Annotated in this window: 53 protein-coding genes; 25 read left to right on the top strand and 28 right to left on the bottom strand. The window is 71.3% G+C overall.

Annotated features, from left to right (window positions below; all coding sequences use genetic code 11):
• Positions 1-261: 261 nt before the first annotated feature.
• Genes VFV67_RS29800 through VFV67_RS29770 form a run of 7 tightly spaced genes read left to right on the top strand, consistent with a single transcriptional unit; the run spans position 262 to position 10,571 of the window.
• Complete coding sequence (locus VFV67_RS29800) at positions 262-1,248, top strand: vWA domain-containing protein (RefSeq protein WP_326474008.1); 987 nt, start codon at positions 262-264, stop codon at positions 1,246-1,248.
• Positions 1,245-2,828, top strand: coding sequence for an Hsp70 family protein (locus VFV67_RS29795; protein ID WP_326474007.1), 1,584 nt, complete (start codon positions 1,245-1,247; stop codon positions 2,826-2,828). The genes VFV67_RS29800 and VFV67_RS29795 overlap by 4 nt, the downstream gene beginning before the upstream one ends.
• Positions 2,825-5,386, top strand: coding sequence for a hypothetical protein (locus tag VFV67_RS29790; protein WP_326474006.1), 2,562 nt, complete (start codon positions 2,825-2,827; stop codon positions 5,384-5,386). Before VFV67_RS29795 ends, VFV67_RS29790 begins: the two co-directional genes overlap by 4 nt.
• Before the next feature lie 27 nt (positions 5,387-5,413).
• Positions 5,414-6,523 carry a TRAFAC clade GTPase domain-containing protein gene (locus VFV67_RS29785; protein WP_326474005.1) on the top strand — a complete coding sequence of 370 codons (1,110 nt, stop codon included), beginning with the start codon at positions 5,414-5,416 and terminating at the stop codon, positions 6,521-6,523.
• Positions 6,520-8,793 carry a hypothetical protein gene (locus VFV67_RS29780; protein WP_326474004.1) on the top strand — a complete coding sequence of 758 codons (2,274 nt, stop codon included), beginning with the start codon at positions 6,520-6,522 and terminating at the stop codon, positions 8,791-8,793. The genes VFV67_RS29785 and VFV67_RS29780 overlap by 4 nt, the downstream gene beginning before the upstream one ends.
• 6 nt (positions 8,794-8,799) lie before the next feature.
• Positions 8,800-10,437: a TRAFAC clade GTPase domain-containing protein gene (locus tag VFV67_RS29775; RefSeq protein WP_326474003.1), complete on the top strand. Its 1,638-nt coding sequence runs from the start codon at positions 8,800-8,802 to the stop codon at positions 10,435-10,437.
• Entirely contained in the window at positions 10,434-10,571 is a 138-nt protein-coding gene (locus VFV67_RS29770) for a hypothetical protein (RefSeq protein WP_326474002.1), read from the top strand. Before VFV67_RS29775 ends, VFV67_RS29770 begins: the two co-directional genes overlap by 4 nt.
• Here VFV67_RS29770 and VFV67_RS29765 read toward each other — a convergent pair.
• Entirely contained in the window at positions 10,568-11,047 is a 480-nt protein-coding gene (locus VFV67_RS29765; RefSeq protein ID WP_326474001.1) for a nucleotide exchange factor GrpE, read from the bottom strand. The genes VFV67_RS29770 and VFV67_RS29765 overlap by 4 nt on opposite strands.
• Positions 11,048-11,105: 58 nt before the next feature.
• Between VFV67_RS29765 and VFV67_RS29760 the strand changes: the two genes are divergently transcribed.
• Together VFV67_RS29760 and VFV67_RS29755 are read left to right on the top strand one after the other, a co-directional pair.
• On the top strand, positions 11,106-12,503 hold the full coding sequence (locus VFV67_RS29760) for a toll/interleukin-1 receptor domain-containing protein (protein WP_326474000.1): 1,398 nt from the start codon (positions 11,106-11,108) through the stop codon (positions 12,501-12,503).
• Complete coding sequence (locus tag VFV67_RS29755; protein ID WP_326473999.1) at positions 12,496-13,929, top strand: toll/interleukin-1 receptor domain-containing protein; 1,434 nt, start codon at positions 12,496-12,498, stop codon at positions 13,927-13,929. The genes VFV67_RS29760 and VFV67_RS29755 overlap by 8 nt, the downstream gene beginning before the upstream one ends.
• Before the next feature lie 12 nt (positions 13,930-13,941).
• On the opposite strand, the gene VFV67_RS29750 is transcribed toward VFV67_RS29755, so the two are convergent.
• Both VFV67_RS29750 and VFV67_RS29745 read right to left on the bottom strand, forming a co-directional pair.
• Positions 13,942-14,619 carry an acetyltransferase gene (locus VFV67_RS29750; RefSeq protein ID WP_326473998.1) on the bottom strand — a complete coding sequence of 226 codons (678 nt, stop codon included), beginning with the start codon at positions 14,617-14,619 and terminating at the stop codon, positions 13,942-13,944.
• A complete protein-coding gene (locus VFV67_RS29745) occupies positions 14,616-15,740 on the bottom strand; it encodes a DegT/DnrJ/EryC1/StrS family aminotransferase (RefSeq protein WP_326473997.1) in 1,125 nt (374 codons plus the stop codon). Before VFV67_RS29745 ends, VFV67_RS29750 begins: the two co-directional genes overlap by 4 nt.
• Before the next feature lie 115 nt (positions 15,741-15,855).
• On the opposite strand from VFV67_RS29745, the gene VFV67_RS29740 reads away from it, so the two are divergent.
• On the top strand, positions 15,856-16,746 hold the full coding sequence (locus tag VFV67_RS29740; protein WP_326473996.1) for a glycosyltransferase family 2 protein: 891 nt from the start codon (positions 15,856-15,858) through the stop codon (positions 16,744-16,746).
• 68 nt (positions 16,747-16,814) lie between these two features.
• Positions 16,815-17,525, top strand: coding sequence for a helix-turn-helix domain-containing protein (locus VFV67_RS29735; RefSeq protein ID WP_326473995.1), 711 nt, complete (start codon positions 16,815-16,817; stop codon positions 17,523-17,525).
• Here the strand turns inward: VFV67_RS29735 and VFV67_RS29730 are convergent.
• Both VFV67_RS29730 and VFV67_RS29725 read right to left on the bottom strand, forming a co-directional pair.
• Positions 17,487-17,954, bottom strand: coding sequence for an Lrp/AsnC family transcriptional regulator (locus tag VFV67_RS29730; protein WP_326473994.1), 468 nt, complete (start codon positions 17,952-17,954; stop codon positions 17,487-17,489). The genes VFV67_RS29735 and VFV67_RS29730 overlap by 39 nt on opposite strands.
• A 76-nt stretch (positions 17,955-18,030) precedes the next feature.
• A complete protein-coding gene (locus VFV67_RS29725; protein ID WP_326473993.1) occupies positions 18,031-19,167 on the bottom strand; it encodes a Xaa-Pro peptidase family protein in 1,137 nt (378 codons plus the stop codon).
• Positions 19,168-19,274: 107 nt separating this feature from the next.
• Here VFV67_RS29725 and VFV67_RS29720 point away from each other — a divergent pair, with 107 nt between their 5' ends.
• Positions 19,275-20,213 carry a 5'-3' exonuclease gene (locus VFV67_RS29720; protein WP_326473992.1) on the top strand — a complete coding sequence of 313 codons (939 nt, stop codon included), beginning with the start codon at positions 19,275-19,277 and terminating at the stop codon, positions 20,211-20,213.
• Positions 20,214-20,379: 166 nt separating this feature from the next.
• Here VFV67_RS29720 and VFV67_RS29715 read toward each other — a convergent pair whose 3' ends face one another.
• The 10 genes from VFV67_RS29715 to VFV67_RS29670 all read right to left on the bottom strand — a co-directional run bounded on the left by VFV67_RS29715 (position 20,380) and on the right by VFV67_RS29670 (position 30,583).
• Positions 20,380-21,594, bottom strand: a complete 1,215-nt coding sequence (locus tag VFV67_RS29715; protein WP_326473991.1) for a GNAT family N-acetyltransferase — start codon at positions 21,592-21,594, stop codon at positions 20,380-20,382.
• A 72-nt stretch (positions 21,595-21,666) separates the two neighbouring features.
• The gene (locus tag VFV67_RS29710; RefSeq protein ID WP_326473990.1) at positions 21,667-22,311 is read right to left on the bottom strand and encodes a DUF4333 domain-containing protein; all 645 of its coding nucleotides are present in this window, start codon (positions 22,309-22,311) and stop codon (positions 21,667-21,669) included.
• 129 nt (positions 22,312-22,440) lie between these two features.
• Positions 22,441-25,182, bottom strand: a complete 2,742-nt coding sequence (locus tag VFV67_RS29705; RefSeq protein ID WP_326473989.1) for a DEAD/DEAH box helicase — start codon at positions 25,180-25,182, stop codon at positions 22,441-22,443.
• A 12-nt stretch (positions 25,183-25,194) separates the two neighbouring features.
• Positions 25,195-26,139 (bottom strand): LLM class flavin-dependent oxidoreductase, encoded by a 945-nt coding sequence (locus VFV67_RS29700; RefSeq protein WP_326473988.1) that lies wholly within the window; start codon positions 26,137-26,139, stop codon positions 25,195-25,197.
• Between the two features lie 19 nt (positions 26,140-26,158).
• Positions 26,159-27,046, bottom strand: a complete 888-nt coding sequence (locus tag VFV67_RS29695) for a YegS/Rv2252/BmrU family lipid kinase (protein WP_326473987.1) — start codon at positions 27,044-27,046, stop codon at positions 26,159-26,161.
• 21 nt (positions 27,047-27,067) lie between these two features.
• Positions 27,068-27,949 (bottom strand): twin-arginine translocase subunit TatC, encoded by an 882-nt coding sequence (gene tatC, locus VFV67_RS29690; RefSeq protein WP_326473986.1) that lies wholly within the window; start codon positions 27,947-27,949, stop codon positions 27,068-27,070.
• Positions 27,950-28,047: 98 nt separating this feature from the next.
• Positions 28,048-28,320: a Sec-independent protein translocase subunit TatA gene (tatA, locus tag VFV67_RS29685; protein WP_326473985.1), complete on the bottom strand. Its 273-nt coding sequence runs from the start codon at positions 28,318-28,320 to the stop codon at positions 28,048-28,050.
• Entirely contained in the window at positions 28,317-28,583 is a 267-nt protein-coding gene (locus VFV67_RS29680; protein WP_326473984.1) for a bacteriophage holin, read from the bottom strand. Before VFV67_RS29680 ends, tatA begins: the two co-directional genes overlap by 4 nt.
• 51 nt (positions 28,584-28,634) lie before the next feature.
• On the bottom strand, positions 28,635-29,603 hold the full coding sequence (locus VFV67_RS29675; RefSeq protein ID WP_326473983.1) for a helix-turn-helix transcriptional regulator: 969 nt from the start codon (positions 29,601-29,603) through the stop codon (positions 28,635-28,637).
• Complete coding sequence (locus VFV67_RS29670) at positions 29,600-30,583, bottom strand: helix-turn-helix transcriptional regulator (protein ID WP_326473982.1); 984 nt, start codon at positions 30,581-30,583, stop codon at positions 29,600-29,602. Before VFV67_RS29670 ends, VFV67_RS29675 begins: the two co-directional genes overlap by 4 nt.
• A gap of 132 nt (positions 30,584-30,715) precedes the next feature.
• Here VFV67_RS29670 and VFV67_RS29665 point away from each other — a divergent pair, with 132 nt between their 5' ends.
• The gene (locus VFV67_RS29665) at positions 30,716-31,435 is read left to right on the top strand and encodes a FadR/GntR family transcriptional regulator (RefSeq protein WP_326473981.1); all 720 of its coding nucleotides are present in this window, start codon (positions 30,716-30,718) and stop codon (positions 31,433-31,435) included.
• Positions 31,432-32,163, top strand: a complete 732-nt coding sequence (locus VFV67_RS29660; protein WP_326473980.1) for a sterol desaturase family protein — start codon at positions 31,432-31,434, stop codon at positions 32,161-32,163. The genes VFV67_RS29665 and VFV67_RS29660 overlap by 4 nt, the downstream gene beginning before the upstream one ends.
• A 1-nt stretch (position 32,164) precedes the next feature.
• On the opposite strand, the gene VFV67_RS29655 is transcribed toward VFV67_RS29660, so the two are convergent.
• A complete protein-coding gene (locus VFV67_RS29655) occupies positions 32,165-32,848 on the bottom strand; it encodes a TetR/AcrR family transcriptional regulator (protein ID WP_326473979.1) in 684 nt (227 codons plus the stop codon).
• A gap of 91 nt (positions 32,849-32,939) precedes the next feature.
• Here VFV67_RS29655 and VFV67_RS29650 point away from each other — a divergent pair, with 91 nt between their 5' ends.
• Positions 32,940-35,132: an MMPL family transporter gene (locus VFV67_RS29650; protein WP_326473978.1), complete on the top strand. Its 2,193-nt coding sequence runs from the start codon at positions 32,940-32,942 to the stop codon at positions 35,130-35,132.
• 4 nt (positions 35,133-35,136) lie between these two features.
• On the opposite strand, the gene pafA is transcribed toward VFV67_RS29650, so the two are convergent.
• Positions 35,137-36,495: a Pup--protein ligase gene (gene pafA / locus VFV67_RS29645; RefSeq protein WP_326473977.1), complete on the bottom strand. Its 1,359-nt coding sequence runs from the start codon at positions 36,493-36,495 to the stop codon at positions 35,137-35,139.
• Between the two features lie 131 nt (positions 36,496-36,626).
• On the opposite strand from pafA, the gene VFV67_RS29640 reads away from it, so the two are divergent.
• Both VFV67_RS29640 and VFV67_RS29635 read left to right on the top strand, forming a co-directional pair.
• A complete protein-coding gene (locus tag VFV67_RS29640) occupies positions 36,627-38,105 on the top strand; it encodes a bifunctional phosphatase PAP2/diacylglycerol kinase family protein (RefSeq protein ID WP_326473976.1) in 1,479 nt (492 codons plus the stop codon).
• Between the two features lie 53 nt (positions 38,106-38,158).
• Positions 38,159-38,866, top strand: a complete 708-nt coding sequence (locus VFV67_RS29635) for a class I SAM-dependent methyltransferase (protein ID WP_326473975.1) — start codon at positions 38,159-38,161, stop codon at positions 38,864-38,866.
• Between the two features lie 121 nt (positions 38,867-38,987).
• On the opposite strand, the gene prcA is transcribed toward VFV67_RS29635, so the two are convergent.
• From prcA to arc, 5 genes are all read right to left on the bottom strand, one after another.
• Complete coding sequence (gene prcA, locus VFV67_RS29630) at positions 38,988-39,761, bottom strand: proteasome subunit alpha (RefSeq protein ID WP_326473974.1); 774 nt, start codon at positions 39,759-39,761, stop codon at positions 38,988-38,990.
• A 35-nt stretch (positions 39,762-39,796) separates the two neighbouring features.
• On the bottom strand, positions 39,797-40,657 hold the full coding sequence (gene prcB, locus VFV67_RS29625) for a proteasome subunit beta (RefSeq protein WP_326473973.1): 861 nt from the start codon (positions 40,655-40,657) through the stop codon (positions 39,797-39,799).
• Between the two features lie 36 nt (positions 40,658-40,693).
• A complete protein-coding gene (locus tag VFV67_RS29620) occupies positions 40,694-40,888 on the bottom strand; it encodes a ubiquitin-like protein Pup (protein ID WP_325158712.1) in 195 nt (64 codons plus the stop codon).
• A 65-nt stretch (positions 40,889-40,953) separates the two neighbouring features.
• Positions 40,954-42,462, bottom strand: coding sequence for a depupylase/deamidase Dop (gene dop / locus VFV67_RS29615; RefSeq protein ID WP_326473972.1), 1,509 nt, complete (start codon positions 42,460-42,462; stop codon positions 40,954-40,956).
• Between the two features lie 210 nt (positions 42,463-42,672).
• Positions 42,673-44,493, bottom strand: coding sequence for a proteasome ATPase (gene arc / locus VFV67_RS29610; RefSeq protein ID WP_326473971.1), 1,821 nt, complete (start codon positions 44,491-44,493; stop codon positions 42,673-42,675).
• Between the two features lie 245 nt (positions 44,494-44,738).
• On the opposite strand from arc, the gene VFV67_RS29605 reads away from it, so the two are divergent.
• The 4 genes from VFV67_RS29605 to VFV67_RS29590 all read left to right on the top strand — a co-directional run bounded on the left by VFV67_RS29605 (position 44,739) and on the right by VFV67_RS29590 (position 47,623).
• A complete protein-coding gene (locus tag VFV67_RS29605; RefSeq protein ID WP_326473970.1) occupies positions 44,739-45,416 on the top strand; it encodes a hypothetical protein in 678 nt (225 codons plus the stop codon).
• Positions 45,417-45,502: 86 nt separating this feature from the next.
• Complete coding sequence (locus tag VFV67_RS29600; protein ID WP_326473969.1) at positions 45,503-46,228, top strand: hypothetical protein; 726 nt, start codon at positions 45,503-45,505, stop codon at positions 46,226-46,228.
• Positions 46,229-46,289: 61 nt separating this feature from the next.
• Positions 46,290-47,066, top strand: coding sequence for a hypothetical protein (locus VFV67_RS29595; protein ID WP_326473968.1), 777 nt, complete (start codon positions 46,290-46,292; stop codon positions 47,064-47,066).
• The gene (locus VFV67_RS29590) at positions 47,063-47,623 is read left to right on the top strand and encodes a hypothetical protein (protein WP_326473967.1); all 561 of its coding nucleotides are present in this window, start codon (positions 47,063-47,065) and stop codon (positions 47,621-47,623) included. Before VFV67_RS29595 ends, VFV67_RS29590 begins: the two co-directional genes overlap by 4 nt.
• 180 nt (positions 47,624-47,803) lie before the next feature.
• Here the strand turns inward: VFV67_RS29590 and VFV67_RS29585 are convergent, their stop codons facing one another.
• Entirely contained in the window at positions 47,804-48,637 is an 834-nt protein-coding gene (locus VFV67_RS29585) for a tRNA (adenine-N1)-methyltransferase (protein ID WP_326473966.1), read from the bottom strand.
• 29 nt (positions 48,638-48,666) lie between these two features.
• Positions 48,667-49,803: a site-2 protease family protein gene (locus tag VFV67_RS29580; RefSeq protein WP_326473965.1), complete on the bottom strand. Its 1,137-nt coding sequence runs from the start codon at positions 49,801-49,803 to the stop codon at positions 48,667-48,669.
• 101 nt (positions 49,804-49,904) lie between these two features.
• On the opposite strand from VFV67_RS29580, the gene VFV67_RS29575 reads away from it, so the two are divergent.
• Both VFV67_RS29575 and VFV67_RS29570 read left to right on the top strand, forming a co-directional pair.
• Positions 49,905-50,807, top strand: a complete 903-nt coding sequence (locus VFV67_RS29575) for a RecB family exonuclease (protein WP_326473964.1) — start codon at positions 49,905-49,907, stop codon at positions 50,805-50,807.
• A complete protein-coding gene (locus VFV67_RS29570; RefSeq protein ID WP_326473963.1) occupies positions 50,807-51,583 on the top strand; it encodes a thioesterase family protein in 777 nt (258 codons plus the stop codon). Before VFV67_RS29575 ends, VFV67_RS29570 begins: the two co-directional genes overlap by 1 nt.
• Before the next feature lie 166 nt (positions 51,584-51,749).
• Here the strand turns inward: VFV67_RS29570 and hisG are convergent, their stop codons facing one another.
• Positions 51,750-52,595: an ATP phosphoribosyltransferase gene (gene hisG, locus VFV67_RS29565; protein WP_326473962.1), complete on the bottom strand. Its 846-nt coding sequence runs from the start codon at positions 52,593-52,595 to the stop codon at positions 51,750-51,752.
• A gap of 17 nt (positions 52,596-52,612) precedes the next feature.
• Positions 52,613-52,876: a phosphoribosyl-ATP diphosphatase gene (locus VFV67_RS29560; RefSeq protein WP_326473961.1), complete on the bottom strand. Its 264-nt coding sequence runs from the start codon at positions 52,874-52,876 to the stop codon at positions 52,613-52,615.
• A 70-nt stretch (positions 52,877-52,946) separates the two neighbouring features.
• Here VFV67_RS29560 and VFV67_RS29555 point away from each other — a divergent pair, with 70 nt between their 5' ends.
• Both VFV67_RS29555 and VFV67_RS29550 read left to right on the top strand, forming a co-directional pair.
• Complete coding sequence (locus tag VFV67_RS29555; RefSeq protein WP_326473960.1) at positions 52,947-53,219, top strand: type II toxin-antitoxin system prevent-host-death family antitoxin; 273 nt, start codon at positions 52,947-52,949, stop codon at positions 53,217-53,219.
• Positions 53,216-53,530 carry a hypothetical protein gene (locus VFV67_RS29550; protein WP_326473959.1) on the top strand — a complete coding sequence of 105 codons (315 nt, stop codon included), beginning with the start codon at positions 53,216-53,218 and terminating at the stop codon, positions 53,528-53,530. The genes VFV67_RS29555 and VFV67_RS29550 overlap by 4 nt, the downstream gene beginning before the upstream one ends.
• On the opposite strand, the gene VFV67_RS29545 is transcribed toward VFV67_RS29550, so the two are convergent.
• Together VFV67_RS29545 and VFV67_RS29540 are read right to left on the bottom strand one after the other, a co-directional pair.
• Positions 53,523-54,185: an HAD family phosphatase gene (locus VFV67_RS29545; RefSeq protein WP_326473958.1), complete on the bottom strand. Its 663-nt coding sequence runs from the start codon at positions 54,183-54,185 to the stop codon at positions 53,523-53,525. The two genes, VFV67_RS29550 and VFV67_RS29545, sit on opposite strands and share 8 nt — an antisense overlap.
• The coding region (locus VFV67_RS29540; RefSeq protein ID WP_326473957.1) for a vitamin B12 dependent-methionine synthase activation domain-containing protein at positions 54,182-55,385 on the bottom strand (1,204 nt) is incomplete at its 5' end. The genes VFV67_RS29540 and VFV67_RS29545, both read right to left, overlap by 4 nt.

The raw sequence follows: 55,385 nt of genomic DNA, 5'->3' as shown, positions 1-55,385 counted from the left end.
ATGGTGGCGACCCGGCGAGCCGACAGGCGCGTTCGCCCATCCCGCGGCCGCCGAACGCGCGCCGATGGTGCACCAGCCGGCGATTGCCGCCGATCACCCTGTTTGTCCGCTCGGACCCCTGCCGAGCGCGGTCCGCCACGGCGAAAATTGATACTCGCCATTTTCAGAATCACGCGGCTTCCGCACGGCTCTTACCAGCCAGTTTACGAGTAGTGGTCATTTTCTGGACAGTGCTGCGAACCCGTGGCACGGGCGCGAGAGATGACCATTACACTGCCGTCCTGCCATATCGGTGACCGTAGGAGTATTGGCATTCACCCACCGAAGTTATTGGTCGGCGTCGTGTGCGCCGCGCTCATCGCCATGTCCGGCAGCGCATCCGCCACGGCGCAGCCGAGCGTGCCCAACCCGCCATGGCCGTCTCGGTGTCCGCTTCGACTCGCTTTGGTGGTGGATCAGTCGAGTTCGATGAGCGCTCGATTCGACGACGTCCGCGATGCGGCTCGGAATGTCGTGGATTCATTGCGCGACAAGCGATCCGAAGTGACGATCGTCGGATTCGGCACGACCGCCGAGGTCATCCGGTCGGCGGTCGACGTGTCCGAGGACGACGCCCGGCACCAACTGAAGGACCGAATCGGCGAGCTCACCGCGCACGGCGGCGACGACAGCGCGACAAACTGGGAAGCCGCACTGACCGTGGCCGGCAACGCTCGCTTCGACGTGGTCATCCTGGTCACGGACGGCCTGCCCACCGCGTACGGCGATCCGGTCCGGGAAGGCGACCAGGAGGCGGTCGACGCAGCGGTCGCGGCGGCCGACCGGCTGAAGGCGGGCGGAGCACGCCTCGTCGCGGTCGGAATCGAGCTGCGACCGGAAGGTGAGCGGAACCTGCGGATCATCACCGGTCCCACCCGCGGCGAGGACTATTACGTGACCGACACCGCGGGGCTGCTCCGCCAGTTGTACGGAATCGTGGCGAGTTCGTGCGGGGTGCCGATCACGCAGCTCCCCCAGCCGGAATCGCCCGAGTTCCCGTGGCTGGAAACCATCCTGGGCACGCTCGGCGGTTTGGTCCTGATCGGGCTTGCCGCCATCGCGTTGCACCGCAAACGATCTGGTCGGGAGCAGTACCCGGCCCGGGACCGCCGCGCGCCCGTCGCCGGTCCGAACATCGACCACAGCCATCTCGTCAAGCAGCTCCGTGCCGACGACCGGAACCGACCGACCACAAAGGACACCCTATGACCCGTCCCGTCCTCGGCATCGACCTGGGAACGACCTACTCGTGCGTGGCCGCGCTCGATGAGAACCAACGGGTGTCGGTGCTGCCCAACCAGGAGGGCGATCTGACCACCCCGTCCGTGGTGTTCTTCGAACCCACCGGCAACGTGACGGTCGGCAGGTTCGCCAAGAACGAGCTCAAGCGGGAACCCGACCGGGTCGTCGCGCTCATCAAGCGGCACATGGGCGAAGACGGATTCACCGTTGAGATCGACGGCAGGCAGCGGTACCCGCAGGAGGTTTCGGCCCTCATCCTGAGGCAGGTGACCGAGGACGCCCTCGGTGTCCTCGGCGTCGAGGTCCCGGCCGACGGGCCACTCGCCGACGTGGTCATCACGGTGCCCGCCTACTTCGGCGCCGCCGAACGCCAGGCCACCCGCGACGCAGGCGAGATGGCGGGCCTGAACGTCCTCAACATCGTCAACGAGCCGACGGCGGCGGCGATCGCCTATGGGCTCGTCGCGTCCGGCGACGGCGCCGAACGCACCGTGCTGGTGTACGACCTGGGTGGCGGCACGTTCGACGTCACGATCATCACCGTCTCGCCCACCGAGATCCGCGTCGTCGCCACGGGTGGCGACGCCCGGCTCGGCGGTGCCGACTGGGATGCTCGGCTGGTCGACCTGGTCTGCGAGAAGTTCGCCGAGCAGCACCCGGGTTCCGATCCCCGGATGGATCTCGACGCCTCGGGCAGCCTCGAGATCTTCGCCGAGGAGGCCAAAAAGGGGCTCAGCCGCCGGGACACCTACGCCGACACGATCGTGGCCGACGGCCAGCGGGCCCGCATCGAGATCACCCGCAAGGAGTTCGAGGAGGCCACGGCGGATCTGATCGCCAGGACGCTCGACTTCACCCGCGACGTCCTCGGCAGCGCCGCGAAGAAGGGCGTCACCACCATCGACGAGCTCTTGCTGGTCGGCGGCATGTCGCATTCGCCCGCGGTGAAACAGCGGCTCGTCGAGGAGTTCCCGGACCTGCCGACCCCTCAGCTCGCGGACCCGGACCAGATCGTGGCCAAGGGCGCCGCGCTGTTCGCGGCGAGCAGCGTGGCGGAGACCGGCGGGGAGACCTCGCCGGTGGCCGGCCTGCCCGGGAAGCGCTCGCTACCCAAGATCGTGAACGTCACGTCGAAGGGTTACGGCGCCGCCGTCGTCCGCGACCCGAACCGGCCCGACGACGACGATCTCGTCGTGGCCTGGCTGATCCGGCCCAACGACGAGATTCCCGCCGCTCCGCGGGACATCTTCCGTACGGTGCACGACGGCCAGCGGCGGGTCGTGATCACCGTCTACGAGTCCAAGACCGACGTGCTCAGCGATGAGCTCGAGGACAACCTCAACCTCGTCGAGGGTGAACTGGTTGGGCTGCCGGAGAACCAACGGGCCGGGCAGCCGATAGAGGTGTCGTTCAACCTCGGCGGCGACGGCATCCTGCGGATCACGGCGGTGGCGAGCAACGGCAAGGAGCTGACCCTGCAGGCGAAGATCAGCGGACTGGTGCCGGAGGAGGTGAAGCGGGCGCCGCTGCCGCACCTCCAGCGGTGAGCGGCTGGCAATTCGACGACAAGCGGTTCGTCGAGGAGGTGCTGAAACCGGTACAGAACGGCTGGCGGCCGGACGAGGACCTGTTCCGGGTGTACCTGCTGCCCTCCGAGGGGATCGACACCGGCACGGTGCGCGCCGCGCTGGACGGGATCAGCCGGGAACTGACCAGGCAGCGGTACCGCGCCTTCGGACGGGCCTGCGACCTGTTGCGCGCCCAGCACGAGAGCGCGGCCGCGATCCTCACCGATCCCGCGAAGCGGTCCCGGCACGGCGAGCAGGTGGCCGAGCGCTCGCGAAAGCTCGGCGCGAACCTGCGGCAACGGCTGCACGGCGCCCCGGGGTTGTCTTCCGCGGAGCTCGCCCAGCTGGCCACCGGCTCGAGGGGCGCCCTCACTCGGACGATGATCCGGGCCGCGCTGGCCGAGATCGGTGCGCGCGAACTCGATCCCGTCCCACTGCCGGACACCCAGGAGCCCGCGCGCTGGAGCGAGGCCCGCAGCCTGCTCGGCCAGCTGCGGCACAAATCCCTGTGGGACTACCTGGGCACGGTGCTGGCCGGTCTGCGGACCTCCGCGCGGGACATCGAGGACCGCCGCGAGAAGCTCCGGGTGTCCCGGGACTCGGACAGCACCGCGGAGACCACGATCCTGAAGCTCGTGCAGCAGTGGATCAAGTCGGACGAGCTGAAGTCGGTGCTGCGCCACGAGGTGTTGACCGAGCTCGCCGGCGCGGCACCCTACGGCTACGCCGAGGTCGCCCGCGCCGCCGGCCTCGTCGCCGAACGGCTGTCCCGGCTCGGCCTGCCGACCGAACCCGATGCGCTCGCCTATGCGACCTGGTGCCGGGACCGGGTCACCGGAGCCGGCCAGGAACCGGCCTGGCACGACGATTATCAGTCGGCCGTGCGCGAGCTGAGGCTGCGCCAGGCACTGGCCGTGCTGGACGCGCAGCCCGGGCTGCCGGACGAGTGGCGGCGGCAGCGGGACACGCTCGCCGCCCGTCTGTCCACTTTGGACCTGGAGCTGGCCGGCTGCCGGAAGCTCGAGAACACCGACGTCGAGGCCGCGGTCGCGGGCTATCTCCGGATTCGGGAGCAGCTCGTGGATCCGGCGGTCGAGGCGGCACTCGAACGGTGCCGTCCGGCCGAACCCGACTCCGCCACCGCCGCCGTGCGGGACGGCCACGTGGTGGTGTCCTGGCAACCAAGCACGGCCACCGCCGGGAGCATCGGCTACCGCGTCGATCGCGGCGGCACGGCGGTGGGAGCGCAGACGCATGGCTGCGAGGTCATCGACGAGGATCCGCCGGGCGGTATCCCGCTGACCTACGCCGTGTACACGCTGCGGGACGGCAACCCGTCGGCACGCCCGGCCCGGACGGCGGCGATCACCGTGCTGCGCGAGGTGCTCGAGCTGGAACTGAGGGGAGAGCCGGACGCCATCTCCGGCCGCTGGCGGCTGCCGAACGGAGCCACCGGCGCCACCGTCACCCGCGACGGTAGCCCGGTTGAGGATGTTCGGTCGAGCGGGTTCCTGGACCGTGACGTCAATCCGGGTCGGTCCTATGTGTACACGGTCTCGGCGAGCTACCGGCTCCCCGACGGCACGACCGCGCGCAGCCCCGGCCGGCAGGCGACCGCGAGCTGTCAAGAGATCCCCGCCGCGGTCACGGATCTCGTCGCCGAGCTCGAGGGGGACGAGGTCGTCGCCCGCTGGACCCCGCCGCCCGGCGGTGAGGTCGGGATCCTCGAGCTGCGGCCGGGCGCGGATCCACCCGACCAGGACGTGGTCCCCGCGGCGACGGTCCAGCGCTACGGCAGCGCGGTGCGGGCGGTCGGACCGAGCGGCCCGGGACGGCTGCGCGGTCGGCTGGACACGCCGGGAAAGCGCCAGGTTCTGCTGCCCGTGACGGTGCTCGGCGAGCTCGCCGCGATCGGCGCGCCCTACGTGCTCGACGTTCGGCACGGCGCGGTGCGCTCGCTGCGGGTGCACCGGCTGGGCACCACGGTGCGACTTACCTGGGAATGGCCGGCCGGCGCGACCGCCGCGCGGGTGGTGTGGCGCACGGACGGCAAGCCGAGCGGGCCCACCGATCCCGATGCCTCGGTTCAGGACGTGTCCAGGGTGACCTATGACAGCCGAGGTGTCTCGCTGCCGATGCCGCCGGGCGAACACTGGTTCGGGGTGTGCACGATGCTGCCGGACGGGGCGGCGCAGAGCTTCGGACCGCTCGTGTTCAAACGGGAGTCGACCGTCGCGACCGCTCGATACACCGTGGAACGGGACCGCTGGCTGCGGCGCAACCGCCGGGTCCTCCTGGTCGAAACCGAGCCCGGGCGGGAACTGCCGCCGGTCGTGCTGACCGCCAAGACGGGTATCCGGCCGATCAGCCCGGACGACGGCGAGCAACTGCTTCGCACCGACGCCGGCACCTCGCCCGTGCGTATCGAGTTCTGCGTGCCCGGGCACCTACGCCGTCCGGTACACCTGCGGGCGTTCTCCCGGGACGGACGCTTCGTGCTGGTCCCGTCCCGCCCGGAGCAGCTGGTGCTGACCTGAACATCCTTGGCTCGGTGAGGAATAGCTGTGACCACAACGAAATGCCCCTACTGCTGGGCCTCCCATCGACGCGCCGACCTGCACATGCGCTGCGGCGAGCGGTGCGAGCACAAGGGTGAGACGTTCCCCGAGCGGCAGTTACGCAACGGCCGGTGCCCGCACGGCGCATTGCCGCAGAGCCGCAGGCTGTGCCCGAACTGCGGCCGGGATCTGTTGCGGGAGTATGTCGACAGCGGCGGCCGCAACATCGCGGTGATCGGGTCGGCGGACTCGGGCAAGAGCACCTGGGTCGGCGTCCTCGTGCACGAGTTCCAGCGCGGCCAGGTGAACGCGCGGTTCACCGGGATGTCGCTGGACCTGCTCGGCGAGGAGTCACGCAACCGGTACGAGCGGGATTTCAGCACCCCGCTGTTCGAGCAGGGCCGGCCGCTGCAGCAGACCGTGTCGGCCCGCACGCGCACCCCCGAGCCACTGATGTTCAGCCTGCGGTTCCAGAAGTCGGGACTGCTCGGCGCGACTCGGATCGCCCCCGTCGTGACCGTCTTCTACGACACCGCGGGCGAGGACGTCGCCAACGCACAACAGATGGATCTGCTGATCAGCTATCTGGACGCGGCCGAAGGAATCATCCTGCTGCTCGATCCGATGCAGATGCCCAAGATCCGTGAACTGGTCGGCACGAACGGCCGCAGGTCCGGCTACACGGACCAGTTGCACGTACTCGGCCGGCTCGGCGAGTTGCTTCGGGAGCGCAGCCACATCCCGGTCGACCGGCGGCTGCGGACACCGCTCGCGATCGCGCTCACCAAGGTCGACCTGCTGCCGGACACCTTCGGGCCGGAGTCGCCGCTGCGTCAGCCGTCCCGACACCTGGGCCACTACGACGAAGCCGACGGCCGGGACGTGCACGAGGAAGTCCGCGCCTGGCTGAACCAGTGGTACGACCCCGCATTCGATCGCAGCATCGCCAACGCGTTCGAGGTGTACCGGTACTTCGGCCTCTCCGCGCTTGGCGCCCAGCCGATCGACGGCAACCGCCTTGCCCCGGAAGGTGTGCATCCCTACCGCCTGGAGGATCCGATGCTGTGGCTGTTGGCCAGGTTCGGCGCGATCAAGACGACGAAAGGGAAGCGATGACCGTGCACCAGCTGCACTACACCTCGTGCGAGGACGGGCTGGAGGGCATCCAGGGATTTCAGATCAGCGCCATGACCCCGGGTTCGCCCAAGCCGCTGGTGGATCTCGCGGTGCGGGCCAGCGCGTACGAGGTGGGACCGGGTTTGATCGCCCGGCTGGAGGACGCGGACCGCAGCACTTTTCCCGTGGCGTTCGGATACCTCCCGTCCGGACCGGGTGCCACCCTGTTCCAGAGCCGCTACATCGGCTCCGATTTCACCGGCCGGACCGGCAACTACTTCGCCCACGCCCTGCTGCTCAACGACGCGGAGCGGGAGCTGCACGGCGTGCTGCCGATCGACATGTGGCGCAGCCCGACGTGGGTCCACACGCGGCAGAACGGCACCACGCTGCCGGCCGTGACCGGGCTGACCCCCGGGAGCGCGACCGATGCGGCGAGCACCGACAGGTTTCTCCGCGAACCGGGCCGCCTCGACCGGTTGACCCACGTGATCACCGCCGGGCAGCGGCTGCTCTGCGGTGATCGTGGCCGGCTGGTGCTCGTCGTGCCGGACGACCACACGGCGGCCCTGTGGCTCGCCGCGCTGTGCCGGTCGCTGCCGCGCGCGCTGGGTCTGGAGATCTCGTTCGTCACGTACACCTCGCGGCCGGAGGACACGGCGGTGCGCGTCGCCTGTACCACTCCGGACGTACGGCTGCCGAGCTACGGCGACTTCACCGCGATCGACCTGACCGGCTCCAGCCTGCCGGAAGGCGAAGCCACCCGATACGCCGGCATACTGGCCCGGCTGTGGAGAACCGGCGGCGCGCCCGCGGCGATCGACCTGGCCGAACGGGTTACGCCGCCGCTGCTCGGCACCGAGCTGGAAGCCTTCGCGGTGCTCCTCGAGTGCGGCGCGGGCCCGTCCGCGGCCACCACCCCCTCGGCGGAGCCGCTACTGCTCGACGCGGCCCGGCTCGCCGTCGACCGGTTGCCCGGCACCCTCACCGCCGACGGTTGGCGGCGGATCGGCGAGCTGCTGACCGATGGCGGTGGTCCGACCGACCTGCGCTCCTGGGCAGAGGTCCTCCAGTCGGCCGCGCAGCGCTCGGAGCCGCTGCCCGCCGCGTTGCTCGGCGCGTATTACGTCGCGGCGCTCGCGGACCCGCTGTCCCTGTGGCTGCCCCGGCTCACCGCCGAGGAGCTCGACGAAGTGGCGGACAACGCCGTGTTGCCGGCGTTGACCGGCAGCCGGTCGGCGGCGATCCGGGACCGGCTCGGTACGCAGCGGGACCTGGTGCAGGCCCTGGTGCGGGTGCTCCGGCGGCGACTCGCCGACGATGCGGAGTTCTGGCGGTTGGCCACCACACTCACCCCGCCGGCCGCACGGCTCGTCCGACAGGTCGCGCCGGACGGTCCGCCCGCCCTGCTGGCCGACGTGGTGCTCGCCCGCGACGGTCAGGGGGACCGGGTGGCGGTGCTGACCAAGGCCGTGGCGCACGGCAGCACCGATTGGTCCCGCCTTGGCGAGGTGCTGTGGCCGGCGGAGCCGTCCACGGCGGACGCCACCCACGCGGTGCGCAAGCTGCAGCTCGATGTGTTGCGCGGCACCGGGTTGCTCAGCCGGACCACAGCACGGCTGGTGCGGCTGATCGAGCGGGACGAGTTGGGGCCGAAGGAGCTTGCGCTCGTCGAGGATCTGCTCGACGACCGGATCGTCGGGGAGCTGCGACCGGCGGACCGGACCCTGCTCGGCGCGGCGCGGACGATCGACTACTTCCGGCGGAACACTCCGGACCAGCGCCTCGAGCGGGTGGTTGAGGAGAGCCTGGACCTGCTCGACACCCTGCCGCCGCCCATCGCGGACCGGATGCTGACCGGCATCGCGGAGTTCACGTTGCGGGCCGACGCCCCGCTCCACCGCGACCTGCTGATGCTGATGCTGGAAACCGGAGACCGGCGGTTCCGCACCGCCTATCGCGATCTCGCCCGAGCTCGGCTGGCCAAGGCCCAGCCGAACCAGGTGGCCCCGGTGATCGTCATCTGGTGGAGCCTGCCGAACGGCCGGGCCCGCCAGCAACTGATCAACGAGACGCTGCCCGACGCGGTCGCGCGGCGCAGGTCCAAACACCTGGACGCGATCGGCAATCTGCTGTCGTCCACGGCGAACAAACTGGCGATCGACGTGCCGGCGCCGAAGGGAAACTGGCGCACCTGGTGGAAGTCCTGGCGATCGGTCCATGAGCGGCGCGGCCTGCTCCAGCTACTCGGGCTGCGGAAGGGGAGCTGAGACAAAATGTTCTATCTCATCGGCTTCTTGCTCGGGATCTTCCTCGTGATCTACGTCGTGATCCTGGTGGTCCGGTACGTCTTGGGCCCCCTGCTGATCGTGGCGATCCTGGTGTCCCTCGTCGTGGCGATCGTCGAGTACGTCGCCGCCGCGATCGCGGGATTCGCACCGCACGGCCCGATCGCCCACCTCCGCATCGCACCGCCGGCACCGTCGCCGGACGGGCCGGACCCGGCTTACCGGAGCTACTACGCCGGCCCGGTGCTGCTCGATTACCGCAGGGTGCTCAGCACGACGTTCCGGCAGGTCTGGGCGAAGATCATTGAGGGCAGGCGGGACGAGTCCACCCACACCGTCACGGTGTCCTTCGTGACCAGGGTGTGGACCTGGGCGAGGCACTCCGAACTGCCCGCGGTGGTCGCCTATTCCGGCGCCGCGGTGATCTGCTTCGGCCTGTGGTTGGGCGCCATCGGGGCGGTCGGCTTCGTCGCCGTCGTCTCGGTGATCTTCGCGGTGCTGCTGGGGCTGCTGGTCGTGGGCGCCGTCGCCACCGCGGGCGGCTCGCGACTGATCGAGCTGACCGTGCTGTTCGTCCGGGGCATCACGATCGAGTGCGGCACCTGCCACGTGCGCGCCACCCGGCCGATCTACCGCTGCCCGAACTGCCATGCCGAGCACCGGCACCTGTTACCGGGACTGCCTGGCGTGCTGCGCCGCACCTGCCGATGCCACACGGTGCTGCCCACCCTGCTCGCGAACGGCAAGGCAAAGCTGCCGGCGCAGTGCTCGGAGTGCCGGGCCCAGTTGCCGATCAAGGGGCTCACCGCCCCGACCGTCCACATTCCGGTGATCGCGGGTCCGACCGCGGGCAAGTCGGTATTCATGCAGACCGCGATGAGCCGGCTGATGCTGCGGGGTGACGGTTTCGAGTTCGCCGACGAGGGGGCGAAAAACGAGTTCGAGCGCAACCTGCAGCGCGGGGTCACCGACGATCCGCGCAGATCGATCAAGACCGTGAACCCGAGACCGAAGGCCTACAACGTCTATGTCGGCGCGGAGGGCAGCCGGTCCCGCCGGCTGCTGTACCTCTACGACCCGGCCGGCGAAGCCGTGGAGAGCGCCGACGAGCTCGCGGAGTCGCAGTTCCTCAAACACACCAAGGGGGTCGTGTTCATCATCGATCCCTTCTCGCTGCGCCAGGTGCGCTCCGAGACCGACCGCGCGGTACTCGGCCGGGTCAGCGCGTCGAACACGCCGCCGAAGGATTCGCTGGAGCGGTTCGTCGAGGCGCTGCGCGAACACAACCAGTGGCGCGCCGCGGATCGGATGAAGGCACCGGTCGCCGTCGTGTTGACCAAGGCCGACGCCCTGCTGGAGCCGTCGGGAGCGCCCCACCCGTACGCCGGCCGGGCGCACTCGACCCGGTCCGAGCGGGACAAGGCCGTGCGCGACTGGCTGACCGACGCCGGGCAGCGTGACCTGCTGTCCTCTATGGACAATCAGTTCGCGGCCGTGTCGTACTTCGTCGTGAGCTACCGGGATGCACGCGAGGTGGTCCCGGGTGAGACCGTGAACGGCCCGGTGGCCAACGACGACCCGGCCGCACCGCTGCTGTGGCTGTTGAACCGGAAGGCACCGATATGAACGACGAGATTCCCCAGTCGGTCGTCACCGGGCGGAAGGTCGCGATGGCCCTGCTGGTGATCGGCATCCTGGTCACGATCGCCTTGGTGCTGTGGCTGATCGCCTCGCTGGTCACCGCGTCGGTCGTCGTCTAGCCGGCGGCGAACTTGAACACCACGACCTCGGCGAACCGCACCACCCGGCCGTCGCCCCGGTATCCGGGCCGGCGGGGCTCGGCGATGATCCCGTCCAACGCCTGGTCAGCGGTCGGCTGCGTGCCGACCGCGCGGTGTTGCTGCCGGTCGAACTCCAGGCCCGCGTCGGCGTGGAACTGCTCGACGCCCTGCCGTTCGAGGATCATCGTCACGTCCTCGACCACCTCGCCGCACAGCCGCGCCTGGGCGGGGTCCGCACCGACCGCGACCGCCCTGCTGCGCCAGTCGTCCGCCAGTTTGATCAGCTCACGGAGGGCGGGCTGCACGGCGCTCTGCGCTTCGGCCCGGCGCAGCCGCTCGTTCTCGGCGTGCAGCCGGTCGATGACGCCGTTCAGGAACCTGCTCTGCTCGTGCAGGCCGGTCAGCTCGGTTCTGATTTCGTCGAGCACGGGGGTGATGCCAGGTTCGTCAGCCACAGGCTGAAAATAGTGAACAACGGCCGATGAATCAAGCTCCGGCATTCGAGAGACAGATATGGGTGGAATCTTCATTAGCTACCGGAACGGGACGCACTCGGTGGCCGTTGGCGCGCTCGCCGACCGGCTGCGTCATTATTTTGGACGCGGCCAGGTTTTCTGCGACACCCAGATGACGCCCGGTACCCGGTATCCCGACGAACTGCGTGCGCGGTTGCTGGACAGCAACGCGCTGGTCGCCGTGATCCACGACGGTTGGACCGACGAGTTCGACCGGCCGCGAGACACCGACTGGGTACGGTACGAGATCGCCACCGCGCTGGAAAAGCGCATACCCGTGGTGCCGGTACTGCTGGAGCAGGCCGACCCGCCGCGGCGGGATCAGTTGCCAGAGGACATCGCGGAACTGACGGTCCGCCAGGCCGCACGCCTTCGCGGGGCGGAGTTTCCGGCCGATGTCGGTGATCTGGTTCGGCTGCTCGAGCGACACATCGAGCCGACCACTGAGCCGCCTCCGCCCCGGACGGTCCCCCGGCCCCGACGGGTGGGGCGCCGGATCGCCGCATGGGCCACCGGATTGTTTCTCCTGACCCTCATTCTGGTCTCCGACGATCCGGCGGAGGACCAACAGGTTTGGGAATGGTTCGGCTATGCCGCGTTCATATCGACCATGGCACTGGCCGGCTCGTCGATACTCGTGTCGGCGTTGATCCCGATCAAACGCTGGACATACCGGATGGACATCAACTGGCAAACAATGCCGACCCGGGAGTTCGTGCACAGAACGTGGATCCTGCCGGCCCTCGGAGTCCTCCCTATTGCCTACGGCATGGTCAAGACCTGGCCCGGCAAAGACCGCCGGCTGCACGAATGGGAAGTGTGGGCCGTCGTCGCGTTGGGCATCATCGCGCTGTACTTCCTCCATCGAACCATGCGCCATCACGGCACCCGGCAGAACGCATGGCCGCCGCTCGTGACCACCGAATCGATCATGTTCCGGCGGGCGGCGCACCGGTTGCACCACAAGTTGACGACCGAACCGGACTGGCGAGGAGCACGGTCCCGGGCGATCCAGCGCAAAGCGGTGTCGATCTACCTGGACCTCGCCGAGGTCCGAATGGAGCTGAAAACCAGGGCCGGCGTGTCGCTGCGCCGGTGGATCGGGACCGGGTACTCAGGTTGGGTGACCGCCTGGCTGGGCTGGCTGATGAGCATCCTCGCACTGGACGGCTTCGCCCTTGGTCTGGTGCTACGCCAGGATTCCGTTCCGGCCGGGCCGTTCCGGTTGATCGCCGTGACCGTCCTGGCGGCCGTGATCTTCACCGCCGTCATGGTGGTCGCCCACTTCTACGGCGACCGCTGGGAGGTGCGCCGGTGGATCGGCGAGTTGACCGAGTGGCAGGCGAAGCTCGGCCCGTTGATCTTCCGCCCGCCTTCGGGGGACCCTGATGAGTGACAAGGTCTTCATCAGCTACCGGCAGCGGGACGCCAACGGCGAACTGCTGCCGCACGCGCTCCTGGTCGAGTCCCTTGCCGACCGGCTGAGCACCCATCTCGGCCGGGACGCGGTGTACTTCGACACGACGCTGCGCCCGGGCGATCCCTACCCCGCGGCATTGCGGGTGCGCCTTTCCGAAGCCGCGGTGCTCGTGGTGGTTATCCACGCCGGCTGGCTGGCGGACCTCGAAGCCAGAGCCGACCGGCACCCGGACTGGGTGCACGAAGAGATCGCCACGGCCATCGCGACGGGTATCCGTCTGGTGCCCGTGGTCCTCGACGGCGCCCGACTGCCCGGGCGTGATCAGCTCCCGCCGACGATTCGGGCCCTCGCCGACGCCCAGGCGATCAACCTTCGTTTTGGTTCCCTTGCCGACGGCATCACCGCCGCCATCGCCGAGATCGACCTGATCGTGGCTCCGGACGTGCCGGACCACGTGACGCCGGTGCGGCCGCTCCCCGATCGCAGCCGTCTCCTCACGGCCCTGATGTTGTTCCTGGCCTCCGCCGTGCTCGGTGCGTTCGCCGCCGTGACCGAGTCGGTACCGCTCCCGGAACTGCCGCCCGCCATGGTCACCGCGGTCCTGGCCGGAGCCATGCTGTTCTACCTCCTCGTGATCCTGGTCGTCGCGGCGGGCGCGTACGCCCTTCGGCGCCCGGTGGCCTGGATGGACGAGCGTCTCGTGCGGACCCCCAATCGGGCCTACGTGGTGTTCGGCCTCGGCGTGGCCCTGGTGTCGATGTGCCAGGTCGCCCTCATGGCGGTGGTGGGGACCGGCCTCAGCTCCACGGCGGTCATGCTCACGATGGCGGTGTCGATCAGCTTCCTGGCGCTGATGGGCCTGTTCTGGCTGCGCAACCAGGAAAGCACGCCGGACTGGCCGCATGCCCCGGTCAGTCCGACACCGATCTGGGTGCGGAAAGCCTTGGTTGACCTCAAGCAGCGCCTCGACACCTGGCCGGCGCCGCTGCCACTGCGCCGCCAGCGCGAGGCCCTCGTCGCGCTGAGCGCCATCCGCGGCGCCCTGGCGACGATGACCACCTCCGCCACGCAGCCGCTGCTCGCCTGGTGGCGCACCTGGAGCCCGTGGGTCACCCTCCCCCACGCCACGATGGCCGGTGTCGCACTGGTCCTGGCCACGATGGCGCTGGTACTGCACTGGACCGCCGAGGGCTTGACTCCGGTCAGCATCCTGCTGTGGCTCGGTGCCGTCCTGTGCACGATCGGTGTCTACTGGGGTTCGCTGGCCTTCGTACGCGGCCGGGAACGCTGGGACATCCGCGCTGTTGCCGAGACCACGCCCGCACAACTGACCGCGTTGGAGGAGCGCCTGTCGGAGCTGAGCCGGCCTGGTCTCATCGCCATCCATCACGTCGCGCGATAGCGAGGGATCGAGTCAGGCGACGAAGTGGTTGGGGCGGTGGGCGGTGCGGAGGTGGCGAGCCGGGTTGCCGACCCAGACCTCACCGGGCGGAACGTCGTTGAGGACGACCGCGCCCATGCCGACGAGGGCCTCGGCGCCGATGGTGAGGCGTTCGCGGATCATCGCGCCGGTACCGAGATAGGCGCTCTCGCAGACGGTGACGAAGCCGGAGACCAGCACGCCGCTGGCGAACATCACGTAGTCGTGGATGTGGTCGTCGTGGGTGATGGTGGTGTTCGGCATGACCACCACGTGCGACCCGATCACCTGGGGGGCGGTGACCACGCTGCCGGCGAGGAACACCGAGCCGGGGCCCACCTCGGCGCCGGCGGCCACGCTCGCCGCGGGGTGCACGATGGTGGCGTACCGCTCGGCGGGCAGGGCCAGCCGCTGCACGATGCGCCTGCGGGTGCCGGGGTTGTGGATGCTCGCGATGGTCATCACCACCGCGGCGTCGGGATGGTCGTGCACCAGGTCGAGCGGTCCGAGCACGGGCCGGCGCTGCACGTACCGGCCGTGCAGCGCCGGATCGTCGTCAAGGAAGCCCAACATGGTCCACTGTGGACTGACGGAGTTGACCGCCTCGACCGCGGACAGGGTCTCCCGGGACAGCCCGCCGGCACCGACGATCAGCAGCGGCCGCGCGGTCATCGGCCTCCCTCCCGCAGCGTCTCGGCGAGCGCGGTGACCACCGTGTCCTGCTCGCCCTCGGTCATCTGGTGGAACAGCGGCAGGATCACCGACCGCCGGGTGAGGTGCTCGGTCACCGGCAACTCCGCCGGGGTGCCGGCGTAGGCCGGTTCCAGATGCGCGGCCATCACTCCGCGCCGGGCGGAGACGCCCCGGCGCCGCAACCCGGCGAGCACATCCAGCTGGGTGCCCCGGTAGTCGTCCGGCAGGACCACCCAGAACGACTGGTAGTTGGTGGTCCCGTAGTCCGGGTCGGCGACCGGGCGCACACCGTCGAGATCGGTCAACAGCTTGTGGTAACGCTCGGCGAGCTCGCGGCGCCGCGCGACCAGTTCGGGCAGCCGGGCCAACTGGACCAACCCGACCGCGGCCTGGATGTCGGTCATCCGGTAGTTGAAGCCGACCTCCTCATAGCTTTCCAGCAGCACGGTGTCGGACCGGTGCCGGTCGGCCGCCGAAACGTTCATCCCGTGCTCGCGCAGCCGCCGGGCCCGCGCCGCCCACTCCGCGCTGCTCGTGGTGAGCATGCCGCCCTCGCCGGTGGTGAGCAGCTTGCGCGGATGGAACGACCAGCCGACCAGGTCCGCGCCGGCGCCGACCGGCCGGCCCCGGTAGGTGGCACCGGCCGCGCCGGCGGCGTCGTGCACGAGGGCGAGCCCGCGCCGGGCGCACAGCACGTCCAGCGCGTCCGCGTCGAACGGCACGCCGCCCTGGTGCACCGCGATCACCGCGACCGTGTGCGGGGTCAGCACGGCGTCCACGGTGGCGGCGGTGACGTCGCCGGTCGACGGGTCCACGTCGGCGAACACCGGAATGGCGCCCGCATGGCGCACCGCGTTCGCGGTGGCGATGAACGACAGCGACGGCACCACGACCTCATCGCCCGGCCCGACGCCAAGCAGGTGCAGGGCCAGGTGCAACGCGGTCGTGCACGACGACAGCGCCACGCCGTGCCCACTCGCCATCGCCATGGCGAACTCCGCCTCGAACTCGGCCACCTTCGGGCCCTGCGCCACCCAGCCCGAGCGGATCACCTCGCCGGCGGCATCGGCTTCCGCATCGTCGAGCCAAGGCCGGATCACGGGAATCACCGGTTCGCCCCTCCCCTCGTCTTCACCACCCGGCGTAATCATTCGGGCACCGTACGTTAGAGTCGACGCCCCAGCAAGTTGACACCTGAAAGGACGGCCGGACCGGATGTGTGTCCACATCGTCGTCGCGTACTACCTCGAACCCCGGTACCTGTTCGAGTTGATCGAGAGCGTCCGCAAGCAGACCTGTGACGACTGGCGACTGACCATCGTGGACGACCGGTACCCGGGAACCGCGGCCCGGGACTACGTCGCCGAACTCGGCGATCCGCGGATCGAGTGGGTGCAGAACGAGCGGAACCTGGGCACCTCAGGCAACATGTGCCGCTGCATGACGCAGGGCCGGCTGAAATATGTCACGGCGATGGGTGCCGACGACGCGCTCGAGCCCAACTACGTCGAGACCATGCTGCGCGCCTTCGAGCGCCATCCGAACGCGATCATGGTGCATCCCTGGGTCACCGTGGTCGACGCCGACGGCGCACTGACCGACAGCCTGGTGGACCGGATCAAGCGGTTGATGAGCCGGTCGGCCTGGCGCACGGGCGAGTTGGCCGGGCCGGCCGCGGTGCGCAGCCTGATGCGCGGCAACTGGTTGTACTGCCCGGCGATGTGCTTCCGCACGGACGTGGTGCCGCGGGCGGAACCGATGGGCGAGTTCGCCTCGATCGCCGACCTGGCCTGGGTGGTCGACATGCTGCTCGGCGGCGGCACCCTGGTGCTGGACCCGACGCCGGCCTTCCGCTACCGGCGGCACCAGGCCAGCCATTCCTCCCAGCACGCCAAGAGCCTGGCCCGGTTCACCGAGGAGCAGCGGTACTACGCCGCGACCGCGGCCAAGCTGCGCGCGCACGGCTGGACCACCGCCGCCCGCGCGGCCCAGTTGCACGTGACCACCCGATTGCACGCGCTGCGCGCCGCGCTCGGCGCCCTCGCCGACCGCGATCCCCGGCTGGCGTTCGCGCTGTTTCGCCTGTCGGTACGCCGGATCCGCTGATCGGCGTTGACCGAGCCACCGGCCATGGTTCGGCCGGCGCCGACGCGTTCGTCGGTTAGCGTGCGGGCATGGAACATGTGGCGTTGGCCGAGGTGGCGGCGGTGCTCGCCGAGCCGGCCCGGGCGGCGATGTGCCTGGCGTTGATCGACGGGCGGGCCTGGACGGTGGGTGAGTTGGCCCGGGTGGCGGGCATCGCGCCGTCCACCGGCAGCGAGCACGTCGGACGGCTGGCGGCCGCCGGGTTCGTGCAGTCGGTGCGGCAGGGGCGGCACCGCTACGTCCGGATCGCCGATCCCCGGGTGGCCGAGCTGATCGAGCGGCTGTCCGGGCAGACCGGGCCGCCGCCGCCGGCCGGGCTGCGGGCGTCGCTGCGCGCCCGCCGGCTCGCGGTGGCGCGGACCTGCTACGACCACCTGGCCGGCCGGCTCGGCGTGCGGCTGCGCGAGGGAATGCTGCGGCTGGGCCTGATCGACACCAGCTCCGGGCTGACGATCACCGCCGCCGGCCGGCGGACGCTGGACCGGCTCGGCGTCGCGGAGCCGGCACCGAACGGCCGGCCGCTGCTGCGTGACTGTCTGGATTGGACGGAGCGGCGTGAGCACCTGGCCGGCGCGATCCCGGCCGCGCTGCTCAACCGTGCCGTTGCCGCCGGCTGGCTGGACCGGGCACCGGACCGGTCGGTGCGGATCCGGCCGGCCGGCTCGCAACCCCTTGCCGCGCTTGGGGTCGATGTCCCCCAGCTACAGGGCGGGGATGCGGCCCTCGAACGGAGTGGATAACACGACCGTGGTGCGGGTGGAGACCTTGGCGGCCTCGCGGATGCGCCGCAGCAGATCCTCGAGGACCGCCGGTGAGGCCACCCGGACCAGCAGCACGTAGGACTCGTCGCCGGCCACCGAGTAGCAGGACTCGATCTCCCGGATGTGCTCGAGCCGGTGCGGGTAGTCGTCCGGGACCGCCGGGTCGATCGGGGTCAGCGAGATCAGCGCGGTGAGCGGCAAGCCCACCGCGTCGGCGCTCAACCGGGCCGCGTAGCCCTTGATCACCCCGCGCTGCTCCAACCGCCGCACCCGCTGGTGCACCGCGGACACGCTGAGCCCGACCCGCTCGGCCAGGTCCGTGAAACTGCACCGCCCGTCGCCGGCCAGCTCGCGGGCGATGGCCCGGTCGATCGGCTCCAACTCCTCGCTCAAGGCCTCTCCTCGCATGCTCGGAGCTGCCCGACCCCGCCGCCGCGCAGGCTCGGCGCAGGCGCGGTGCCCAACGGTTCGCTCGCACGCTCGCTCACCCGGGCAACACCACCAGCTCGTGCGGACGGTTGTTCAGCGACTCGACCCCGTCCTGCGTCACCACCACGATGTCCTCGATCCGCGCGCCCCACCGGCCGGGCAGGTAGATCCCGGGCTCAACGCTGAACGCCATGCCCGGTTCGAGCGCCAGGTCGTTGCCGCTGACGATGTACGGGTCCTCGTGCACGTCCAGCCCGATGCCGTGCCCGGTGCGGTGGATGAAGTACTTGCCGAACCCGGCGTCGGAGATGATCGCCCTGGCCACGCCGTCCACATGCTGCGCGGGCACCCCCGGGCGGACCGCCGCCACGGCCGCCCGCTGCGCGTCCCGCAGCACCGCGTAGGTGGCCGGGACGTCGGCGTCGCGCGGCTCCCCCACCGCGAACGTGCGGGTGGAGTCGGAGTTGTACCCGCCGGCCACCGGCCCGCCGATGTCGATCACCACGACGTCGCCCGCCTCGATCACCCGGTCGGACACCGCGTGATGCGGGCTGGCCCCGTTCGGCCCGGAGCCGACGATCACGAACTCGGCGCGCACGTGACCCTCGGCCACGATCGCGGCGGCGATGTCCGCGCCCACCTCGGCCTCGGTGCGCCCGGCGCGGAGGAACTCGGACATCCGGGCGTGCACCCGGTCGATCGCGGCCCCGGCCTCGCGCAGCGCGGCGATCTCGGTGGCGTCCTTGCGCATCCGCAGCTCGCGCAGCACCGGCCCGGCCAGCCGCTGCTCGGCGCCCGGCACCGCGCCGCGCAGGCCGAGCACGTGCAACGCCGGCATCACGTCGCCCAACGCGACCACGGTCGGCCGGCCGAGCATCCCGGCCACCAAGGCATACGGGTCCTCGCCGTCCACCCAGGCGCTCGCCTCGAGGCCCAGGTCGTCGAACGGGATCGCCGCGTAGCCGGGCGCTTCCAGCTTGGGCAGCACGAGCACCGGCGGGCGGTCCCCGGCCGGAAGCACCAGACAGGTCAGCCGCTCGAACGAGGTGCCGGAACCACCGATCAGGTAGCGCAGATCCGAGCCGGGCGGAATGAGCAGGGCGTCGACTCCGGCATCCGCCGCCGCCGACCGGGCCCGATCGAGGCGCGCCCGCAGGACCGCCGGATCCACCCCCGAAACAGTCGTGGACATGCCGGTCAGCCTAGTCCGAATCCGCCATCCGGCCCGGATCATCCAGCACCGGCGACGCACGCCGCCGCCGGGCCCGGGTGTCGGCCGGGTGTGAAAGGCTTCGGTTCGTGAGTGGTCCCCTCGCGCTACTGGACGCGGCCAGCCTGTACTTCCGCGCCTACTACGCCCTGCCCGACTCCATGACCGCCCCGGACGGCACCCCGGTCAACGCGGTGCGCGGGTTCGCCGACTCGATCGCCCGGATCCTGACCGACCGCCGGCCGTCCCGGCTGGTGGCCTGCCTGGACGCGGACTGGCGGCCGGCGTTCCGGGTGGCCGCGCTGCCCTCCTACAAGACCCACCGGGTGGCCGATCCGAAGGCGAACATCGAGGAGGTGCCGGACACCCTCACCCCGCAGATCCCGATCATCCTGGACCTGCTGGACGCGATGGGCCTGGCCACCGCCGAGGCCGAGGGCTACGAGGCCGACGACGTGATCGGGGCGCTGGCCGCCCGGGAGCGCACCGACCCGGTCGAGGTGATCACCGGCGACCGGGACCTGTTCCAGGTGGTGCGCACCGAGCCCACCCCGGTCAGCGTGGTCTACGTCGGCGGCGGCTGGGCCAAGGTGCAGACGCTCGGTCCGGCCGAGGTGGCCGCCCGCTACGGCCTGCCGGTGGACAACGCCGGCCCGGCCTACGCCGACATGGCGGCGCTGCGCGGCGACCCGTCCGACGGTCTGCCCGGTGTCGCCGGGATCGGCGAGAAGACCGCGGCCAAGCTGATCACCCGGTTCGGCTCGCTCGAGGGCCTGGTCGAAGCGGCCGCGCTGGCGGACTCGCCGGTGCCGCTGCGCTGGCGCACGGCACTGGCCGACGACCACCGTTACGTGGCCGCCGCCGGCCTGGTGGTCCGGGTGGCCGTGGACGCCCCGGTCAAGCTCGACGGCGACGACCGGGTACCGGCGGCACCGGCCGACCCCGACCGGGTGCGCGACCTGCAGCAGCGCTGGAACCTGTCCACCTCAGTAGACCGCCTCCTAGCAGCGCTCCCACCTGCCAACTAGGAATCATCGGGTGCGGTCTCGGGCCAACCAACGCAACCTCAGGGGACCGTGACGGCACCCAGCCACCATCACCCCGTAATCCGCACTTTTCGCCGGAACGCAACAACAGCAGTTAATTCCGGAGTGGCGGACTAGTAACAACAACAGTTAATTCCGGAGTGGCGGACTAGAACATGGTGCCGCAGTAGGGGGCGGCGTCGGTGCTGAACAGCCGGTCGGCGCGGGCCGGGGCGGCGGCGTCGGCCACCTCGATCCGGCCGGTCCCGGCCAGTGCCGAGGCCCGCCAGGCGCCCAGGTAGAGCATGGCCAGCACGTCGGCGTCCATGGCCAGCCCGGCCGGTTCGGTGGTCGGCTCCGTCCCGTGTGGACCGATTCGGTAGCGCCCGGAGTTGGCCGGCAGCAACCGGTCCCGCACCTCGATCACCACCGGCTCGGCGGCACCGTAGGTTCGCCCGGCCAGCGCGCGCGGCACGTCCACCAGCCGCAGCCACAGGTCCTCCTGGAAGGTGGCCCGGACCGCGCGCGGGTCGACCAGGATCGCCTCGAGCGGCTCGTCCATCGGCCGCGAGAAGGCCACGACCTCCTCGACCAGGTCCACGCCGAGCAGGTAGCGCCACAGGCCGTTGGCGGCGGCCTGGTTCGCGGCCTGGAAGTCCCGGACGAACAGCGAGGTGTTCTCCCCCGCGGCCATCGTCGGCGCTCCGTCGACCACGTAGGTGGCGAACCCGTCCACGCCGTCCGGCCCGGTGTGCGCGGCGATCCGCACGTGCTGGTCCGGTGCGGCCAGGCGCTGCTCGTAGGCAAGCACCCACCAGCCGGCCGAGCGGCCCATCACCCCGGGCCGGGACCCGAGCACCCGGTCGTAGCCGGCCTGAACCCGGCCGAGCGCCTCGTCGTTGCCGAGCAGCCGGACCTCCCCGGCCCGCGGCACCTCCGGGCGCAGCCGGGCATCCCGGCGGGTGATCCGGATGTTGCGGGACAGGACGGCCAGGCCGTAGCCGAACCGGCCGTAGATCACCGCCTCGCTGGCGTGCAGGCCGGCCAGCGGCTCGCCGCGGTCCCGGGCGTCGGCGAGTTGGACGCGCATCAGCTCGGTCAGCACGCCGCGGCGGGTGTGGTCGGCCCGCACGCCGACCGCGGTCACCGCGGCCATCGGCAACGCGGCGCCGCCCGGCACGGTCAGGCTGGACGACCAGGCCAGCGCGGTGCCGATCATCTGCCCGTCGGCGAAGGCACCCAGGGTCCGACCCGGCTCGTAGTTGCGGGTCCAGTACGCCCACTTCTCATCGGTCAGCGGCGCCTGGTGCAGCGAGCCAAGGAAGACCGTGCTAGCGGTGCGCAGCTCCGAGTCCTCGACGGCACGCACGGCAAAATCACTCACGCCGGTACCTCGCAAGCTCGCTCACAACACGCGATGATGCCGAGCACCCGACCCCGGGCGCGACCCGGTTTCCTACTTGTCGCGCGGGGCGCCGACCTCGTACTGGCCGTCGTTGTCGCGCACGGTGATGTCCACGACCTTGTCGCCGCCGTTGTCCCCGCCGAGCTTCACCGTGCAGCTGAACTTGTTGCCCTGCTTGACTTCCTGGTTCGCCGGGCAGTCGACGTTCTCGATCTGCTCGGACTGCACGCCGTAGCTCGCGGTGAGCACCTTGCGCACCCCGTTGTCGCCCTCGAGCGCGTTCTCGTCGAACACCTTCTTGTTGAAGAAACCGGGCGCGAAGAACCCGAGCACGACCACCGCGCCCGCGGCCACCACGACGATCGCGACGACGATCCAGATCCAGGCGTTGCTCTTCTGCTTGGCCGGCATGCCCGGGTAGCCCCCCGGCTGGCCGTACGGGTTGTACGCCTGCTGCTGCTGGCCGTACCCGCCGTAGGGCTGCTGGGGCTGCTGGCCGTAACCGCCGTAGGGCTGCTGCTGTTGCTGCTGGCCGTAGCCGGACGCCGGGAAACCGCCGGAAGGCGTTCCCTGGGCGGGAAATCCGCCGGACGGCGTTCCGGGGTGCGGTTGGCCGCCGTAGGGCTGCGGCTGAGGCTGCTGCCCCCACTGTTGCTGCGGATCGTTTCCACCGGGTGGCCCGTACGGGCTGGTCATCGTTCTCCTCCGCATACAACGTCACAGGGACGGAGCGCATCTCCCACGCATCTCTCCGCGCCGCGATCCAACCACAGCCATCGAGGTTTTCTGTACCCGACCCGGCAAGCTTTGCCAAGTGGTTGGAACTCATGTGGTACCGAGCGCGACCACTCCCCTACGGATCGCACGCACCGCCTTCGCCGCGGCGGCGCCGACCGGCCGGTCCGGGCCGACCACCTCCCGGATCTGGTCCAGCAGGTCGATCACCTGCCGGCACCAGCGCACGAAGTCCCCGGCCGAGAACTCGCTGCCGGCCGACTCGGCGGCGGCGATCACCTTCTCCAGCGACTCCCCGCGCGCCCACCGGTAGACCGTCCAGGCGAAGCCGGCGTCCGGCTCCCTGGTCCGCTCCACCCGGTGCCGACGCTCGTCCTCTTCCAGCTCGGCCCACAGCCGCGCGGTGACGGCCAGCGCGTCGGCGACCGGACCACCGGGCACCCGCGCCTCACCCGGGCCGTCCCGGCGCGACTCGTAGACCAGGGCCGAGACCACCGCGGCCAGCTCGGCCGGGCCGAGGGCGCTCCACACGTCCTGGCGCAGGCATTCGGCGGCGAGCAGGTCCGACTCGCTGTAGAGCCGGGCCAGCACCCGGCCGTGCTCGGTGACGGCGCCGGCGGCGAGGTAGCCGCGCTCGGACAGCAGCGCCCGGATCCGGTCGAACTGCCGGGCCAGCGAGTGCGTGGTGGCCGCCACCCGCTGCTCGAGCTGCTCGGTCTCGGCAAGCAGCCGGTAGTACCGCTCGGCCCACCGGGCGTGGTTCTCCCGGTCGGTGCAGCCGTGGCACGGGTGCGCGCGCAGCGCCCGGCGCAGTGCCGCCAGCTCGCCGTCCTCGCCCGCCGTGGACCGCCGGGTCCGGCCGGGCGCCACGATGCCGGTGTTGCGCAGCGTGGACGCCAGGTCCCGGCGGGACCGCGGCGAGCGCAGGTCGACCTGCTTGGGCAACTTGACCCGGCCGAGCGGCTCCACCGGGGCCGGGAAGTCGGCCACCGACAGCCGGCCGGACCAGCGGTCCTCGGTGATCACCAGCGGGCGCGGCTCGCCGACCGGGTCAAGGCCGGGATCCACCACTATGGCCAGGCCCGAGCGCCGGCCGGCCGGAATCGCGATCACGTCACCCTTGCGCAGCCGCTCGAGCGAGCGGGCCGCCTCCGCCCGCCGGGCCACGTTGTTCTGCCTGGCCAGCGACTTCTCCCGGTCGGAGATCTGCTTGCGCAGCGCCGCGTACCCGGCGAAGTCGCCGAGGTGGCAGGTCATCGGCTCGGCGTAGCCGGCCAGCGCCTCGCGGTTGCGCTCGATCCGGCGAGCCAGACCGACCACCGAGCGGTCGGCCTGGAACTGGGCGAAGGACTGCTCCAGCAGCTCCCGGGCGGCCTCGACGCCGACCCGTTCGACCAGGTTGACCGCCATGTTGTAGCCGGGCCGGAAGGACGAGCGCAGCGGATAGGTCCGGGTCGAGGCGAGCCCGGCGACCTGGCGCGGGTCCACTCCCGGCTGCCACACCACGACCGCATGGCCCTCCACGTCGATGCCGCGCCGCCCGGCCCGGCCGGTGAGCTGGGTGTACTCCCCCGGGGTCAACTCGACGTGCGCCTCGCCGTTGTACTTGACCAGCCGTTCCAGCACGACCGTGCGGGCCGGCATGTTGATGCCGAGCGCCAGCGTCTCGGTGGCGAAGACGACCTTGACCAGGCCGCGGACGAACAGCTCCTCGACGGTCTCCTTGAACGCCGGCAGCAGCCCGGCGTGGTGGCTGGCGAACCCGCGCTCCAGCGCCTCCCGCCACTCCCAGTAGCCCAGCACGCCAAGGTCGGCGTCGGGCAGCTCCCGGGTGCGCCCGTCCACGATGCGCCGAATCTCGGTCACCTCGGTCTCGCCGTTGAGCCGCAGCCCGGAACGCGCGCACTGGCCGACCGCGGCGTCGCAGCCGGCCCGGCTGAACACGAACACGATGGCCGGCAGCAGCGCGGCCGAATCCAGCCGCTGCACCACGTCGACCCGGGACGGCGGGCGGAACCGCGACCCGCGCGGGGCCGGGCGCCGGCCGCGCTGCCGGGGCCCCGGCCAGGCCGGCTGCTGCCGGCCGACGTCGTCGGCCCGGCGCAGCAGCTCCGGGTTGATCTTGGCAAGGCCGTCGGTGTCCTCCCCGGCGAACAGGTCCAGCATCCGGCCGCCGAGCAGCATGTGCTGCCACAGCGGCACCGGGCGGTGCTCGTCCACCACCACCGTGGTGTCGCCGCGCACCTCGACCAGCCACTCGCCGAACTCCTCGGCGTTGCTGACCGTCGCGGACAGGCTGACCAGCCGCACCCACTCCGGCAGGTGCAGGATCACCTCTTCCCAGACCGCGCCGCGGAACCGGTCGGCGAGGTAGTGCACCTCGTCCATCACCACGTAGCCCAGTCCGTCCAAAGTGGACGAACCGGCGTAGAGCATGTTGCGCAGCACCTCGGTGGTCATCACGACGACCGGCGCGTTGCCGTTGATCGAGGTGTCACCGGTGAGCAGGCCGACGGTGTCCGGACCGTACCTGGCGACCAGGTCGGCGTACTTCTGGTTGGACAGCGCCTTGATCGGCGTCGTGTAGAAGCACTTGCGCCCTTCGGCGAGGGCCAGGTGCACGGCGAACTCGCCGACCACGGTCTTGCCGGCGCCGGTCGGGGCGCACACCAGCACCCCGTGCCCGTGCTCCAGCGCGGCGCAGGCCTCCTGCTGGAACGGGTCGAGCTCGAACGCGAGCCCGGCGGCGAAGTCGGTCAGGCGCGGCATCCCGGCGCGTCGCTGCGCCGCCGCGTAGGCCTCGGCCGGTGTCGGAGAAGGGCTGACGGCCACCTCAACAGGTTTTCACACCCGGCCGGGTCCCGTCGGCCGAACCCCGTCCAGCGCGGCCCTGGCCTCGGCCACCAGGTCGTACTGGTCGCGCACGCCCGCGCCGACGGTGGCGATCACGAAGTGGCTGACCCCGGCCTCCGCATAGCCGGTGATGCGCTCGGCCAGCAGCTCGGGCGGCCCGCTCACCGAGACCTGGCGGGCGTAGTCCTCCGGCATGCCGTAGCTGCGGGTGAGGTATCTCACGGCCGCGTCCCGGCCGGTGCCGCCGCGCGGGACCAACTCGCTGAACACGATCATGCCGAGGGCCGGGACGGCGGCCTCGGCCTCGGCCTCCTCGGCCAGCCCGGCGAGCCGGCCCGCGACGCCCGGTATCACCGACGGCGGCACCATCGAGCCAAGCCAGCCCTCGGCCCCGATCCGCACCGCCCGGCGCAGTGCGACCTCGGACATGCCGCCGACCCACAGCGGCGGCATCGGCACGCCCGGTGCCAGGGTCACCTCCGGCTCGCCCGGCTCGGTGGCCAGCCGGGTGGGCTCGCCGGCAAGCAGGCCGGGTAACAACGCCACGATCGCGTCGGTGCGCCGACCGCGTGCGGCGGTCGGCACCCCGGCGGCGGCCCACTCGTCCGGCCACTGCCCGCCGACCCCGACCCCGAGCCGAAGCCGGTTGCCGGACAGCAGTTGCAGCGAGCCGACCTGCTTGGCCGTCCAGGCGGGATGGCGCAGGGCGATCAGCATGACGCCGTAGCCGAGGCGGATCCGCTCGGTGGCGGTCGCCGCGGCGGTCAGTGCGACCGTGCTGTCCACGAACGGGGCGCCGGTGCTGAGGTGGTCGCCGGACCAGGCGGCGTCCAGGCCGATGTCCTCGGCGTGCCGGGCGGCGCCGGCGATGTCCGGCTGCGCCGAGCCGTGGCGGTCGAGGAACACCGGCAGCGAGACACCAACCTCGAGGGCCATCGGCTCCCCTTCCGGAAGCTCAGCCGACCACCGTGACGGCGCCCGGTTCGCAGGTGATCTCCATCGGCAGCGGGCCCATCCGGTCACCGTCGGCGTAGGCGATCCAACCGTTGTCGTCGCCGATCCGCACCCGTTTGGCCCGCAGCGTGGTCACCACCGGGTGGCCGACGTGCCGGCCGCGGCGCACGGTCGGAATCATCCGGATCAGCTCCAACCGGCCGGCCTTGCCGATCACGGTCACGTCGAACAACCCGTCGGCGGTGTCGGCCTCCGGGCAGATCGGGATGCCGCCGCCGTAGGTGGGGGTGTTGCCGACCGACACCATGACCGCCTCGAGCTCCAGCCGCTCCCCGGTGGTCTCCACCACCAGCGGGTACGGCCGCAGCGCCGCCAGCTCGGCGATGATGGCCAGGTCGTAACGGCGCGGGCCGTGCGGCCAGCGCATCCGGTTGGCCCGTTCGTTCACCAGCGAGTCGAACCCGGCGCACAGCACCGTGGCGAACCACCGGGAGCCGTCGATCCGGCCGAGGTCCAGCCGCCGCCTACGGCCCTCGCGCAGCGCGGACACCAGGGCGTCGGTCGCCGGCAGGGTGCTCATCGGCGCCCCGAGCGCGCGGACCAGGTCGTTGCCGGTGCCGGCCGGGATCACGCCGAGCGCGGTCTCGGTTCCGGCACACACCTGCAGGCCCAGGTGCACCGAGCCGTCGCCGCCGAGCACCACCAGCACGTCAAGGCCGCGGTCGCGGGCGGCGGCCATCCGTGCCTGCGAATCCTCGGCGGTGCTCGCCTCGATGACCTCGAGATGGTCCACCGCGGCACGCAGCCGCGCGGTGACCTCGGCGGCGTGCCGCCCACCCGCGCCGTGCCCGGAACCGCCGTGCACGGCAAGTGCCGCTCGTATGCCCACCCGTTCTCCGACCGGTCGTGCCTAGGTGACGTCGTCCAGGCCGGCTCGGACATCCGACGCCGTGCTCGGCTGGACAGGCTCCGGACTGTAGTTCATCGGGGTGGGCTCGTCATCGCTCAGACCGGCGGCGAGGTCCTCCGCGGCCTCGCGGCGGGCCTTGCGCCGGTCGTGGACGCGGGCGATCTGGATGGCCAGTTCCAGCAGCACGGTCATGGCCACGGCCAGCGCGATCATGGAGATCGGGTCGGTGCCCGGGGTGGCGAACGCGGCGAACACGAAGACGCCGAACAGGATGCCCCGGCGCGAGCGCTTGAGCACGGCGTAGGGCAGGACGCCGGCCAGGTTGAGCATCACCACCAGCAGCGGCAGCTCGAAGCAGGCGCCGAAGATCAACAGCATGACCAGGATGAACGAGATGTAGTCGTTGCCGGCCAGCGCCGTGATGAACAGGTCGCCGCCGAAGCCGACCAGCACCTCAAGGCCCTTCGGCACCACGAAGTAGGCAAGCAGCGCGCCGAGCAGGAACAGCACCGAGCCGGCCGCGACGAAGGTCAGGGCGAACCGGCGCTCGCGGGCGTAGAGGCCGGGCGTGATGAACGCCCATACCTGGTAGAGCCAAAGCGGCGCGGTGACCACCGCCCCCACCGCGACGCCCACCTTGAAGGTGATCAGGAAGGCCTCGAACGGCTTGGTCTGCAGCAGCTGACACACGCCCGGCTGCGGTTCGAACCGCACGCTGGTGGGCAGCTGGCAGTACGGGCCCTTGATCAGGTCGGCGAGCGACGGGATCGGGCCGATGTTGGTCATGAACCAGACGAAGCCGAAGACGCCGCCGAGCAGGATGAACAGAATTGCCAAGCCGAGCCGGTGCCGGAGCTCGTAGATGTGGTCCCGTAACGTCATCGTGCCGTCGGGGTTGTGCCGACGGCTACGGGTCCGCTTCTGCTCGCGGCGGGAGGCTCGGGTGTCCGCGTCGCGTACCACCGCCCCGCCCGTTTCTCTCAGCTGAGGTTCTTGTTCGCCTGGGTCTGCTCGATGGGCGGCGCCACGATCGGCTTCTGCGGCTGTGCCTGGGGCAGCTGCGCCTGGGGCTTAACGGCCGGCTCTTCGGTGGTCTCCGGCGGGTCGTCGTCGTTGCGCATGCCCTTGGTCTCGGCCTTGAGGATCCGCATCGACTGGCCGAGGGAACGCGCCATCGCCGGCATCTTCCTGGCACCGAACAACAACACGATCACCACTGCGATGATCAGAATTTCCCACGGTCCCAAGTTCACGGCCGTCCTCCTGTCTGTGCTGGCTCACCCGATGGTACGCGGGCAAGGTCCCCCTCTATTCGTACGCGTCGCCGTTGCCGGATTGCTACCCCCCAAGCGGCAATTCGTGCCCGGAGCAGGCCGGACCTGTCGGCGAGATGGCCGGTCACGGCACTGCGGGTGCGGCGCAACCGCCGGGCCGAACTGGCCACCCGACCAAGCCCGAACGCCAGCACCAGCACCCCGGCGACCAGCGGCGCACCGATCAACAGGTAGGTCTGCACGGCCTCACCGTAATGCGCCCGGGTGAGCCGGCGGTGTGGCGCGCCCCGGCATCAGGTTGCGGTCAGGTGTCCGCTGCGGCGCAGCGCCTGGCGGGCGCGCTCGCGCAGCCCCTCGGCCAGGCTGGCCGGCCACTCGACGGCGACGTCGCCGCCGTGCCCGAGCAGCAGCCGCACCATCCAGTCCTGGTCGGCGAACCGCATCCGGATCCGCAGCCGCCCACCGTCAAGCTCCTCCACGTGCTCCACCGGGTAGTACTCGGAGATCCACCGGGCGTCCGGCTCGAGCACGAGCTGGGCCAGCTCCTGTTCCGGCCGGGGCCGGAAGATCCCGGCGGAGACGTCGGTCTGCTCGGCAAACGGCGGCGGCGCGGCCGGCTCGTCCAGCACGCTCACCTCGTCCACCCGATCCAGCCGGAACAGCCGCACCCCCTCGGCCCGCCGGCACCACGCCTCCAGGTAGCCACGGCCGTCCACGATCAGCAGCCGCATCGGGTCGATCGTGCGCTCGGTGATCTCGTCCCGGGACGCGGTGTAGTAGGTGATCAGCATGGCCCGGCCGGACCGCAGCGCCTCCTGGGCGACCCGCCGGGTCTGCGCGGTGGACACCCCCTCACGCACGCCGAGGCCGACCGCGACGCCGGCCGGCTCGGCCCGGCCGGCCGCCGACTCGATCTTGGCGACCGCCCGGCGCACCGCGTCCGCGTCGACCATGCCCGGGGTGTCCAGCAGCGCACGCAGCGCCACCAGCAGGGCGGTCGCCTCGGCCCCGGTCAGCCGCAGCGGGCGGCGCATGCCGGCGTCGTAGGTGACCGTGACGGTGTCCTCGTCCATGGACAGGTCGATTAGGTCGCCCGGACCGTAGCCGGGCAGCCCGCACATCCAGAGCAGCTCGAGGTCCTTGCGCAGCTGCCGGGACGTGACGCCGAGGTCGGCGGCCGCCTCGTCGATGGCGATCCCGGGCCGGGCGATCAGGTACGGCACCAGCGCCAACAGCCGCGGGAGCCGTTCCGCGGAGGTCACTCCGCCTCCCGGCCGGCCACGGCGAGGTGCCGTTCCCGGACCGCCTTGCGCAGCACCTCGGGCTCGAGCACCACCACGTCGGAGCCGAACCCGGCGATCCAGCCGGCCGCCGAGTCCGGGTTGTACAGCTCCAGCTCGACGACGTCGCCCCGGACGCCGTCGATGGTCTGACCCTCGAGCCGGGTGGCCCGCCGGCGCAGCCCGGCCGCGCGGCCACAGGCCAGCCACAGCCGCACCGGGGTGGTGGCCGAGGGCGTGTCGTCGCCGAGCCGGCTGACGAACTCGAGCAGGTTCACGCCCTCCTCCGGCCGGCGAAACGCGCCCGGCCGGCCGATCGCGGTCACCTCGCCGACGATCCGGGACATCCGGAAGCAGCGCGGCGCCGCGCGGTCCCGGTCGTGACCGACGAGGTACCACCGGCCCCGCCAGGACACCACGCCCCACGGCTCGACCGTGCGGGTGCGCAGCTCCGCTGGGCTCGGCCGACGGTAGTCGAACCGGACCACCTGGGCCGCCTGCACCGCGGCGAGCAGCGGGCCGAACGCCGGTTCGGTGGTGCGCACCTTCGGCTCGACGACGGCCGGCGCGGCCTCGTCCACCTCCACCCCGGCGGCCCGCAGCTTGAGCAGGGCGCCGTGCGCGGCACCGGTCAGCTCCGGCGAGTCCCACAGCCGCACCGCGAGGGCGACCGCGGCCGCCTCGTCCGGTTCCAGCTCGATGTCCCCGAGCTCGTAGTCGCGCCGGGCGATCCGGTACCCGTCGATGGTGTCGAACACGGAGTTGCGCCCGACCTCCAGCGGGATGCCCAGCTCGCGCAGCTCCGTCTTGTCCCGCTCGAACATCCGGAAGAAGGCCTCGTCGGTGGGCGCGTCGGAGTAGCCGGGGACGATGCCGCGAATCCGCTCGGCGGTGAGGTGGGACCGGGTGGACAGCAGGCACAGCACCAGGTTGACCAGACGTTCGGCGCGTGCGACGGACACAACCCGAACCCTAACCCCACTGATCTCGTCCGGACTCGGCAACGCACCGAACAAATGTGTGAACGGACCATTCGTCCGAACTACTGGTCTGACCACTTGACCTCTGACCTGTCTGGCCGCAGGATGAGTCGCATGGCTCTGCAACCGGTGGCCCGGCGCTCGGTGCCGGACGAGGTGTTCGAGCAGATCGTCGCGGACGTGGTGGGTGGCGAACTGGCTCCCGGCTCGGCGCTGCCCAGCGAGCGCCGGCTGGCCGAGGTGCTGCGGGTGTCCCGGCCCGCGGTGCGCGAGGCGCTGCAGCGGATGGCCCAGGCCGGGCTGGTCGAGGTGCGCCAGGGCGACGCCACGACGGTGCGCGACTTCCGCCGGCACGCCGGGCTCGACCTGCTCCCCCGGCTGCTGCTGCGCGGCGGCGAGCTGGACCTCGCCGTGGCCCGCAGCATCCTCGAGGCCCGGCTGCACATCGGGCCGAAGGTGGCGGAGCTGGCCGCCGAGCGGGCCGGCGCCCGGCTCGCCGCGGAGCTGACCGCCGCGGTCGACGCGCTCGAGGCCGACACCGATCCGGTCGGCCGGCAGCGCCGGGCGCTGGTGTTCTGGGACCACGTGGTGGACGGCGCCGACTCGATCGCGTTCCGGCTGATGTTCAACAGCCTGCGGGTGGCCTACGAGCCCGCCCTGGACGCGCTCGCCGCGGTGATGTCGGTCGAGGTGGACCGGGTCTCCGCCTACCGCGCGCTCACCGCGGCGATCGCCACCGGCCACCCGGCCCCCGCCCGGACGGCCGCCGAGGACCTGCTCGGCCCGGCCACCGACCTGTTCCTGTCCGCCATCCGCACCCTGGAGGAATCATGAGTGAGCGCAGGGCCGAGGTCGAGGAGCTGGCCAGGGCGCGGGTGCGGGCCGACGAGGCGGCGATCACCGGAGCCCGGCGGCGCGGCGTGAGCCTGGCCGGCGCGGCCCGGGCGTTCTGGCGGCACCCGTCGCCGTGGATCATCGGCACGATGCTGGCCGGCGCGCTCACCGCCCGGGTCGTGACCGGCGACTGGCGGCTGTCCGACGCCTGGCTGCCGGTGCTGATGGTGGCCACCTTCCCGTTCTTCGAGTGGCTGGTGCACGTCTGCATCCTGCACTGGCGGCCGCGCCGGGTGGCCGGGCTGCGGTTGGACCCGCTGCTGGCCCGCAAGCACCGCGCGCACCACGCCGACCCGCGGGACGCACCGCTGGTGTTCATTCCCTGGCAGGCGCTGATCTGGCTGGTCGCCGGCTACGTCGCGATCGGGCTGCTGGCCTTCCCCCGGCTCGGGCTCGGCCTGACCTTCCTGGTCGTGGTCGGCCTGCTCGGCCTCGGCTACGAGTGGACGCACTACCTGATCCACAGCGACTACCGGCCGCGCTCCCGGCTCTACCGCGCGGTGTGGCGCAACCACCGGCTGCACCACTACAAGAACGAGCACTACTGGTTCACGGTGACCAGCGCCGGCACCGCCGACCGGGTGCTGCGCACCTATCCGGACCCGGAACGGGTGTCGACCTCGCCGACCGTCCGGGACCTGCACGCCCGAGAGTCGTCGCCGGCGTGATTCATGGCTGCCGGCGGGCGGTCGCGAGCACGATCTCCTCCAGCTCGGGCGACAGCCCGGCCGCCCCGCACAGGCCCCGCTCCATGGCCAGGATGGTCCGGGCGATGGCCTCGTCCTTGGTGTCCGCCGACGCATCCCGCAGCGGACCGTCCAGCAGCAGGTGGGCCAGGCCGTGCACGGCCGACCAGGCGGCCACCTCGGCCAGCGGGCGGCGCCGCTCCGGCAGGTAGCCGACCTCCACCAGCCGGTCGATCAGCCGGACCAGCTGGCCGAACGGCGAGGTCTCCAGGTGCTCCTTGTCCAGGATCGCGCCGCCCTGGGTGAACGCGGTGCGGAACAGGCCGGGCTCGGCCACCGCGAAGTCGATGTAGGCCCGGCCGGCCACGGCCAGGTCGCGCACTGCCCGGTGCGCCCGGTCGGCCAGCGGCGGCCGGGCCCGAAGCTCCTTCTCGATGGCCGCGCCCAGTTGCGCCATGCACTGCTGTTTGGCCTCGGCCAGCAGCTCCCCGTGCCCGGCGAAGTGCCGGTAGGCGGCGGTCGGGGTCACCCCGGCGAGCCGTGCGGCCGCCCGGACCGTGACCGACTCGGGCCCGCCGTCCCTGGCCAGCCGGGCCGCGGCGTCGCCGAGTGCGTTGCGGAGATCCCCGTGGTGATAGCCCCGCTTCGGCGGACCTGAGAGTTCCATGAGATCGATGTTGACGGCTACCAACATTTCTGACAAGTTGACCACCGCAAAGTTTACAGGCGCACACATTTGGTGAAGTGGGGAGCACACCATGTTCGGTCGCATCGGTCAGCTGGTCACCAGACACGCACGGGCCGTTCTCGTGATCACCGTCCTGCTCATGGTCGGCGCGGGAGCGTACGGGTTCACCGCCTTCGGAAAGCTGAAAACCCAGGGGTTCGCCGATCCCGAAGCGGACTCCTCCCAGGCCCAGGAACTGATCGACCGGAACTTCGGCGGCCGGACCAACCTGGTCTTCCTGGTCCAGGCCGACACCGGCACGGTCGACGACCCGGCCGTTCGCCAGGCCGGCACCGACCTCACCGGCCGGCTCACCGGCGACGGCCGGCTCACCGAGGTGACCTCCTACTTCGCCACCGGGACACCGCCGCTGCGGTCCACCGACGGCCGGTACGCGATCGTGCTCGCGCACGTGGACGACGACTCCGACGAGGTGATCGGCGGCCTGCGGGACAGCTACGCCACCGACGACGGGCCGGTCGACGTGACCATCGGCGGTGCCGCCGCGATCGGCCACGACGCCGGCGCGCAGATCGGCGCCGACCTCGCCCTCGCCGAGTCGATCGCGGTGCCGCTGATCCTGATCCTGCTGGTGTTCGCGTTCGGCAGCCTGGTCGCCGCGCTGCTCCCGCTGGCCATCGGCGGGATCGCGATCCTCGGCACCTTCGCCGAGCTGGCCCTGTTCGGCTCGATCACCGACGTGTCCATCTACGCGATCAACCTGACCACCGCGCTCGGCCTCGGCCTGGCCATCGACTACGCGCTGCTCATGGTCAACCGGTTCCGCGAGGAGTTGGCCGGCGGCGCCGGCACCCAGGACGCGGTGATCACCACCGTGCGCACCGCCGGGCGAACCATCCTGTTCGGGGCCACCACCGTGGCCGCGGCGCTGGCCGTGCTGCTGCTGTTCCCGCTGTACTTCCTGCGCTCGTTCGCCTACGCCGGGATCGGCGTGATCGCGATCGCCGCGCTGTCCGCGCTGTTCGTCCTGCCCGCGCTGCTGACCGTGCTCGGGCCGCGGGTCAACGCCGGCCGGCTGCCCTGGGCACGCCGGCGCAACCCCAGCGCGGTCTCCCCGTTCTGGGGCCGGCTCGCCGGATTCGCCATGCGCCGCCCGGTGCTCGCCGCCGCCCCGGTGCTGATCGTGCTGGTGCTGGCCGCCGTGCCGCTGCTGCGGGTCGAGTTCGGCGTGCCGGACGACCGGGTGCTGGCCAGCACCGCCGACACCCGGGTGGTCGGCGACGCCCTGCGCTCCGAGTTCGCCGGTGACGAGAGCCGGGCCATCCAGATCGTCACCACCGCGCCGGTCGGGCGCGACGCGGTCGCCGGCTACGCCGGCACGCTGTCCGAACTGCCCGGCGTGGCCCGGGTGTCGTCCAGCGCCGGCGGGTTCGTCGACGGCCGGTCCACCGGAACCGGCCCGGGCGACGCCGTGATGAGCGGCACCGGCGGGCTGCAACGGCTGTCCGTGGTCACCGAGGCCGAGTCCGTGTCCACGCAGGCGCAGGCGCTGGTCGGGACCGTGCGCGCCGTGCCCGGCCCGGACGGGGTGCCGGTGCGGGTGGGCGGGGCGGCCGCGGTACTCGTGGACAGCAAGGACTCGATCGGCAGCCGGCTTCCGCTGGCCGTCGCGCTGATCGTGCTCACCACGTTCGTGCTGCTGTTCCTGTTCAGCGGCAGCGTTTTGCAGCCGCTGCGGGCCGTGGTGTTCAACGTCATCGGCCTCGGCGCAACGCTCGGCGCCATGGTCCTGATCTTCCAGGACGGCGCCTTCGCCTCGGCGCTCGGCTTCACCCCGCTGCCGCTCAACATCAACATGCTGGTGCTGCTGTTCTGCATCGCGTTCGGGCTCTCCATCGACTACGAGGTGTTCGTGCTCAGCCGGATCAAGGAGATGCACGACCAGGGTGTGCCGACCACCGAGGCGGTCGGCTACGGCCTGTCCCGCACCGGCCGGATCGTGTCCACCGCCGCCGCACTGATCGCGGTCAGCATGTTCGCCTTCGGCACCAGCGGGGTCAGCTTCATCCAACTGTTCGGCATCGGTACCGGCCTGGCGATCCTGATCGACGCCACGCTGATCCGCGGCGTCCTGGTCCCGGTCGGCATGCGGCTGCTCGGTCGGGGCGCCTGGTGGGCACCCGGTCCGCTGCGCCGGATACACGAGCGGGTCGGCCTGCGCGAGGCGCCGAGCGCCCCGGAGCCGGAGCGGGTCGGGGTGTAGCTCCCTACAGCGAGGCGATCAGGCGCTCGACGCGTTCGTCCACGGCCCGGAACGGGTCCTTGCACAGGACGGTGCGTTGCGCCTGGTCGTTGAGCTTGAGGTGCACCCAGTCGACGGTGAAGTCGCGGCCGGCCTGCTGGGCGGCGGCGATGAAGTCACCACGCAGCTTGGCCCGGGTGGTCTGCGGCGGCGTGTCCTTGGCCGCCTCGATCTCGCCGTCGTCGGTCACCCGGGTGACCAGGTCCTTGCGCTGCAGCAGGTCGAAGATCCCGCGGCCCCGGCGGATGTCGTGGTAGGCCAGGTCGAGCTGGGCGATCCGCGGGCTGGACAGCTCCATCCCGTGCTTGCTCCGGTACCGCTCCACCAGCCGGTGCTTGATCGCCCAGTCGATCTCCCGGTCGATCTTGGTCAGGTCCTGCGCCTCGACCGCGTCCAGCGTGCGGCCCCACAGCTCGATCACCCGGTCGGCGATCGGGTCGGGCGAGCGCCGGGACACGTGCTCCACCGCCCGGGCGAAGTACTCCCGCTGGATGTCCAGCGCGGAGGCCTCCCGCCCGCCGGCCAGCCGGACCAGGCGCCGGCCGGTCAGGTCGTGGCTGATCTCCCGGATCGCCCGGATCGGGTTGTCCAGGCTGAAGTCCCGGAACTGCACGCCCTCCTCGATCATCTCCAGCACGAGGTTGGCGCTGCCGACCTTGAGCAGCGTGGTCGGCTCGGCCATGTTCGAGTCGCCGACGATCACGTGCAGCCTGCGGTACCGCTCGGCGTCGGCGTGCGGCTCGTCCCGGGTGTTGATGATCGGCCGGGACCGGGTGGTCGCGCTGGAAACGCCCTCCCAGATGTGCTCGGCCCGCTGCGACAGGCAGTACACCGCCCCGCGCGGGGTCTGCAGCACCTTCCCGGCCCCGCAGATCACCTGGCGGGTGACCAGGAACGGCAGCAGCACGTCGGCGATCCTTGAGAACTCCCCGGCCCTGGTGACCAGGTAGTTCTCGTGGCAGCCGTAGGAGTTGCCGGCCGAGTCGGTGTTGTTCTTGAACAGGAAGATGTCCCCGCCGATGCCCTCGTCGGCCAGCCGCCGCTCGGCGTCGACCAGCAGGTCCTCCAGGATCCGCTCGCCAGCCTTGTCGTGCGTGACCAGCTGCACCAGGTCGTCACACTCCGCGGTGGCGTACTCGGGGTGCGACCCGACGTCGAGGTACAGCCGCGAGCCGTTGCGCAGGAACACGTTCGACGAACGGCCCCAGGACACCACGCGCCGAAACAGGTACCGCGCGACCTCGTCCGGGGACAGCCTGCGCTGCCCGTGGAAGGTACAGGTCACGCCGAACTCGGTCTCGATGCCGAAGATCCGCCGTTGCATCTCTCTACCCTAAGCGGGAAACCCGGGAACTGGTCGGCCGGACCGCCGGGGAGTTCGCAACATAACAGCCACTTCACCCGGGCGGCCCAGCATTCGGCGGGGCCCGACGGCAACCGGTAGCGTCGGGCAACGTGCCCAAACGCCTGCGAAAGGTCGGCCGCCGAATCAACCGTACCGACCTGGCGATCGAGCGCCGGATCGGCCGGATTCCACGTTCCGGCGCCGACACCGCGCTGTGCCGGCTCACCGCCGCGGCCAACCACAGCGTGCTCTGGTTCGTGATCGCCGCCGTGCTCGGCTCCCGACGCGGGCCCACCCGGAAGGCGGCGGTGCGCGGGGTGCTGGCCATCGGCGGCGCGAGCCTGCTCACCAACGCCGTGGCCAAGCCGCTGCTGCCGCGCCGCCGGCCGGCCGCCGACGCGCTGCCGCGCTTCCGCACCCTGTTCGACCGGCCGACCTCGTCGTCGTTCCCGTCCGGTCACGCCGCCTCGGCCGCCGCGTTCACCACCGCGGTCGCCATGGAGAGCCCGGTCACCGGCGCGGTGCTCGCGCCGCTGGCCGCCACGGTCGCCTACTCCCGGGTGCACACCGGTGTGCACTGGACCTCCGACGTGGTCGGCGGCGCCGCGCTCGGCACCGCCATCGCCCTCGCCACCAGGCGCTGGTGGCCGGTGCACCCGCAGATCCCGGCCCAGGCCCGGCCGCACACCGACGTCGAGGCGCTGGACAATGGCGACGGGCTGCTCGTGGCCACCAACCCGCACGCCGGCCAGGACGGCGTCGACCCGGCCGAGGAGATCGTCCAGGAGCTGCCCAAGGCCCGGATCGCGCAGATCGAGCCCGGCGACGACCTGGCCGAGCGGCTGGAAGCCGAGTTGGACGACCGGACCAGGGCGGTCGGAGTGGCCGGCGGGGACGGGTCGGTGGCCGCGGCCGCCGCGCTGGCCGAGCGGCACCGGTTGCCGCTCGCGGTGTTCCCGGCCGGCACGCTCAACCACTTCGCCAGGGACATCGGGGTCGCCGCGCTCGCCGACACCGCCGATGCGGTGCGCACCGGTGAGGCGGTCTCGGTGGATCTGGCGTCGGTCCGGGTGGACCGCGCCACCCGCCGGCCGTTCGTGAACACCGCCAGCATCGGCGGCTACCCGGACATGGTGCGGCTGCGCGAGCGCTGGGAGCACCGGCTCGGCAAGTGGCTGGCCGCCGGCCTGGCGCTGATCAGGGTGTTGGCCGAGGCCCGGCCGCTGCACGTGCTGCTGGACGGCCGGCGGGTGGCGATCTGGCTGCTGTTCGTCGGCAACGGCCCCTACTTCCCGCGCGGCATGGTGCCGTCCTGGCGGCCCGGGCTGGACACCGGGCTGCTCGACATCCGCTACCTGCGGGCCGACCTGCGGCTGTCCCGGACCCGGTTCGTGCTGTCCGTGCTCACCGGCACGCTCAACCGCAGCCGCACCTACGTGCAGCGCGAGGCACCCGCGCTGGCGGTCACCGTGCTCGGCGAACCGGTGGCGCTGGCTACCGACGGTGAGGTCCCGGTGACAGGACAGCGCTTCGAGTTCGCCGTGGACGAGGCCCGGCTGACCGTGTACCGGCCGGAAAGCACCACGTAGATCACCCGTTAGAGATCTCGAGTGGACCTCGGCCCCGGGCCTACGCTCGCGCAATGACGGCGATACGGTACGCCGCTCTGAAGCGGTCCGACCGGCCGCGGCCCGAGGAGCACACCATGCGGTGCCTGCTCGGCGACCTGGACGGTGCCCGGGTGATCGACCTCGGCTGCGGGTTCGGCCACTACGCCCGGCTGGCCAGCGGCCTCGGCGCGCTCACGGTGACCGGGGTGGACGCCTCCGAGCCGATGATCTCGCTGGCCCGGCGGATGGAGGCCGAGCAGCCGCGCGGGATCGAATATCGGGTGCACGACGTGGCCCGGCTGCCGCTGCTCGGCGCGTTCGACGTGGCCACCGCGGTGTGGCTGCTCAACTACGCGACCAGCCCGACCAACATGACCGCCATGTTCGCCGCGATCCGGGCGAACCTGGCCCCCGGCGGCCGGCTGGTCGCGATCACCGTCGGACCCCGGTACAGCCCGTGGGGCCCGAGCTGGGAGCCCTACGGCCTGCGGGTGATCGAGGCAAGCGCGGCCGGTGACCGCACCCGGCTGGTGATGGACCTGCTCACCCGGCCGGCCGCCCGGCTGCGGTTCACCCAGTGGGACAGCCGGGTCTACGAGGACGGCAGCGCCGCCGCCGGGTTCGGCTCGCTCACCTGGCACCAGGTGGTCATCCCGGACGAGGCACTCGCCACCCGGGGCGCCGCCTACTGGCGCGCCTACCGCGACAACCCGTTCGTCGCAGCACTGGAGTGCCGGTAGATAACGCGGGTACGCAACCTCAGGGGCACCGTGACGCCACCCAGCCACAATCAATCCGCTAACCGCACCACCGGCTGGAACGCAACAACAGCAGTAAAACCCGGAGAGGCGGACTAGCGGACTATTCCGGGGATGCGGGCTCGTCCGGGGTCGCCTCCGCCTCCGCCTCCGCATCCGGCTCCGGCTCGGCCGCGGCGGGCAGCAGCGAGGCCAGCGCCGCGCCCTCCAGCCGCCGGAACGCCCGCATCGGGCGGGACCGCTCCAGCACCGCCACCTCGAGCTTGCCGACCGTGGTGGCGGTGCTGTCGCCGTTGTTGGAGCTGGGCGCGCTGGCCGACAGCGCCCGCACGGCCAGCCGCACGGCGTCGGCGAGTTCCATCTCCGCCTGGTAGTCGTTCTTCAGCACCGTGGAGATCGGCTCGGTCTGCCCGCCCATCACCATGTGCTGCGGCTCGTCGACGATCGAGCCGTCGTAGGTCAGCCGGTAGAGCTGGTCGTCCTCGGGCCGGGCGCCCACCTCGCCGACGCAGAGCTCCACCTCGAACGGCTTGAGCTGGTCGGTGAAGATCCCGCCGAGGGTCTGGGCGTAGACGTTGGCCAGCTGCCGGGCCGAGACGTCCCGCCGGTCGTAGGCGTAGCCCCAGAGATCGACGTGCCGGATGCCCATCCGGCGCAGGCTCTCGTACTCGCTGTACCGGCCGGCGGCGGCGAACCCGATCCGGTCGTAGATCTCCGAGACCTTGTGCAGCGTGGCCGACGGGTTCTCGGCGACGAACAGCACGCCGCCGCTGTACTTGAGCGCCACGACGCTGCGCCCCCGGGCTATGCCCTTGCGGGCCAGCTCCGAGCGCTCGCGCATCAGCTGCTCGGGAGAGGCGTACAGCGGCAGGGTCACGGGTCGCTCCTCGTCAGTCCGGTCGTCATCTCGGGTCAGCCGCGCGGTGCCCGGGCGCGGTCGGCCACCACGGCCTCGGCCACCACGGCCGCCTCGGCCTCGGGCACCCGGACGGAACCCTCCGCCGCGGTGACCGTGATCATCGTGGGGAAGATCTTGCGGCCCACGTCCGGACCGCCGGTGGCGGTGTCGTCGTCCGCCGCGTCGTAGAGCGCCTCGACCGCGGTGCGGACCGCGGCATCCCGGTCACCGTCCGGGTCGTAGAGCTTCTTCAGCGCCGAGCGGGCGAACACCGAGCCCGAGCCGATCGAGTGGAACCCGGCCCGCTCCTCGAACCGCCCGCCGACCACGTCGTAGGACACGATCCGCCCGCCCCGGGCCGGGTCCTCGGCATCGGTGTCGAACCCGACGAACAGCGGCAGCACGGCAAGGCCGGCCATCGCCATGTCCAGGCTCTGCCGCACCATGATCGCCAGCTTGTTGGTCTTTCCGTCCAGGGACAGCGAGACGCCCTCGATCTTCTCGTAGTGCGCCAGCTCGACCGAGTACAGCCGGACCAGTTCCAGGCCGAGCCCGGCGGTACCGGCGATCCCCACGGCGGAATAGCTGTCGGTGACGTAGACCTTGTCGATGTCACGCTGGGCGATCATGTTGCCGGCCGTCGCCCGCCGGTCACCGGCGATCAGCACACCGCCGGAGAACTTCACCGCGACGATGGTGGTGCCGTGCGGGATGTCCCCCCGGCCCTCCGCCCGCATGCCCGGCACCGCCCGCCTGCCGGGCAACAGGTCCGGCGCCTGGGCGCGCAGGAAGTCGGTGAACGACGACGTTCCTGTGGTCAGGTAGGCAGCAGGAAGCGGTGCGCCGGACGTGGCGCGGTGCGAGGTGTGGTCCATGCCCTTCTTTCGTTCGTAGACGCCGGATGAGGGAGGTTACTCGCCGCCCTTTTGGACGTAGGCGCGGACGAAGTCCTCGGCGTTCTCCTCAAGCACGTCGTCGATCTCGTCGAGAATCGTGTCGACATCCTCGCCGAGTTTCTCCCGGCGTTCCTGACCGGCCGGGGCGCCGCCGTCGACATCCTCGTCGCCGTCACCGCCACCTTGCCGCTGCACGTGTTCCTGAGCCATCTCGCCTCCCGTTGTGGCTGGCCTAATGAAACATTACCGACCAGGGCCGACATCCGTCTCAACCATCAGCGACGCGACCCGCCGGTCAGGGCATCCACCAGATCCTCGGCCGTTGCCGACGCCTCGAGCAGGTCCCCGACGTGTGCCTTCGTGCCGCGCAGCGGCTCCAGCGTGGGGATGCGGACCAGCGACTCCCGGCCGAGATCGAAGATCACCGAGTCCCAGGACGCGGCCGCGATCGCGTTCGGGTAGCGCTCGAGACACTTGCCGCGGAAGTACGCCCGGGTGTCCAGCGGTGGATTGATCATCGCCGCGGTCACCTCCTCCTCGGTGACCAGGCGCTTCATCGACCCCCTGGCGACCAGGCGGTTGTACAGGCCACGCTCCAGCCGGACGTCGGAGTACTGCAGGTCGATCAGCTGCAGCCGGGGCGAGGACCAGTTCAGGCCGTCGCGGGCCCGGAATCCCTCGAGCAGCCGCAGCTTGGCCGGCCAGTCCAGCCGGTCGGCGCACTCCTGCGGGTCGCGGGCCAGCGCGTCGAGCACGTCACCCCAGGTCTGCAGGACGTCCTCGGAGATCCGGTCGATGTCGGAGCGCTCCAGGTGCTTCGCGGCCAGCTCGTGATAGGCGAACTGCATGTCCAGCCCGGTGAACTTGCGGCCGTTGGCCAGCTCGACGGTGGCCTTCAGGGTCGGGTCGTGGCTGATCGTGTGCACCGCCCGGACCGGGTCGGCGAGCTTGAGGTGATCGAACCGGATGCCGGACTCGATCAGGTCGAGCACCAGTGCCGTGGTCCCGACCTTGAGGTAGGTGGACAGCTCGGCCAGGTTGGCATCACCGATGATCACGTGCAGCCGGCGGTACTTGTCGGCGTCGGCGTGCGGCTCGTCCCGGGTGTTGATGATGCCGCGCTTGAGCGTGGTCTCCAGGCCGACCTCGACCTCGATGTAGTCGGCCCGCTGGGAGAGCTGGAATCCCGCCTCCTCGCCGGACACGCCGATGCCGACCCGGCCGGAGCCGCAGACCACCTGGCGGGAGGCGAAGAACGGGGTCAGGCCGCCGATCACCGCGGTGAACGGGGTGCTGCGGGCCATCAGGTAGTTCTCGTGCGTGCCGTAGCTCGCGCCCTTGCCGTCGACGTTGTTCTTGTAGAGCTGCAGCCGGGACTGCCCGGGCACGGTGGCCGCGCGCATGGCGGCCTCCTCCATCACCCGCTCCCCCGCCTTGTCCCAGATCACGGCGTCCCGGGCGTTGGTCACCTCGGGCGCGGAGTACTCGGGATGCGCATGATCGACGTAGAGCCGCGCACCGTTGGTCAGAATGACGTTGGCCGCGCCCAGATCCTCCACCTCGGGGTCGGACGGCGGCATCCCGGGCGCCCCGAGGTCGAACCCCCGGGCATCCCGCAGCGGCGACTCGACCTCGTAGTCCCACCGCGCCCGCCGGGCCCGCGGAATGTCGGCAGCGGCGGCGTAGGCGAGCACGACCTGGGTCGAGGTCAGCACCGGGTTCGCCGTCGCGTCCCCCGGCACGGCGATCCCGTACTCGACCTCGGTCCCCATGATCCTGCGCATAAACCCCAGCCTACGGCCCGCACTGGAGCCCTACTCGAGCCGCCCGACCAGCCGGCGGAGGCATCCGAGTCGCCGGTTGGGCAACGGGAGTAGTCGGTCCGAATCAGCGGATCCCGCGCCGCAACCGGGAACTCGCGTGCCGCAACCGAAAGCTCGCGCAAACCGAAGGCCGCCCTGGTGGGGCGGCCTTCGGGTTGGTGCGTGGGTGGGTCAGAGGTACTGGCCGGTGTTGGTGGCCGTGTCGATGGCCCGGCCGGATTCCTGGTTCTTGCCGGTGACCAGGGTGCGGATGTAGACGATGCGCTCGCCCTTCTTGCCGGAGATGCGGGCCCAGTCGTCCGGGTTGGTGGTGTTGGGGAGGTCCTCGTTCTCCGCGAACTCGTCGACGATGGCGTCGAGGAGATGCTGGACGCGCAGGCCGGGCTGGTTGGTCTCCAGCACCGACTTGATCGCGGCCTTCTTGGCCCGGTCGACGATGTTCTGAATCATGGCGCCGGAGTTGAAGTCGCGGAAGTACAGCACCTCCTTGTCACCGTTGGCGTAGGTGACCTCGAGGAACCGGTTCTCCTCGGTCTCGGCGTACATCCGCTCGACGGTGTGCTGGATCATCGCCTCGATGCACGCGCCCGGGTCGCCGCTGAACTCGGCCAGATCGTCGGCGTGGATGGGCAGCGTGCGGGTGAGGTACTTGGAGAAGATGTCCTTGGCCGCCTCGGCGTCCGGCCGCTCGATCTTGATCTTGACGTCCAGCCGGCCGGGCCGCAGGATCGCCGGGTCGATCATGTCCTCCCGGTTGGAGGCACCGATCACGATCACGTTCTCCAGGCCCTCGACGCCGTCGATCTCGGACAGCAGCTGGGGCACGATCGTGGTCTCCACGTCCGACGACACGCCCGAGCCACGGGTCCGGAAGATCGAGTCCATCTCGTCGAAGAACACGATCACCGGGGTGCCCTCGGACGCCTTCTCCCGGGCCCGCTGGAAGATCAGCCGAATGTGCCGCTCGGTCTCGCCGACGAACTTGTTCAGCAGCTCCGGACCCTTGATGTTGAGGAAGTACGACTTGGCCTCGGTCGGCGTGCCCTCCTTGCCGCGGGTCGCCGCGACCTGCTTGGCCAGCGAGTTCGCCACCGCCTTGGCGATCAGCGTCTTTCCGCACCCGGGCGGGCCGTAGAGCAGCACGCCCTTCGGCGGCCGCAGCTCGTACTCGCGGAACAGCTCGGAGTGCAGGAACGGCAGCTCGACCGCGTCCCGGATCTGCTCGATCTGCCGGAACAGGCCGCCGATGTCGGCGTAGTCGACGTCCGGCACCTCCTCGAGCACCAGATCCTCGACCTCGGCCTTGGGCACCCGCTCGTACGCGTAGCCGGACTTGGTGTCGACCAGCAGCGAGTCACCCGGCTTGAGTGGGGAGTCGGACAGCGGGTCGGCCAGCCAGACCACCCGCTCCTCGTCGGCGTGCCCGACCACGAGCGCCCGGACCGCCCTGGCGCCCTCTACGTCCGGGGTGAGCAGCTCGCGCAGCGTGGTCACCTCGCCGATCCGCTCGAAGGCGCCGGCCTCGACCACCGTGAGGGCCTCGTTCAGCCGCACGGACTGGCCTCGGCGCAGGTCCTCGGCCTCGACCGCGGGCGACACGGCGACCCGCATCTTGCGCCCCGCGGTGAACACGTCCACCGTGCCGTCCTCGTGGCGGTCGAGGAAGACCCCGTACCCACTCGGCGGCTGGGCCAGCCGGTCGACCTCCTCACGCAGGGCGAGCAGCTGGCTGCGCGCCTCACGCAGGGTGTCGACGAGCTTGGCGTTGCGTTCGGTCAGCTGGCTGACCCGCTCGGACGCCTCCGCCAACCGTTGCTCAAGAAGCCGCGCGTGCCGCGGTGACTCGGTCAGCTTCCGGCGTAGCAGAGCAACTTCCTCTTCGAGGAACCGGATCTGGGCGGACTCAGAAGGCTCACGTCCTCCTGCCCGCTCCGCTCCAGAGCCGTGCTCGTCGGCCTCCTCTGGCCGACCGCCGGGACGATCGTGCTGCATGTCGGCACCTCCTCCCGAACTAGTACCTCCACGGTACCGGGGACCTCCGACAAGAAAAGAGCATCCGCATGTCGGAACCGCCGGGTCACGAAACCGAAACCTGCTCCGTCCGGCCGATCCGGACAACCCGAGGGACTGGGAACCGGATACCCACTACGGTGCGTCAGGAACGTAGGACCGGACTCAACTGGCGCTTGTCTACCCGGTCTTCAGCGTCCGTCCCCGCCCGCCCGAGGAGCCCCCAGATGTCCCAACCGCCCTACCAGCCGGGCCCCTACGGCGGTCCGCCGCCCGGCTACGGCCAGCAGCCCGGCCCAGGTCAGGTGCCTGGTGGGTACCCCGGGCAACCCGGCTACCCGCCCCAGGGCGGCTACCCCCAGCAGGCCGGATACCCCCAGTACGGGCCACCGGGGCAATACGGACAACAACCCCAATACGGATACCCGACCGGGTACGGTCCCGGCCGGCCCCGGACCGCGAAACCCTGGCTGTTCGCCGGCGCAGGCGTCCTGGTGCTCGGCGTCGCGGTTGCACTCATCCTCGTGCTGACGAACGGGTCGGACACCAGCACGGCTCGAGGCGTAGCCGAGGAATTCGTCGCGGCGGCCAACGACAAGGACACCGCGCGGATCGTGGAGATCTCCTGCGAGGAGTGGAAGGCCCGGGAGAAGTCGATCAGGAACAACATCGATCCGAAGTCCGACAAACTGAGCAATGCCACGATCACCTTCTCGGTCGTCAAGGTGACCGAGGACGGTGACCGGGCCACCGCGGAGATCGGGTTGAAGGTCGACAACGTGCCCGAGGACGTGCAGCGGACCGTGCCGGACACCGCGCCCATCTCGCTGCTGAAGGAGAACGGCAACTGGACCTTCTGCGGGTTCGGGTCCGGGTCGGGCCGGGGCTCCACCGAGGGCACCTGAACCCGTCCCTTCGGCGGGCCCGCGCCGGGCGCGCCTAGCATGTTTGCAGTCGAGCCAATCGAACGCACGAGGGAGTCGGGGCCCAGATGACCTATCCACCGCAACCACCGGGTGGTGGGCCCTACGGCCCGCCGCCGCCCGATCCCTACGGCCAGCAGCAGCCCGGCATGTACGGACCGCAGCACCCAGATCCGTTCGGTGGTCAGCCCGGCCAGTACGGACCGCCACCGCCGGCCGACCAGTACGGACCGCCGACGCCCTACCAGGGTCTCGGCTACCCGGGCGCCCCGCCACCACCGCCGCCCAAGAAGAAGAACACGATGATGGTCGTGATCGTCCTGGTCGCCGTGCTGGTGATCGGCGGAGCCGCGACCACGATCTTCCTGATGACCAGGGACAGCGGCGGAACGGGCAGCTCGGCGAGCCCGAACACCGAAACCGCCGGGCCGGAGGAAGACGACGGGAACGACCCGCCGAGCCGCACTGAAGACGCCCCGACCAACAGCCCGGCGGCGGTGCAGCAGGCCTACATCGACGCCTACGAGAGCAAGCAGTTCAGCACCGTGGTGGAGAGCGCCTGCCAGGCCTACAAGGACAAGTTCGGCACCGACACCTCCAAGCTGGAGAAGCAGCTCGAGCCCTACGACATCAAGGCCGAGAACGCCGGCGACCCGGAGGTCACCGGCAACACCGCCACCGCGCTGATCGACCTGGAACTGACCAAGGACGGCGAGACCAAGACGCCGCACATCAAGATCAAGATCGTCAAGGAGGGTGGTCAGTGGCGGTTCTGCGGCGAGGGCGAGGCCTGAGCCCGCGACCGGTCACCGATCGCTCGCCAGCACCCTCACCCAACCGAAGGAGCCGGGGGGAATGACCTACCCACCGCAGCAAGGGCCGCCGTCCGGGCCGTTCGGCCAGCCGGGCCAGCCGGGCCAGCCGGCCGGTCAGCAGGGGCAGCAGCCCGGCCAGTACGGACCGCAGTCCGGGCCGTTCCCCCAGCAACAGCCGAGTCAGTCCGGGCCGTACCCCCAGCAGCCGAGTCAGTACGGCCAGTACCCCCAGACCGCCCAGTTCGGTCAGCCGCCGGCCGGCGGACCGGGTGGCCCGCCGGCCAAGAAGGCCCGCCCGGGAATGATCACCGCAGTGATCGCGGCGGCCGTGCTGGTGCTCGTCGGCGCCGGCACGACGATCTACTTCATGACCAAGGACGACAACCCGCAACCCGCCGCCTCGTCCAGCTCGCCGAGCGGCTCGGCCAGCGAGACCCCGTCGGAAAGCGAGTTACCCGACCCCGGCAGCAGCGGCGCGGAGCCGCCGCCCGGCGGCAGCTCCGCGGCGAACCCCCCGCCGGCGCCGCCGACCGGCGGGGGTGGTGCCGGCGTCGATCCCGCTGTCCTGGACACCGCCAAGAAGTACGCCAAGGCGGTCAGCGACAAGGACACGGAGACCGTGAAGTCGATCAGCTGCTCGAACGACACCGGGATCCTGCTCGAGTCCGGCAGCAAGGTCGAGGTGACCGGGCAGCCGGAGATGATCGGCGAGGACGCCGCGACCATCGAGGCCAAGGTCACCATCGGCGGAACCGACCCGCTTGAGGGCTTCCCGCTTGTGCTCAACAAATCCGGCAACTCCTGGTGCGTGGTATGACCGAGCCCCCATCCGCAGCGCCCGACACCGAGACCGAGCCGGCCGGCCCGAAGCTGGACCGGCGCACGGTGATCGTGACCGCGGTGATCGCCGCGCTGGTGCTGGCCGCCGTCGTGGTCGGAATCGTCCTGCTGACCGGATCCGACGATCCCCCGCCGGACACCTCCAACGTCGCCCTGCCGTCCGCCACGGCGGCGCCGAGCAGCCAGACGCCGTCCAGCCCGGCTGCCGAACCGGCGCCGTCCGCGCCGGAACAGCCGCAGCCCGAGCCGCCGCCCGCCCAGCCGGCCGAGGTGGGCGCCGCCAAGGCGGTCGCCGACCAGGCCGTCGCGGCGCTCAACGCGCACGACGCCGAGGCGATGAAGCGGGTCAGCTGCGACCCGGCGTCCTTCGTGGACACCGCCGGCACCCCGGAGGGCGCCACCATCGAGGTGGTCGGCCAACCGGAGCTGACCGGCGACACCGCCACGGTCGAGGTCAAGCTCACGATCGGCGACCAGACCACCACGGTCCCGCTGCCGCTACGCAAACAAAACGACACCTGGTGCGTCGATTAGCCCTGTCCAGTGGATCACCATGTCAAGTCCCGCCCCACCCAACGCAACCTCAGGGGCACCGTGACGCAACCCAGCCACCATCACCCCGCCAACCGCACCTTCGCTGGAACGCAACAACAGCAGTAGATCCCGGAGAGGCGGAACAGCAACAACAGCAGTAAACCCGGAGAGGCGGACCAGTCAGCCGCGGCTGGGGCGGCGCTGCGGCCGGGGCGGAACCACGCCCTCGGCGAGCTTCCTGGTGGCCACCAGGAACGCGGTGTGCGCGATCATCCGGTGCTCGGGGCGCACGGCGAGACCGACCACGTGCCACGGCCGCACCAGCGTCTCCCACGCCTGCGGCTCGGTCCAGCACTGCTGCTCGCGCAGCGCCTCGGTCACTTTGGACAGCTGCGTCGTGGTGGCCACATAGGACACCAGCACCCCGCCCGGAATCAGGTTGGCCGCCACCGTGGGCAGAACGTCCCACGGGGACACCATGTCCAGCACCACCCGGTCCACCTCCCCGGTGTGCGTGGCGAGGTCGGCCAGCCGAAGGTCCCAGTTGGACGGTCGCTCGCCGAAGAACTCGACCACGTTGCGCTCGGCGTGCTCGGCGTGATCGGCGCGCACCTCGTAGGAGGTGACGCTGCCGGCCGGTCCGACGGCGCGCAGCAGCGAGCAGGTCAGCGCGCCGGATCCGGCACCGGCCTCGAGCACCCGGGCACCCGGAAAGACGTCGCCCCACATGACGATCTGCGCGGCATCCTTGGGATAGATCACCTGCGCACCGCGCGGCATGGACAGCACGTAGTCGGCCAGCAGCGGACGCAGCGCGAGATACGAGGTGCCGCCCGCGGAGACGATCACCGAGCCCTCCGCCCGGCCGATCACATCGTCGTGCGCTATCCCGCCGCGGTGGGTGTGGTACTGGCCGCCGGTGCTGAGCACCAGCGTGTAGCGCCGTCCCTTCGGATCCGTGAGCTGTACCCGATCGCCGGCCCGGAAGGGGCCGCTGGCCCTGCGTGTCGTCACCGGCAGATCATTCCGTCCGCCGACGGCGGTCAGGAGCGCGGGTGGGATTCCAGCGCGGCCCGCAGATCGTCGCGGCGCAGCACCCCGGACGGGCGGCCCTCCTGGTCGACCACCAGGAACTGCCAGGCGGCGGTATCCAGGACCCGGTCCATGATGTCCTCCCCGGGCTCGGAGTCCAGCAGCACCGACTCCGGCCGGATCGGCTCCGCGGCGTACTCGGCGGGCGCCATCGGCGCGCGCTGGGCCAGCCGCTCCGCGGCCATCCGGTCGAGCAGGCCGGCCGCCACCCCGTCGGCCCGGACCAGCACCACCCCGCGCCCGGCCGCGGCGGTCAGCGCGCTGGCCACGGGGCTCTCCGCGGGCAGTTGCAGAACCGGACTGACCAGGTCGATCAGGCGCAGGCCGGGCGGCCAGCTCCGGCGCTGCTCGTGGGCCAGCTCCCCGCCCGCCCCGTCGATCACGAACCACGCGGTCAGCACGCACACCCCGAGCCGCAGCCAGCGGTCCGGGCTCTCGGTGGCCACGCCCCACAGCGCCCAGACCAGCAGTACGCCGGCCACCAGCCAGCCGCCGAGCACGGCCGCCCGGGTGCCGACGCCACGTTTTCCGGACACCGCCCACACCCCGGCGCGCAGCATCCGCCCGCCGTCCAGCGGCAGGCCGGGCAGCAGGTTGAACACCGCGACGGCGGTGTTGGCGAACGCGCACTCGGCCACCAGCAGCCACAGCGGCCCGCCGGACGGGATCGCCAGCAGCACGAGACCGCACAGCGCGGCGAGCAGCACCGAGACCGCCGGCCCGGCCACCGCGACCAGCCCCTCGTGCGCCGGGCGGCGCGGGGTCCGGCTGATCTCGGACAGCCCGCCGAGCAGGAACAGCCGCACCCGCCGGACCGGCAGGCCCAGACGTAACGCCGCGACGCAGTGGCCCAGCTCGTGCGCCAGCACGGAGGCGCCGAGCAGCACGGCGAACGCCACGGCCAGCAGGACCGCGGCGAGCAGGTCGATCTCCGGCAGGAACCGGGACACCAGTGGTGTGTAGAACGCGACGACCGCGGCCGAGCCGAGCCACCAGGACGGTGCGAGCAGCACCGGCACCCCGCTGAACCGGAACAGCCGCAGGCCGCCGTCCTGGCGTGCGGATTCGGTCCAGCCGGGTGCGCTCACACCGGCAGCGTAGGTGCCGAGTTGTCAACCCCGCATGCGGTTCGCCGGGACACGCGGGCGCGGCGCCGGCAATGTCGGTCCCCTGGCCTAGGGTCTCAGTCATGACGGACACGGCAGCTCCGCTCGTCGCCGCGGAGGCCACCGGGCCGGGCACGGTGCCCGTGCCCCGCCGCCCGGCGCTGTCCCCGTCCCGGGCCAGCGACTTCAAGCACTGCCCGCTGCTCTACCGGTTCCGCGCGATCGACCGGCTACCCGAGGCGCCGTCGCCGGCCCAGGTACGCGGGATCGTGGTGCACGCCGTGCTCGAAGAGCTGTTCGGCCTGCCCGCGCACGAGCGGCTGCCCGAGCGCGCCCAGGCGCTGGTGGTGCCCGCCTGGCAGCGGCTGCGGGCGGAGCGACCGGAGCTCGCCGAGCTGTTCGACGACGCCGACGGGCCGGCCCTCGCCGAGTGGCTGGCCTCGGCGGGCGAGCTGCTCGACGGGTACTACCGGCTGGAGGATCCGCGGCTGGTCCAGCCGGAGGCGCGCGAGCTGCTGGTGGAGACCGAGCTCGGCTCCGGGGTGCTGCTACGCGGCTACATCGACCGGCTGGACGTGGCGCCCACCGGTGAGCTGCGGGTGATCGACTACAAGAGCGGTGCCGCGCCCCGCGAGTTCAACGAGGCCAAGGCGCTGTTCCAGATGAAGTTCTACGCGGTCGCGCTGTGGCGGCTGCGCGGCGTGGTGCCGCGTCAGTTGCGGCTGATGTACCTGGCCGACCGCCAGTCGCTGACCTACACCCCGGACGAGGCCGAGCTGGCCCGGTTCGAGCGCACCCTGGACGCGATCTGGCAGGCCATCCTGAAGGCCGGCCGCACCGGCGACTTCCGGCCGAACCCGAGCCGGCTGTGCGACTGGTGCTCGCACAAGGAGCGCTGCCCGGCTTTCGGCGGCACGCCGCCGGAGTATCCGGGCTGGCCGGAGCCGGGCGCCGGCGAGGAGTCGGCCGTGGATCGGGCGGACTGATGGGCGGCGCGTTCTTCGAACCCCTCGGCGAGGGCCGGTTCCGGTCGACCGAGCACACCAACGGGCCGTGGGCCGAGGGCAGCCAGCATCTCGGGCCGCCGAGCGCACTGCTGACCCGCGCGCTCGAGGCGGTGCCGGCGGCGGTCCCGGCCATGATCACCCGGATCACGGTGGAGATCCTGGGTCCGGTGCCGGTCGCCGAGCTGGCGGTGTCGGCCGCGGTTGAGCGGCCCGGCCGGTCGGTCGAGCTGCTGTCCGGGGAGATCAGGGCCGGCGGCCGGGCGGTGGTGCGCGGGCGGGCCTGGCGGATCGTGCGGTCGGACAGCAGTTCGGTGCTGGCCGGGCAGCCCGCGCCGATCGAGCCGCCGGAACGGGCCGGCGCGGTGCAGCGTCCGGAGGGCTGGGGCACCGGCTACCTGGACGCGATGGAGTGGCGGTCGCTGCGCGGCTCGTTCGCCGGGCCGGGGCCGGCAACCATCTGGGCGCGCCAGCAGGTCGACCTGGTCGCCGGGGAGACGCCGACCGGGCTGCAGCGGCTGCTCACCGTCGCCGACTCCGGCAACGGTGTGTCCAACCGGCTCGACCCGCGCCACTGGTGGTTCATCAACACCGAGCTGACCGTGCACATCTACCGTGAGCCCGCCGGCGAGTGGATCGGCATCGACGCCAACACCGTGATCGGCCCGGACGGCGTCGGCGCGGCCCTCTCCACCCTGCACGACCGCTCCGGCCCCGTAGCCGCCGGCGCCCAATCACTGATGGTGCGCCCGCGCTAGCCTCAGAGCAGGGCCAGTCCCCTGGATCGTCATGTGAATTCTCGACCCCACCAACAGATACCTCAGGGGACCGTGACGCAACCCAGCCACCATCAACCCGTGAATCGCACCACCGGCTGGAACGCAACAACAGCAGTTAATCCCGGAGAGGCGGACTAGGAGGCGGCTAGAGCCGGCAGGAGCGGATGTCGAAGGCTAGTACGGCCTTCGCGCCGATGGCGGTGAGCCGGTCCATGATCGGGTTGGCCTCGTTGCGCGGCACCATGGCCCGCACCGCGACCCATTCCGGGTCGGCGAGCGGGGCCACGGTCGGCGACTCCAGGCCGGGGGTGATCGCGATCGCCTGGTCCAGCAGCGACTTCGGGCAGTCGTAGTCGAGCATGATGTACTGCTGCGCGAACACCACGCCCTGCAGCCGGGCGGCGAACTGGTCCGTGGCCGCCGATGCCGGGGAGTCCTTGCGCTGCAACAGAACCGCCTCGGAGACGCAGATCGGGTCGCCGAACGGCAGCAGCTGGTGCTGGCGCAGCGTGCGGCCGGAGCCGACCACGTCGGCGATCGCGTCGGCCACCCCGAGCTGCACCGAGATCTCCACCGCGCCGTCCAACCGGATCACCTCGGCGGTGATGCCGTGCCGGGCCAGGTCGTCGCGCACCAGCCGGGGATACGCGGTGGCCAGCCGTTTCCCGTCCAGGTCGGCGACCGTCCAGTTCGGACCGGCGGGCGCGGCGTAGCGGAAGGTGGACGAGCCGAAGCCAAGCGCCAGCCGTTCGTCGACCGGGGCGCCGGAGTCCAGCGCGAGGTCCCGGCCGGTGATCCCCAGGTCCACGTCGCCGGAGCCGACATAGATGGCGATGTCCTTGGGGCGCAGGAAGAAGAACTCGACGTTGTTGGTCGGGTCGAGCACGGTCAGGTCGCGCGCCTCGTGCCGCTGCCGGTAGCCGGCCTCGGCGAGCATCTCCGAGGCGGGACCGGCCAGCGCACCCTTGTTGGGCAGGGCGACACGCAGCATCGTGGAACTCTCCTGATCTAGAGGTACCGGTAGACGTCGTCCAGCGTGAGCCCGCGGCCCAGCATCAGTACCTGCACCCGGTACAGCAGCTGGGAGATCTCCTCGGCGAGCCGCTCGTCCGACTCGTGCTCGGCGGCCAGCCACACCTCGCCCGCCTCCTCGAGCACCTTCTTCCCCTGCGCGTGCACCCCCGCGTCCAGCGCCGCCACCGTCCCCGACTCCGGCGGCCGCACCCGGGCCCGCACACTCAGCTCCCCGAACAGCTCGTCGAACGTCTTCACGAGCCCGAATCCTTCCATCCCACCCCATCGTGTGACGGCCGCGGGGCCACCCCGTCGATAACCTCATCACATGAGATCAATAACGTCCGCCGAGGCTTCGCAGGACTTCGATGCCCTGCTCGAAGAGGTCGAGAACGGCGAGGTCGTGCTGGTCACCCGGGACGGTCGGCCGGTCGCGCGCGTCGTCCCGGAGCAGGTGAGCGTGGCCGACAGGTTGGCCGAGGTGATGGAGAAGTACCCGGCCGACCCGGAGTTCGGCGACGACCTGGAACGGATCGTGCGGGAGAACCGGGCCCTGATGGACGACCGGGAGCGGAGGTGGCCGTGGGCCGACGAAGAGTGATCCTCGATACCAGCGTCCTGGTCGCGTCGGAGCAACACAGGTTGGAGCTCCGGTCGGTCATCGGGCACGACGATCCCGCCGTCGCCGCGATCACCGCCACGGAGTTGCTGCTGGGTGTCGAACGCTCGACCGGACAACGCCGGGACGAACGGGCTGTGCATGTCGAAGGCGTATTCGCCGCCCTACCCATCGAGTTCCTGATCATCGCGGCCACGGCCTGCGCCACCGGCCGGACGCTGATCACCACCGATGGCTCTGCCGCCTTTGCTGACCTGCCTGGGGTGCGGGCGGAGGTGGTGAAGATCAGCTGAACGGGGCGGCGAGGTCGGCGGGGGTGAGGCCGAGCAGGGTGGTGCGGAAGTGGCGGCGGGGGGCTGGGGGGACGGGGAGTTCGCTGGGGATCACGAGCACGGTGCAGCCGGCGGCGGTGGCGGACGTGGCGCCGGTCGGGGAGTCTTCGATGGCGAGGCAGCGGGTGGGGTCGGCGCCGAGGAGCTGGGCGGCGTGCCGGTAGGGGTAGGGGTCGGGTTTGTTGCGGCCGTCGACCTCGTCGCCGCAGAGGGTGACGTCGAAGTGGTGCCGGCCGAGGGTGTCCAGGGCGATCTCGGTCAGGGCGCGCTCGGTGGAGGTGACCAGGGCGGTGGGCAGACCGGTGGCCCGGACCATGGCCAGGGCTTCCAGCGCGCCGGGTTGCCAGGGTGGGTCGGCGGCCAGCAGCTCGGCCATCCGTTTGTCGATCCAGGCGGCGGCTTCGGAGCGTTCCTCCGGGTCCGGGGTCAAGCCGATGTCGGTGAACAGGATGTCCAGGGTGGTCGGGATGTTGCTGCCGACCATGGCGCCGCGGGCGGCGGCCGACAACCGGCCGCCGAGGCGTTCGGCCAGCTCGAACAGCGGGATGTCCCACAGCTTCTCGGAGTCGAGCAGGGTTCCGTCCATGTCCCACAGGACGGCGTCGGGCCGGCTCACGTGTTGAAGTACTTCGCTTCCGGGTGATGCAGGACGATCGCGTCGGTGGACTGCTCCGGGTGCAGCTGGAACTCCTCGGACAGCTTCACCCCGATCCGCTCCGGGTTCAGCAGGTCGACGATCTTGGTGCGATCCGCCAGGTTCGGGCAGGCGCCGTAGCCGAGCGAGAACCGGGCACCCCGGTAGCCGAGCTTGAAGAACTCCTCGACGTCGGCCGGGTCCTCGGCGGCCACCGACGCGCCGCCGGCGAACCGCAGCTCCTCCCGGATCCGCAGGTGCCAGTACTCGGCCAGCGCCTCGGTGAGCTGCACGCCCAGCCCGTGCACCTCCAGGTAGTCCCGGTAGGCGTTGGCCTCGAACAGCTCCTGGGCCAGCTCGGCGATCGGCTGCCCCATGGTCACCAGCGTGAACGCCACCACGTCCACCTCGCCCGCGGACCGCGGCCGGAAGAAGTCGGCAAGGCACAGCCGCCGGTCCCGGCGCTGCCGGGGGAAGGTGAACCGGGTGCGCTCGGCCGCGTCCACGGACGGTTCGGCCAGCACCACCAGGTCGTCTCCCTCGGCCACACACGGGAAGTAGCCGTACACCACCCCAGTGTGGGCCAGGATGCCGTCGGTGGTCAGCCGGTCGAGCCAGGCCCGCAGCCGGGGCCGGCCCTCGGTCTCCACCAGCTCCTCGTAGCTCGGCCCGGAACCGCCGCGGGCCCCGCGCAGACCCCACTGGCCCATGAACGTGGCCCGCTCGTCCAGCAGCGCCGCGTAGTCGGCGACGGCCAGACCCCGGACCACCTTGTCGCCCCAGAACGGCGGCGCCGGCACCGGCACGTCGGTGGCCACGTCCGACCGGGCCGGCACCGGGGCGGCGTCAGCGGACTCGGCCGCCCGGCGCGCCTCGGCGATGCGCAGCGAGCGCTGCCGCCGGGCCCGCCGCTCCTCGGCCTTGGCCCGCAGGTCGGCGTCCATGGCCGTGCTCTCGCCACGCTTGGTGGCCATGATCCCGTCCATCAGCCGCAGGCCCTCGAACGCGTCCCTGGCGTACCGCACGTCGCCCAGGTACAGCTCGGACAGGTCGTTCTCCACGTAGGCGCGGGTCAGCGCGGCGCCGCCGAGCAGCACCGGCCACCGACCGGACACCCCACGGGAGTTCATCTCCTCGAGGTTCTCCTTCATGATCACGGTCGACTTCACCAGCAGCCCGGAC

It is taken from the genome of Actinophytocola sp., assembly GCF_035762905.1.
In the GTDB taxonomy this organism is placed as follows: domain Bacteria; phylum Actinomycetota; class Actinomycetes; order Mycobacteriales; family Pseudonocardiaceae; genus DASYTH01.
Note: the sequence above shows the minus strand (reverse complement) of the source record. Positions and strands in the feature narration are given on the sequence as shown.

What these genes read in the sequence shown, in the direction of transcription:
- VFV67_RS29575 (WP_326473964.1), top strand. Translation starts at nt 49,905, where the DNA reads ATGACGGACACGGCAGCTCCGCTCGTCGCCGCGGAGGCCACCGGGCCG.
- VFV67_RS29800 (WP_326474008.1), top strand. Translation starts at nt 262, where the DNA reads ATGACCATTACACTGCCGTCCTGCCATATCGGTGACCGTAGGAGTATT.
- VFV67_RS29605 (WP_326473970.1), top strand. Translation starts at nt 44,739, where the DNA reads ATGTCCCAACCGCCCTACCAGCCGGGCCCCTACGGCGGTCCGCCGCCC.
- VFV67_RS29655 (WP_326473979.1), bottom strand. Translation starts at nt 32,848, where the DNA reads ATGGAACTCTCAGGTCCGCCGAAGCGGGGCTATCACCACGGGGATCTC.
- VFV67_RS29730 (WP_326473994.1), bottom strand. Translation starts at nt 17,954, where the DNA reads ATGCGAGGAGAGGCCTTGAGCGAGGAGTTGGAGCCGATCGACCGGGCC.
- hisG (WP_326473962.1), bottom strand. Translation starts at nt 52,595, where the DNA reads ATGCTGCGTGTCGCCCTGCCCAACAAGGGTGCGCTGGCCGGTCCCGCC.
- VFV67_RS29700 (WP_326473988.1), bottom strand. Translation starts at nt 26,139, where the DNA reads ATGGCCCTCGAGGTTGGTGTCTCGCTGCCGGTGTTCCTCGACCGCCAC.
- VFV67_RS29650 (WP_326473978.1), top strand. Translation starts at nt 32,940, where the DNA reads ATGTTCGGTCGCATCGGTCAGCTGGTCACCAGACACGCACGGGCCGTT.
- VFV67_RS29570 (WP_326473963.1), top strand. Translation starts at nt 50,807, where the DNA reads ATGGGCGGCGCGTTCTTCGAACCCCTCGGCGAGGGCCGGTTCCGGTCG.
- VFV67_RS29750 (WP_326473998.1), bottom strand. Translation starts at nt 14,619, where the DNA reads ATGACCGCGCGGCCGCTGCTGATCGTCGGTGCCGGCGGGCTGTCCCGG.
- VFV67_RS29665 (WP_326473981.1), top strand. Translation starts at nt 30,716, where the DNA reads ATGGCTCTGCAACCGGTGGCCCGGCGCTCGGTGCCGGACGAGGTGTTC.
- VFV67_RS29635 (WP_326473975.1), top strand. Translation starts at nt 38,159, where the DNA reads ATGACGGCGATACGGTACGCCGCTCTGAAGCGGTCCGACCGGCCGCGG.
- VFV67_RS29595 (WP_326473968.1), top strand. Translation starts at nt 46,290, where the DNA reads ATGACCTACCCACCGCAGCAAGGGCCGCCGTCCGGGCCGTTCGGCCAG.
- VFV67_RS29775 (WP_326474003.1), top strand. Translation starts at nt 8,800, where the DNA reads ATGTTCTATCTCATCGGCTTCTTGCTCGGGATCTTCCTCGTGATCTAC.
- VFV67_RS29660 (WP_326473980.1), top strand. Translation starts at nt 31,432, where the DNA reads ATGAGTGAGCGCAGGGCCGAGGTCGAGGAGCTGGCCAGGGCGCGGGTG.
- VFV67_RS29735 (WP_326473995.1), top strand. Translation starts at nt 16,815, where the DNA reads ATGGAACATGTGGCGTTGGCCGAGGTGGCGGCGGTGCTCGCCGAGCCG.
- VFV67_RS29770 (WP_326474002.1), top strand. Translation starts at nt 10,434, where the DNA reads ATGAACGACGAGATTCCCCAGTCGGTCGTCACCGGGCGGAAGGTCGCG.
- dop (WP_326473972.1), bottom strand. Translation starts at nt 42,462, where the DNA reads ATGCGCAGGATCATGGGGACCGAGGTCGAGTACGGGATCGCCGTGCCG.
- VFV67_RS29795 (WP_326474007.1), top strand. Translation starts at nt 1,245, where the DNA reads ATGACCCGTCCCGTCCTCGGCATCGACCTGGGAACGACCTACTCGTGC.
- tatC (WP_326473986.1), bottom strand. Translation starts at nt 27,949, where the DNA reads ATGACGTTACGGGACCACATCTACGAGCTCCGGCACCGGCTCGGCTTG.
- VFV67_RS29620 (WP_325158712.1), bottom strand. Translation starts at nt 40,888, where the DNA reads ATGGCTCAGGAACACGTGCAGCGGCAAGGTGGCGGTGACGGCGACGAG.
- VFV67_RS29780 (WP_326474004.1), top strand. Translation starts at nt 6,520, where the DNA reads ATGACCGTGCACCAGCTGCACTACACCTCGTGCGAGGACGGGCTGGAG.
- VFV67_RS29760 (WP_326474000.1), top strand. Translation starts at nt 11,106, where the DNA reads ATGGGTGGAATCTTCATTAGCTACCGGAACGGGACGCACTCGGTGGCC.
- pafA (WP_326473977.1), bottom strand. Translation starts at nt 36,495, where the DNA reads ATGCAACGGCGGATCTTCGGCATCGAGACCGAGTTCGGCGTGACCTGT.
- VFV67_RS29590 (WP_326473967.1), top strand. Translation starts at nt 47,063, where the DNA reads ATGACCGAGCCCCCATCCGCAGCGCCCGACACCGAGACCGAGCCGGCC.
- VFV67_RS29725 (WP_326473993.1), bottom strand. Translation starts at nt 19,167, where the DNA reads ATGTCCACGACTGTTTCGGGGGTGGATCCGGCGGTCCTGCGGGCGCGC.
- VFV67_RS29740 (WP_326473996.1), top strand. Translation starts at nt 15,856, where the DNA reads ATGTGTGTCCACATCGTCGTCGCGTACTACCTCGAACCCCGGTACCTG.
- VFV67_RS29755 (WP_326473999.1), top strand. Translation starts at nt 12,496, where the DNA reads ATGAGTGACAAGGTCTTCATCAGCTACCGGCAGCGGGACGCCAACGGC.
- prcB (WP_326473973.1), bottom strand. Translation starts at nt 40,657, where the DNA reads ATGGACCACACCTCGCACCGCGCCACGTCCGGCGCACCGCTTCCTGCT.
- VFV67_RS29555 (WP_326473960.1), top strand. Translation starts at nt 52,947, where the DNA reads ATGAGATCAATAACGTCCGCCGAGGCTTCGCAGGACTTCGATGCCCTG.
- arc (WP_326473971.1), bottom strand. Translation starts at nt 44,493, where the DNA reads ATGCAGCACGATCGTCCCGGCGGTCGGCCAGAGGAGGCCGACGAGCAC.
- VFV67_RS29600 (WP_326473969.1), top strand. Translation starts at nt 45,503, where the DNA reads ATGACCTATCCACCGCAACCACCGGGTGGTGGGCCCTACGGCCCGCCG.
- VFV67_RS29710 (WP_326473990.1), bottom strand. Translation starts at nt 22,311, where the DNA reads ATGACCAGCCCGTACGGGCCACCCGGTGGAAACGATCCGCAGCAACAG.